The 57,671-nt window shown below is 67.0% G+C and carries 29 protein-coding genes and 2 pseudogenes; 14 read left to right on the top strand and 17 right to left on the bottom strand.

From position 1 onward, the window contains the following. Nucleotides 1-2,162: 2,162 nt before the first annotated feature. Complete coding sequence (locus IE275_RS40910; RefSeq protein WP_189717774.1) at nucleotides 2,163-2,924, bottom strand: hypothetical protein; 762 nt, start codon at nucleotides 2,922-2,924, stop codon at nucleotides 2,163-2,165. 1,030 nt (nucleotides 2,925-3,954) lie between these two features. Here IE275_RS40910 and IE275_RS40905 point away from each other — a divergent pair. After that, nucleotides 3,955-4,187 (top strand): annotated as a pseudogene (locus tag IE275_RS40905) (helix-turn-helix domain-containing protein); the annotation flags it as partial. Between the two features lie 336 nt (nucleotides 4,188-4,523). Beyond that, a complete protein-coding gene (locus tag IE275_RS40900; RefSeq protein ID WP_189717773.1) occupies nucleotides 4,524-4,682 on the top strand; it encodes a hypothetical protein in 159 nt (52 codons plus the stop codon). A gap of 94 nt (nucleotides 4,683-4,776) precedes the next feature. Here the strand turns inward: IE275_RS40900 and IE275_RS40895 are convergent, their stop codons facing one another. From IE275_RS40895 to IE275_RS40850, 10 genes are all read right to left on the bottom strand, one after another. After that, on the bottom strand, nucleotides 4,777-5,802 hold the full coding sequence (locus IE275_RS40895; protein WP_189717772.1) for a 3-oxoacyl-ACP synthase III family protein: 1,026 nt from the start codon (nucleotides 5,800-5,802) through the stop codon (nucleotides 4,777-4,779). After that, nucleotides 5,799-6,962 carry a zinc-binding dehydrogenase gene (locus IE275_RS40890; protein ID WP_189717771.1) on the bottom strand — a complete coding sequence of 388 codons (1,164 nt, stop codon included), beginning with the start codon at nucleotides 6,960-6,962 and terminating at the stop codon, nucleotides 5,799-5,801. The genes IE275_RS40895 and IE275_RS40890 overlap by 4 nt, the downstream gene beginning before the upstream one ends. 308 nt (nucleotides 6,963-7,270) lie before the next feature. Further along, nucleotides 7,271-13,348 carry a type I polyketide synthase gene (locus tag IE275_RS40885; RefSeq protein ID WP_189717770.1) on the bottom strand — a complete coding sequence of 2,026 codons (6,078 nt, stop codon included), beginning with the start codon at nucleotides 13,346-13,348 and terminating at the stop codon, nucleotides 7,271-7,273. Between the two features lie 24 nt (nucleotides 13,349-13,372). Further along, nucleotides 13,373-16,426: a type I polyketide synthase gene (locus tag IE275_RS40880; RefSeq protein WP_189717769.1), complete on the bottom strand. Its 3,054-nt coding sequence runs from the start codon at nucleotides 16,424-16,426 to the stop codon at nucleotides 13,373-13,375. A 6-nt stretch (nucleotides 16,427-16,432) separates the two neighbouring features. After that, the gene (locus tag IE275_RS40875; protein ID WP_229871141.1) at nucleotides 16,433-17,668 is read right to left on the bottom strand and encodes a beta-ketoacyl-[acyl-carrier-protein] synthase family protein; all 1,236 of its coding nucleotides are present in this window, start codon (nucleotides 17,666-17,668) and stop codon (nucleotides 16,433-16,435) included. Then, on the bottom strand, nucleotides 17,665-18,909 hold the full coding sequence (locus IE275_RS40870) for a cytochrome P450 (RefSeq protein ID WP_189717767.1): 1,245 nt from the start codon (nucleotides 18,907-18,909) through the stop codon (nucleotides 17,665-17,667). Before IE275_RS40870 ends, IE275_RS40875 begins: the two co-directional genes overlap by 4 nt. Then, nucleotides 18,891-19,229: a hypothetical protein gene (locus IE275_RS40865; RefSeq protein ID WP_189717766.1), complete on the bottom strand. Its 339-nt coding sequence runs from the start codon at nucleotides 19,227-19,229 to the stop codon at nucleotides 18,891-18,893. The genes IE275_RS40870 and IE275_RS40865 overlap by 19 nt, the downstream gene beginning before the upstream one ends. Continuing rightward, nucleotides 19,226-20,461, bottom strand: coding sequence for an acyl-CoA dehydrogenase family protein (locus IE275_RS40860; protein ID WP_189717765.1), 1,236 nt, complete (start codon nucleotides 20,459-20,461; stop codon nucleotides 19,226-19,228). Before IE275_RS40860 ends, IE275_RS40865 begins: the two co-directional genes overlap by 4 nt. Beyond that, nucleotides 20,458-21,789 (bottom strand): condensation domain-containing protein, encoded by a 1,332-nt coding sequence (locus tag IE275_RS40855; RefSeq protein ID WP_189717764.1) that lies wholly within the window; start codon nucleotides 21,787-21,789, stop codon nucleotides 20,458-20,460. The genes IE275_RS40860 and IE275_RS40855 overlap by 4 nt, the downstream gene beginning before the upstream one ends. Nucleotides 21,790-21,983: 194 nt before the next feature. After that, nucleotides 21,984-22,307: an MBL fold metallo-hydrolase gene (locus IE275_RS40850; RefSeq protein ID WP_229871138.1), complete on the bottom strand. Its 324-nt coding sequence runs from the start codon at nucleotides 22,305-22,307 to the stop codon at nucleotides 21,984-21,986. Nucleotides 22,308-22,594: 287 nt separating this feature from the next. Here IE275_RS40850 and IE275_RS46380 point away from each other — a divergent pair. Continuing rightward, nucleotides 22,595-22,763 (top strand): annotated as a pseudogene (locus IE275_RS46380) (ParA family protein); the annotation flags it as partial. A 354-nt stretch (nucleotides 22,764-23,117) separates the two neighbouring features. Here IE275_RS46380 and IE275_RS40845 read toward each other — a convergent pair. Continuing rightward, nucleotides 23,118-23,738, bottom strand: coding sequence for a hypothetical protein (locus IE275_RS40845; RefSeq protein WP_189717763.1), 621 nt, complete (start codon nucleotides 23,736-23,738; stop codon nucleotides 23,118-23,120). An 89-nt stretch (nucleotides 23,739-23,827) separates the two neighbouring features. Beyond that, complete coding sequence (locus IE275_RS40840; protein ID WP_229871136.1) at nucleotides 23,828-24,877, bottom strand: M23 family metallopeptidase; 1,050 nt, start codon at nucleotides 24,875-24,877, stop codon at nucleotides 23,828-23,830. A 253-nt stretch (nucleotides 24,878-25,130) separates the two neighbouring features. Between IE275_RS40840 and IE275_RS40835 the strand changes: the two genes are divergently transcribed. From IE275_RS40835 to IE275_RS40800, 8 genes are all read left to right on the top strand, one after another. Further along, entirely contained in the window at nucleotides 25,131-25,538 is a 408-nt protein-coding gene (locus IE275_RS40835) for a DUF8827 family protein (protein WP_229871135.1), read from the top strand. Beyond that, complete coding sequence (locus tag IE275_RS47530) at nucleotides 25,538-26,338, top strand: DUF8175 domain-containg protein (RefSeq protein ID WP_506417348.1); 801 nt, start codon at nucleotides 25,538-25,540, stop codon at nucleotides 26,336-26,338. The genes IE275_RS40835 and IE275_RS47530 overlap by 1 nt, the downstream gene beginning before the upstream one ends. A gap of 133 nt (nucleotides 26,339-26,471) precedes the next feature. Continuing rightward, nucleotides 26,472-26,750, top strand: coding sequence for a hypothetical protein (locus IE275_RS40825; protein WP_189717760.1), 279 nt, complete (start codon nucleotides 26,472-26,474; stop codon nucleotides 26,748-26,750). 3 nt (nucleotides 26,751-26,753) lie between these two features. Then, nucleotides 26,754-28,043 carry a hypothetical protein gene (locus IE275_RS40820; protein ID WP_189717759.1) on the top strand — a complete coding sequence of 430 codons (1,290 nt, stop codon included), beginning with the start codon at nucleotides 26,754-26,756 and terminating at the stop codon, nucleotides 28,041-28,043. A gap of 33 nt (nucleotides 28,044-28,076) precedes the next feature. Further along, nucleotides 28,077-29,576 (top strand): SCO6880 family protein, encoded by a 1,500-nt coding sequence (locus IE275_RS40815; RefSeq protein ID WP_189717758.1) that lies wholly within the window; start codon nucleotides 28,077-28,079, stop codon nucleotides 29,574-29,576. Nucleotides 29,577-29,579: 3 nt separating this feature from the next. After that, nucleotides 29,580-30,941, top strand: coding sequence for a putative type IV secretion/conjugal transfer ATPase (locus IE275_RS40810; RefSeq protein WP_189717757.1), 1,362 nt, complete (start codon nucleotides 29,580-29,582; stop codon nucleotides 30,939-30,941). Beyond that, nucleotides 30,938-32,797 (top strand): type IV secretory system conjugative DNA transfer family protein, encoded by a 1,860-nt coding sequence (locus IE275_RS40805; RefSeq protein WP_229871132.1) that lies wholly within the window; start codon nucleotides 30,938-30,940, stop codon nucleotides 32,795-32,797. Before IE275_RS40810 ends, IE275_RS40805 begins: the two co-directional genes overlap by 4 nt. Next, nucleotides 32,790-33,407, top strand: coding sequence for a hypothetical protein (locus IE275_RS40800; protein WP_189717756.1), 618 nt, complete (start codon nucleotides 32,790-32,792; stop codon nucleotides 33,405-33,407). Before IE275_RS40805 ends, IE275_RS40800 begins: the two co-directional genes overlap by 8 nt. Nucleotides 33,408-33,747: 340 nt before the next feature. Here IE275_RS40800 and IE275_RS40795 read toward each other — a convergent pair whose 3' ends face one another. The 3 genes from IE275_RS40795 to IE275_RS40785 form a co-directional block, all read right to left on the bottom strand. Next, nucleotides 33,748-46,338, bottom strand: a complete 12,591-nt coding sequence (locus IE275_RS40795; protein WP_189717755.1) for a hypothetical protein — start codon at nucleotides 46,336-46,338, stop codon at nucleotides 33,748-33,750. A 19-nt stretch (nucleotides 46,339-46,357) separates the two neighbouring features. Then, nucleotides 46,358-46,765 carry a hypothetical protein gene (locus IE275_RS40790; protein ID WP_189717754.1) on the bottom strand — a complete coding sequence of 136 codons (408 nt, stop codon included), beginning with the start codon at nucleotides 46,763-46,765 and terminating at the stop codon, nucleotides 46,358-46,360. 184 nt (nucleotides 46,766-46,949) lie between these two features. Further along, nucleotides 46,950-48,176, bottom strand: coding sequence for an MFS transporter (locus tag IE275_RS40785; RefSeq protein WP_189717753.1), 1,227 nt, complete (start codon nucleotides 48,174-48,176; stop codon nucleotides 46,950-46,952). Nucleotides 48,177-49,089: 913 nt separating this feature from the next. Between IE275_RS40785 and IE275_RS40780 the strand changes: the two genes are divergently transcribed. Further along, on the top strand, nucleotides 49,090-49,851 hold the full coding sequence (locus tag IE275_RS40780) for a helix-turn-helix domain-containing protein (RefSeq protein WP_189717752.1): 762 nt from the start codon (nucleotides 49,090-49,092) through the stop codon (nucleotides 49,849-49,851). Between the two features lie 98 nt (nucleotides 49,852-49,949). Here IE275_RS40780 and IE275_RS40775 read toward each other — a convergent pair whose 3' ends face one another. Then, a complete protein-coding gene (locus IE275_RS40775; protein WP_189717751.1) occupies nucleotides 49,950-51,068 on the bottom strand; it encodes an MmyB family transcriptional regulator in 1,119 nt (372 codons plus the stop codon). Nucleotides 51,069-52,762: 1,694 nt separating this feature from the next. Here IE275_RS40775 and IE275_RS40770 point away from each other — a divergent pair. Beyond that, nucleotides 52,763-53,920 carry a ParA family protein gene (locus IE275_RS40770; protein WP_189717750.1) on the top strand — a complete coding sequence of 386 codons (1,158 nt, stop codon included), beginning with the start codon at nucleotides 52,763-52,765 and terminating at the stop codon, nucleotides 53,918-53,920. After that, complete coding sequence (locus IE275_RS40765; RefSeq protein WP_189717749.1) at nucleotides 53,917-55,212, top strand: ParB/RepB/Spo0J family partition protein; 1,296 nt, start codon at nucleotides 53,917-53,919, stop codon at nucleotides 55,210-55,212. The genes IE275_RS40770 and IE275_RS40765 overlap by 4 nt, the downstream gene beginning before the upstream one ends. Nucleotides 55,213-57,671: the final 2,459 nt, after the last annotated feature.

The following is a 57,671-nucleotide window of genomic DNA, read 5'->3' as shown; positions in this document are numbered from 1 at the left end:
AAGAACAGTACCGGCCGCGGGTGAGCTGACGCGGGTCGCCGGACCGGCCGCGCCCTAGACTTTCACTTGACTACACAATGACGGTAAATCATGTGGTGAGCACCGCCGCATTCCGAATGGTCCACCCAGCCTTCTGAAAGAGTTGGATGTTCGGGGCATTTACCGTTTGCGTCAAGCTTTTTTCGAACCACGCCATTGACGAAACAGTTTCCGCACTCGTCGGGCGCTCGAGTGTAAGACATGTTTCATAGGTTTGATGAATCGAACCCAAAATTCCAGCTGATTTACTGGAGCACCCTAATCTCGATGCGCATATTACAGGCTCCCGTTGAGTTTCTTGTAGTTGTCGGGGAATTCCCCGCTCGCGCGGGGATGGCCCCAGGTCCGTGCACGTCACCTTGACGTAGCCGCCCTGCTCCCCGGACCTGCGGGGCTGGCCCCGACCCGGAACCGCGAGGGCCGCGTCCTGCTCTTCTGCTCCCTGCACCTGCGGGGTTGTTCTCGCGCCCCGCATTAGTGTGCGTGACCGTGGTAATGCTGCGGGCGCGCCGACTGAGGCCGGCTATACAGGCGCTATGTCGGATTCGATGAAAATGCTAAGATCCAGGGCTCGGTTGCGGAAAGATGCGGGTGAAAGTCTGCTCCCCGCCCGCGTGGGGATGGCCCCTGCTGGAACGTGAACGCCATCGTCTCCGTGCGCCGTTCCCCGCACCAGTGGGGATGGCCGCCCGTGAGGCCGCCCACCAGAAGGTGACGAAGGGTACAGCTGCCGCCGACATGAGGCGCTTACTCTCCTGACGCCAGGTTCGACAGCGTCGTCTGCGCTGACAACTCCCTGCCCCACCTTCTGACGGAGCAAGACGCCCACGCAGCCCTGGCGGAGGTGTCGTCTGCCTTGACTGTCGGCCACGCTCCCCCAGCACGGCCTGCGACGAGGCGGCGGCCACATCAGAGCGAGGGGGCGAAGCTCAACCACAGGGGGCCATTTGGGCGTTTGTCGGATTCAGTGAAAGTGCTCAGGACCGCGGCGACGGTGAGGCAAACTCGCTGGTGAAGCAGTCTGCTCCCCCGCACCTGCGGGGATGGTCCCCACGCGCTGCCCGGGTAGGGCTGGCACTTCGGCTGCTCCCCGCGCCTGCGGGAATGGTCCCTCGACCGGTGGCCGCGCCGGTGCCGGCACCCGCCTACTCCCCGCGCCCGCGGGGATGGCCCCTGCTGGTGGTTCGTGTTGTCCACGCAGTCGTCCTGTTCCCCGCGCATGCGGGGATGGCCCCTGCACCGAGAACAGGCCGGTGTGGCGCAGCAGCTGCTCCCCGCCCGTGCGGGGATGCTCACAGTGAGTGTCAACGATCGTTCTCACGACCTGTGCTGCCGCCACGGCGGATCTCCACTGCGCGTCGGTGATCTCCCTGGTGAGAGAGGGATGGACGCGGGACGGAGCAACAGCTGCGGCAGCGAGCGCGCCAGCGAGCCGCCCGTGAACGTGCTCGATCCCGTGGCCAGCGGGCCCGTGCCGCAGGACACCGCCGACGTCACAGAGTACGGCTGTCTACGGCTGGGAATGGTGGGTCGGGCGGTGCCGGGTGATGCCCGCAGTCTGCTCTTTTCCGCGCAGCGCGGGGAAGGCTCATCAGGCCACGACGCGGGGCGCCTGGGTGCACCGTGCGCGAGGACGCCGGTGAGCAGGTCGGCGAGACCGAGCGGGTAGACCGTCTCGGCCGTGGCGCGCAGTTCAGAGAGGGACCCCGGGCACGGCGCGGGCGCGGCAGGTGGTGCGATCGGCGCCAGGTCGTGGGCCATCCACTGGAACAGCATGCCGTCGAGGGTGAACACGTCCCGATGGTGTGGGTGCGGTGCGGGCACGGCACGGAAACGGGCTTTCCCCACACAGGCGGTCGGCTTCCACCGGCCGCCGGGCTGCTCGTCGAAGTAACCGACGGCGAGGTCACCACCGCGGAACATGTCCGCGCGGGCGACCCTCACATCTACCGGGTCGACCTCGTCCGGCGGCGGGCCGAGGTCCTCCCGGCTGATCATGGCGTCCCACAGGGGGAGGCCAACGGTGGTGGTGATGCGGGGCAGAGCAACGCTCTGCGACGGTATTCCTCTCAGAACAGGGGCGCAGCAAGGCTGAGGTGCGCGCCAGAATGACGGGATGGGTGTCAGTGCGCGGGACGGTCGGGCGGGCCGCCGGTCGGGACGGTGTCCGAAGTCGTGCGGCCGGGCCCAGCGACGCCGAGACGGGACAGCATCTGCTGCGCCAGCACGTGACGGCCGCCGCTGAGCGCACCGGGCCAGATCGCGTTTTCCAGCAGGTACGTCAAGAGGGCCAGTTCGTCCGGGCTGTTGCTGTGGAAGCTGGCTGGCATGGCGTGCGGCTCTCCGCGGAACCAGGCGAGGAATGCACGGGTGTGGTCGGGGTCGAGAGTGACGGCGAGGGTAGTGGTGCCCTCGAGGTCGAGGGTGATTCCGTCGGGCAGCTCGTCTGTGTCGGCGGCCGTGGCGTGGGGCCATGTGGTGACGAGGGTGAGCAGTCGTCCGGCGGCCGTGCCGGTTGCGGTCAGGACGAGGCTGAAGCTGCCGTCGTGGTCGCGGTAGGCGTCGGCTCTGCAGTCGGGGACGGCGTCTTGCAGGCGGGCGGTGACGGTGTCCCAGTCGGGGAGGTCGTGGCACAGGGCGGTGGCCGTGGCGTGGATCTGGTCGACCTGGTGGAAGTACCTGTTGATGAGGCGCTGGGCGGTGGTGTGCAGGGCCTCGTCGGCGATCGCGTCCAGAGAGTGAACTGTCTGGGCCGGGCCGGTGGTGAGACCGTGGTAGTCCGTCGTCTGCGGGCTGCCGTTGGTGTTTCGGAGGGTGAGGACGGTGAGGGGGCCGTCGGGGCGGACGCTGATACTCCAGCCGTTGGGCAGGGCGTGGTCAGTCATCGATGAGGTGTCCTCGGTGTGTTGGGTGTTCGGCCGGTTGGAGACCGGCCCTGAATTTCGGGTTGGGGGTCTTGGGCACCTGGCGGGGGTCCCGTGGATCGGGACCCCGACCGGGTCCGGGGGCGGGACGGGGTCAGCTGCCGCCCTGCGTCCGGACCGGGGTCAGCCCTTTGGAGGGTCTTCCGGCCGCCGAACAGGTAGGGCTCGGTTCCGGTGCCGTCCAGGACGTGCGCGTCCCGCGCGGCGTGGCCGCGTCCCCAGCTGGCGGCAAGCTGCTTCGCAGCGTCGACGGCCTGCTCGTCGGTGGTGAACTCCGCTTCTCGGACCAGAGGGTGGCGCGGTGCTCGCCGTTGCGGCCCTGGGCCTCGTAGGTGTGGGTAACCCTCGCGTCGAGACAGACCGGCGTGAACCGGGTCCAGAAGGTCGGCGTGTGGCGGTTCTCGGCTGGCGGGCCTCGCCGTCGACGCGGCGGGCGCCGTCGCGGGCCTCCTCCGAAGCAGCGGAACGGGTTGGGAACGCGTCCCTTGTCAGTGAAGACGTAAGCCTTGCCCGGGGACGCGGTCGGCGCCCCTGCGACGTGCGCGGCGACGATGGCCTCACTGTGGATCGCGCCCTCGCTGCCGGTGTGGAGCCCGGCCTTACCGAGGGAGACGGTGCCCCCGAAGGGGGGCGTAGTCGCCATCGGTACCGGCTGCCGGTGGTGATCTGGACGGGCATCAGCCTCCCAGCGACGCGTATGTGCACGGCGACCTCGGAGTTGGCGATGCGCAAGAGGGCGGTGGCCCCCGGTTTGTCGGTGGTTGTGCGGCCCAGAAGAGCAGCGGACATTGATGCCTCCCAACGGTGTCCCGATGTGATACGGCTAATTCGTTTGCGTTGTTCCTCACACCCCTTTGTCACACTTGTAAACTATTCTTTCAACGTCTTCCATTCAATAAAGGTAGGCGGGTTCCTGAAAGGGCTGAATGTGCGGGACTGAACCGCACGACGGCGGGAGCGCCCGAGACAGGTGCAGCCACCACCGCTCCCCCTTCCTGCTGCTTCTTTCGAAGTGCTCGAGCAGGAGCTGGCCACGGGGCCAGTCGCGCTCGGCTGGACGGACCAGACTTGGACGCTGGCTCGGATCAAGACGCTGATCGGGGGCCGGTTCCACAAGACCACGACGCTGTCGGCCATCGCGCAGATGCTGCACAGACACGGCTTCCCGCCCGCCGCGCGACCGAGCGCGACGAGGAAGCCGTCACCGGCTGGGTTAAGGAGACCCCAGCTACTGGCCGGCCTGCCCCGGTCCCTCGTGACTCGGGCAAGGTCAGCGGTAACCTCCCCGGCGCTACAGCAGAAGACTGCCGCGAACGTTTAGCTCTCTGCCCAGGTCGCCACCGTGTACTGCCCTGAATCGCAGTGGTACTACCAGCGCAAAAGCGCGGAGGGAAAGTTCTCAGAAGCAAGCCGTCCTGGTCCCTCGCCCGGCGCCAGCTGAACGTGCTCTGGGCCCTCCTGCGCGACGGACGAACCTACGAACTCGCACCACCCACCACTCACGCGGCTTGACAGACCCCATCCTCCAGGGAACTACGGCGCGAAATCAGCCTGTTGGGGATGCGGCAGAGCATGGGACGAACCGGTTCGTGTTTCGATAATGCCGCTGCCGAGTCCCTCTTTGCGGTGCTGAAGGAAAAGATCGGCACCTTCACCCAGTTCATCGAGTTGTTCTACAACCGCAGGCGGCTACGGAGGCATCCGGACTGGGCTACCTGACCCCTCTGGAGATCCGGCAGCGACACGAGCAAGGCCATGCCCTCACGCCGTAAGCATTGAGTGTCCAGCATCACGGAGAAAATTCAAGCACGTTTTAACGCGAACTCTCACGGGTTGGGAAGTCCGCTGGGCCAGCCCAGTCGACCAGCGCCGCGCCATAGTTGAGGCCGCCGCCAAACGCGACTAGCAGCGTCCGGTCTCCAGGGCGCAGCCGGCCCTCTTCCACGGCATCGTGCAGGACCAGTGGCAGTGAGGCACCAGACACGTTCCCGATTCGCTCGATGTTGGTAAGGGTCTTCGTCAGCGGTTCACCCAGCCGCTCCATGATGCCGTGCAACAGCCGCAGGTTTGCCTGATGGAACGCGTAGAAGTCGATATCGGTCAGGGTAAGGCCGCAGTCGCGTACGAATGCCTCGATAAATGCTGGCATCTCGCCGAGCACGAATTCCCGGATCTCAGGGCCGCGCATCGTCGTGAAATTGTTGCCGAAACCGGACGCCTTCGGCTTGCCAGCGGCGTCGGTACGGTGCTCTCGGGCCGCGTACACCGAGGTATAGCCGGTCGGATCGCTGCGTAGCGTGACCTTTTGCACGCCCCGGCCGGTGACGGCGGGTTCCAGCATGTAGCAGGCGGCCGCGTCGCCGAATATTACGCCGACCGTACGGTCCTCCGGGTCGAGCAGTCGGGTGCCGACATCGGTGAGCACGACGGCGACTCGTTTGTACTCGCCCGACTCGATATAGCGGCGTCCCACGTCCAGTGCGAATACGGCGCCCGGGCAACCGCCGGAATTCACGTCAAATCCCGGCGTGTACCGCATCCCGACCCGTGCCATGATCGCCGACGCCGTGTTGGGCAACATGTGGTCAGGCGTGTACGTGCCGCAGATCACCAGGTCGACAGAGTCCTCTGACACACCGGCCCGCTGGCATGCGTCCGTCAGCGCTCGGGCCCCGAGGGTGGAGGACCACTCGTCGTCGGCGGCGACCCGGCGGGTCAGGATCCCGAGGCGGTCCTGGATCCACTTGTCGCTGGTCGGCAGCCGATCGGCGAGCTCGGCGTTAGTTACCACTCGTTCGGGCAGGAAACGCCCGATCGTTCTGATCCCGGCCGTGGTCACGGCGCCTCCATTCGGTAGAGCGGGAAGTAGCTGGTCGTACGCCCGGCGGCGAAGTCGTCGGCCAGGCCCGGTACCTCGTCGAAGCTCCGCACCTCGATGGTGTGCGGGTCCGGCAACCAACCGGTGTTCAGCTGGTAGTCGCGGATCTGCGCGGAATCTTGGTACCGCCAGACATGGGTGTTGATGTGCAGGTGCCGCCGAATGCACTCGCTCGCGCGTCGCATCGGGATTTCCATGCCGTGCTTCCAGCCCAGCGTGGTGAGCACGCCCTGGCGGGCGATCGCCTTGAGCGTTGGCTTGATGAGCGAGCCGCCGAGGTTGTCGACAAAGATGGCGGCGCCGGTGCCGTCGCTGAGTTCGCCGAGCACCCGCAGAAATTCCTTTTCCGAGGCGCGATAGCGGTCGGCGTATTGCTGGTCCGCCACAGCCCGGTCGGCGTCGAAGGCGAGGTCGGGGAAGACCCGCCGGTCGACCGGGGTGATGCCCCGTGCGGCGAGGTAAGCGAGCCTATCGTCGCTGCTGGCGGTCATCGCGACCCGGAAACCGGCCCGCCGAGCCAGTTCCAGCTCGGCCAGCGCCACCCCGCCGCCCCATCCGAACACGAGATGGTCGGCCGGGTCGGCGTCGGACATTTGTGCTCGCCAGGACGCGAACGCAACCCTCCAATTGTCCCAGGCCGAGAAGTAGCGCGCGTAGGTGGCCCATTGCGCCAGCGTGTACCGAGGGTCGTCCGGAACTTGCAGCAACAAGTCGGCCGCGACTTTCGTACGACGCGCCAGCAACCCGTAGGTGCCCGGCATGTCGTAGGCGTAGACGAGCTCGGCGTAACCGTGCCGGTCACGGCGGCCGAAGGGCATCACCATGCAGACATCGCCGGTGCGGACCGTTCCGGCCGCGTCCGGTTGCAGAACGCGCACTACGCCGAGGTTGCCGACGACGACAGCGTCTTCGCCTCGTTGGCGGCAGACGTCGATCGGTTGCCGAGCGAGCGCGTGGTCCACGTTGGCTTCCCAGGAGCCGTACAGCGGTTCGACGAGTGCCTCGTCCTCCTTCAGGTCAGGGATATGAAAAATTTGGCGGCGTAGCGCTGCGGAGCGGCGGGGTGGCGGCGTCCCACCTCCGGGGCCACGAGGAAGGACCCATGCGTCAGTGCTGATCATCTCGAACCTCGGCTTTCGTGATGTGGTTCCGGCTGTGGTGCCCGGTTGGCCGTGCCCGTTGCAGGCGGGTCCCTCGGCGGCTGCCTAATTAGCCGGCCGGCTGGCGTGATGGAGTCGTTGTCGACGTGGCGCCGATGCGGTCTTCCAGAGCGGCGTGAGCAGCTCCATCCGCCGCAGGGGGGTGCAGCCGAGCCAGGTCGAGCGTTGTGTCGAGGGCGGAGCCTTCGGGGATCGGGTCGCCGGTCGGCGTGGCGTAATTGGGCAGAAATGCTTCGGATAATTTGGCTCCGCTGAGCACAGCAGCCATCTCATTCCATTTTTTCGGGGGGACCGTTCACGACTTTGACCAGCCATTCGTCTATTGCGGTCGCCGCTACCTTGACGTGGTTGTCTTCCAGGATTGTGAAGTGGTTTCCGGGTAGGTCGACTGTTGCCGAGATCGGTTCCAGGTCGCTGCGCCAGTTCTCGCCTTCTGCCGGTGTCATCGGCTCGGTCGCCTGTGCCAGTAGCGAGGGAACGGTGATCTCGGCGGGCGTCCAGTGATAGAAGAGGTGCTTGACGTACCAGGCGCCGGCGGTGAGGTTCTCGAATGTGAAACCGTCTCCGCGGTGCCGCCCGACCAAGGCTGTCGCCAGGGCGTTCTCCATCGCGTGGACCACGGGGTCGTTCATCCGATACGTGTCAAGCAGGATTACCCCGGTCGCCGGCCGTCCTCGGGCGGCGGTCTCGCGAGCCAATTCGTGCGCGACCGCACCGCCGGATGACAGGCCGGCCAGCGCGTAGGGTCGATCCCCCAGGTGGGCGAGCACTGCGTCGGCCAGGGCCGTGCTTAGCACGCCGATGTTGGCGGGCAGGGCCTCTCCGGCGCCGAAACCTGGAGGTACCACCGCGATCACCTGCCGCCGGCCGGTCAGCTCGAGGGCCAGCCGCAGGTAGGCGTCCGGGCTCGTCAACGACACCACCGGGCATATGCAGATGAGCGGTTCTCGGCCGGTTGCGGGCGACAGCTCGTGCACCGGAATCCGCCCGCGAAACTCCGCCGCATCAGTTGCCATCGGCCGTAGGTCAGCTCCGGCCAGCGTGATTTTGTAAGCCACGGCTACCTGCTGCTCGGCGACTGAGCTGAGGCCGATCTCGGTGATCAGCTCGGTCAGCGACCGCGGGGTCTTGAACGCATCCGGGGTCGCGGTTGTCTCCTCCTTAGGCGCCGGTGGCTGGGTGGTGGTGGCCAAGCATCTGGCGAGGTGGTTGGCTAGATCAGCAATCGTTGTATGGTCGAACAGCATGGTGGCGGGTAGTGCGAGGCCGGTCGCCCGCTTCAGCCGGGTACGTAGTTCGAGCGCGGTTAGGGAGTCGAAACCGAGGTCCTTGAAAGCGTGCGTTCCGGTGATCGCTGAGTCGTCAGGGTGGGCGAGGATGATCGCCGCATGCCTGGCAATTAGAGCGGTGAGTGCCGGTCCGCGGTCGTCGGCAGGCAGAGCCAAGAGGCGCTGGGTTTCGTCCCTGTGGTCGCTCGAGCGGTGGTCGTGGTGCCGAGTTTCCTGGATCAGCCCGGCCAGGATTTCCGGACGTTCGTCGGCCGACTGCAGCGCGTTCAGGTCCAGTCGGGTGAGGACCACGTTGTCGAGATCGGCCGTCAGCGCCTGGTCGAGCAGGTGCATTCCGTCCTCACCGGTCAGCGGTTGCATGCCAATCCGCTCCAGCCGGCGCCGGTCGGCGGCTGACAACTTCGCCGCGATGCCCGAGTCGACGCCCCACGGTCCCCAGGCCAAGGCGTTGCCGGGGAGGCCGTCGTGCCGGCGTCGGCGGATCAGGGCGTCCATGTACGCGTTGGCCGCCGCGTAGTTGGCGTTGCCGGCGCCGCCGATCGTTCCGGTGACCGACGAGAACACGGTGAACAGCGACAGCGGCCGTTCCCGGGTCAGCTCATCCAGGTTGCACAAGCCGTCGACTTTGGGCGACAGCACGCGGTCGATTTGCGCGGGGGATAGTCCGGCGGCCAGCCCGTCGTCCACGACGCCGGCCAGGTGAACGACGCCGGTCAGTGGCCGGTCGGGGGGAATCGAGGCGAGCAGGTCGGCGAGAGCGTCGCGGTCGGCGACGTCGACGGCCGCGAACGTCGCTGTACAGCCGAGGCCCGTCAGGTCCGCCGCAATGTCGGCGGAGCCGGGAACTGACCCTCCTCGCCTTCCGGTCAGCAGTAAGTGCCGGACGCCGTAGCGCGCCGCCAGGTGCCTGGCGACAAGCGTGCCGAGACCGCCCATGCCCCCGGTGATCAGGATGGTGCCGCCTGGTTCGATGGTGCGCGCCTGCTCGCTCCCGGCCGACTGCAGCCTCTCGAGTCGGGGCACAAGCACTGTTCCGGCACGTACGGCGACCTGCTCATGTCCGAAGTCGACGGACAGTGTCGGCATGAGGGGCTCAGCCGGATCGAGGTCCACTAGGGCGATGCGTCCGGGGTTCTCTCGCTGGGCCGACCGGAGGAATCCGCAGACTGCGGCACCGGCCGGATCGACCGGCTCGTTCTCGCCCACCGCAACCGCCCCGCGGGTGCAGACGATCAGTCGGCCGGTGGCCAACCGGTCGTCGTTCAGGAACACCCGGAGCTGTTCGGCGGCCCAGATGACCGTCTGGTGTATGGTCCCTGGGTCGGTTGCCTGCGAGCTCGGCACCTGCAATGCGATCGCTTTGCGAGCGTCCTGGCTGGTGCGGGCTGCGGACCGTACGTCCGATAGCAGCGGAAGAGGGTCACCGGCCGGGACAGTCGAGGCCGGGAGTGGCATCCAGCCCACGCGCAGCATCGCAAGGTCGGTGGGAACTGCGTCGAGGCCGACTTCGGGAAGTGGCCGCAGCCCGACGGTAGCGATACTCAACAACGCGACGCCCTCCGCGTCGGTCAGCCGGACGGACACGCCGTGGGTATCAGCCGAGCTACTGACCTGAACTTTGCTGCCTGCGGCCCGGTGCACCCGCACGTCACTGAACGTGAACGCCAACCGGCTGGTGACGGCGTCGGTCAGCAGCACCGTTTGCAGGGCGCTGTCCAGCGCTGGGGGTGGGATCAGGAAGCCCTCCATGGGGACATCGCCTGGCAACCTCACCTCTGCGGTCACCTGTGCGCCGCCGGCAGTGATTCGCGCCGAGACCAGGCCCCGGAACGCGGGTCCGTACTCGATTCCCACCCCTGACAGCCGGTCGTAGAACGCCGAGACGTCCACTTCGGACCGCGGTGCCACCATCTCTGTCACGGGCGCTGCTGAACCGCTGGTTCCGGTTGGGCGAAGCGAGCCGCTGGCATGCTCCACCCACTCGCCCTCGCCGACATCGACGAAGACCGCCAGTTCACGCTGCCCGGTCGCATCGGCACCACCGACCGTGATCTGAAAGTGGGCGGCCGTGTCGCGCGGAAGGATTACCGGCCGGTGCAGGGTGAGTTCGCTGATGTGTTCCGCGCCGACCCGGCGGCCCAGGTAGGCGGTCAGCTCCAGCAGGACTGCGGCCGGCAGCACAGGATGTCCGCGAATGACATGGTCGGCGAGCCATGGGTACCTGTCGAGCGAGAACCGCCCGAGAACCATCATGCCTCCGGTGGCTGCCAACGGCAGCACCGCATCGACGAACGGATGACCGTCGGTGGGTAGGTAGACCGGCGTTTCCCCGGTAGTGCCACGGCTCGGCGTGGGCCAGAAACGGCGGCGTTCGAAGGAGTATGTGGGCAAAGCGGCTCGTCGCGGCGAGCCGGTCGCGAACGCCGCGGTCCAAGTCACGGGTACGCCGTGCACGAACAGGGCGGCAAGCGACTCGCGGAACCGCCGGGTGCCGCCGTCGTCGCGGCGCAGCGCATGGGTGACAAGGGGCGACTCGGCCAGACTGTCCTCGAGGATCTCGTGCAAGGGCGATTGCAGCACCGGATGCGCGGAGAGCTCGAGGAACGCTGTGCACCGGTCGGCGAGCGCGGCCCGTACCGCTTTTTCGAATTGCACGGTCGATCGGAAGTTGCGGAACCAATAGTCCGCCCCGAACGTGTGCGCGTTGGCGGCTGCTCCGGTCACCGTCGAGTAGATCGGGAGTCCGGCGCCAGCGTACGAGGGTGTAGGCAGTCCGGAGCCGGAGCCGAGCGGCTCGCGCAGCACGTCCATCGCGGCGGTGTGTGAGGCGAACGAATTCGCAATCTCATGCGTCTCGATGCCGCGCGCGGTGCACCGCGCGACCAGCTCCCGGAGTGCGTCGCGCTCCCCGCCGACGACCACGGCAGCGGGACCGTTGATCACCGAGATCGCCAGGCCGCCGCCGACGCTGGCGAGAAGCTTCTCGGTCTCAGCTGCGCCGGCCGCCACGGCTACAAGCGCTCCACGATCGGCCACCAGCTCGGAGGCAATCGCGCTACGGCGGGTGATGACCAGGGCACCTTGGGACCAGGACAGAGCGCCGGCGATGCAGGCAGCGGCAATCTCACCCTGTGAGTGGCCGATGACCGCGGCCGGCTCGACGCCGTACGACCGGTAGAGCTCGGCCAGCGACACTCCGACGGCCCACAGCACCGGTTGGAGAACCTCCGGCCGGGTCAGCGCCTCGGGGTCGGTCAGCACGTCCGTCAACGACCAGCTGACCAGAGGCCGCAACGCATCGGCTGCGACACGTAACGCGGCGGCGAACGCCGGTTCTTGGGCGGCGAGCTCCGTGGCCATGCCGACCCATTGACCGCCCTGCCCGGGTAGGACGAAGGCGACCCTCGGTTCCGGGTGGACCTTCCCCTGGACGATGCCTGCCGCGGGCTCGCGCCGCGCGACCGCCTCCACTCCGCCGACGATAGCGGCCCGGTCTGTGCCCGACACCACCGCGCGGTACGGCAGCGGCGCTCGGTGCGCCGCCAGCGACCAGCTGACGTCACTGAGGTTCGCGCTGCTGGCAAGCCCGCGCAGCCGATCGGCGTAGGCTGCCACCGCTCGTTCGGTCCGTGCCGAGAAGACCCAGGTCGTGAACGAGGCCGGGACGGCCGGGGGAGCGGAGTCCGAAGGGGGCAGGTCACCAAGCACCTCCGGTCCTTCGAGGATCAGATGGGCGTTCGTTCCGGATACGCCGAACGACGAGACCGCAGCCCGGCGCACCCGCTCGGACACCGGCCAGGGTGTCGGTGCGGTCAACACCTGTGCGTGTCCCCGGCTCCAGTCGATCCGGCTCGACGGGCGATCGATGTGCAGGGTGGCCGGCAGCAGCTGATGGCGCAGAGCCTGGACGATCTTGATTACGCCACCCACGCCAGCCGCCGCCTGGGTATGCCCGATGTTGGACTTGAGCGAGCCGATCAGCACCGGCCGGTCAGCGGGCCGGTCCGTCCCGTACGTCGCCAGGATTGCCTGTGCCTCGATCGGATCGCCCAGCCGGGTACCGGTGCCGTGCGCCTCGACCGCATCTACGTCGGCGGCCGTCAGGCCGGAGTCGGCCAGCGCTCTGCGGATCACCCGCTGCTGGGAAAGACCGTTGGGCGCGCTCAGACCGTTGGACGCGCCGTCGGAGTTGACCGCCGAGCCACGTACCACGGCCAACACGTCATGACCACGGTCGAGCGCGTCGGGCAGGCGTTCCAGAAGTACCAGCCCTACCCCTTCGGACCAGCCGGTGCCGTCGGCGGCGTCGGCGAACGCCTTGCACCGGCCGTCCGGTGCAAGGGTGCCCTGAGCGGCCAGTTCTAGGAAGATGTCCGGCGTGGCCAGCACCGATACACCGCCGGCCAGCGCCAGGTCGCAATCGCCGGCTCGCAGCGCCTGAACGGCCAAGTGGATGGCGACAAGCGACGACGAGCAGGCCGTGTCGACGGTGACCGATGGGCCGTCGAAATCCAGCGCATAGGACACCCGGCCAGAGATCACACTGGTCTGGCTGCCGGTGAGGACGTGGCCCCGGACTTGGTCGCCAGCGGCGTGCAGCAGCTGCGGATGGCCGAGCAGGTAGGCGCCCGTGAACACTCCGACCGCCGTACCCGCCAGGTCGGTCACCGGCAGTCCTGCGTCCTCCAGCGTCTCCCATGCCGTCTCCAGGATCAGCCGCTGTTGGGGGTCCATCGCCCGCGCCTCGCGAGGTGAGATACCGAAGAATTCGGCATCGAAGTCGGTCGCCGTGTCGAGGAACCCGCCGTGGGGCGGGGCCTGCCGTACGACCTCGGGGTTCCATCCCCGGTTCGCCGGGAAGCCACCGATTGAGTCGCGCCCGCTGGCCACCAGGTCCCAGAGCGCGGCCGGACCGTCCGCGCCGGGGTAGCGGCAGCCCAGGCCGACGATCGCGATCCGGTCGTCATTGCCCGCTTCGAGTTCGGCCACACGACGGCGGGTACGTTCGAGTTCGGCCGTGGCCCTCGTGAGGTAGCTGAGCATCTTCTCGTCGGTCATGGTGCGTGCTCCCTAAGGCTGAGATCAGCAGTCGGGTGGTTCGATCCCGGGTCCGAGTGCCTGGTCGAGGTGGCGGAACAGCTCATCGGGTGAACTCCAGACTCGTCTGGGTTCGGCGGCCCCGGCAGGCTCCACGGGTCCGGCGTCCTCGTCGCGCTCGCTCGTCCCAGCGAGTTCGGCGGCAAGGTGCGTGGCTAGTTTCCTGGTAGTGGGATGGTTGTAGACGGAGGTGGCGGTCAGCGCGAGACCGGTTGCCCGCGCCAGCCGAACCGCCAGTTCGAGCACCAGGAACGAGTCGAAACCGAGTTCCTGGAAGGTTCGGTCGGACTCGACCGTCGCGCCAGCAGGATGGCCGAGCACCGCGGCGGTGGTATCGCGCACCAGGTCGGCAAGTATTTGCTTGCGGGCGGCTTCCGGCGCGCTTGCCAAGCTGGCCGCCAGGCCTGGCCCGGTGGAGGCCGGGGTGGCGTCCGCGCCGGAGAGTCGTCTGCGCTGGAATGGGTAGGTAGGCAGTCGCATCCGGCGCGGACGGCGGCCGGGAGCCACAGCATCCGGGTCGATGTCGATACCGTGCAGCCACAGGCGGCCCATTGCTTCTACCGCCGTGAACACCTCGTCGACGCCTGGTCGAAGCATTGGCACTACAGACTCTCGTGGGCCGGTCTGCCGTCCGGCGAGGCTGCTGAGCACGGCGCCCGGACCGGCCTCGACGAACGCCGTTACGCCGTTGTCGAGCAGACAGCGCAGGCCGTCGCCGAATCGTACGGTCTGCCGGAGGTGTCGCGCCCAGTAGGCCGCGGTCCGAAGGTCTTCGCCGGCCGCCAGAGTCCCCGTGACATTGGAGATCACCGGGATCCGGGGTGTACCGAAGGCCACTGAGCTCAGCACGTCGGCGAAGTCCTCGGTGATCCGGTCCATCGCCGAGGAATGGAACGCGTGCGAAACGTGCAGCGGGTCGACCCGCCGCCCCTCGGCCGCGAACCTCGCGGCGAGCGCGCCAACGGCCCCGGCGTCGCCGGACAGCACCACCGACTGCGCCGCGTTCACGGCGGCAATGTCCACGCCGGGTCCTAGCAGGGGACGGACTTCGGACTCCGTAGCCTCGACCGTGACCATGGAGCCACCGGTCAGCGACTGCATCAACCGACCGCGGTGCACCACCATCGACGCCGCGTCCGACAACGACAGGATCCCGCTCACGTGGGCAGCGGTGATCTCGCCGAGCGAGTGCCCGGCGACGTACGACGGCGTGATCCCCCACGACTCCACCAGCCGGAACAGTGCAACCTCCGTTGCGAACAGTGCGGGCTGAGCCCACCGCGTCTGGCGTAGCAACTCGGCGTCGACACCCCACACCACCTCCGCGAGCGGCTCGTCGGCCAGTTCGTCGATTTCGGCGGCCACCTCATCCCACGCGGCCGCGAAGGCGGAGAACTGGCGGTAGAGGATCGATCCCATGCCCAGTCGCTGGGCGCCCTGGCCGGTGAAAATCACCGCGGTCTTCGGCGCGGGGTGCGCCGTTCCGATCAGCGCGTGCGGGACGGGCCGGCCGGTGGCCACCGCTTGCAGCCCGGTGAGCAGCTCCCGCCGCTGCCGGCCCAGGACGATCGCGCGCTGCCCGAATGCCGACCTCGTCGTCAGCAGCGACCAGGCCACGTCTGACATGTCGGCGTCGCCGCAGACCGGCACCAGCCGTTTCGCCTGGGCTTGCAGAGCAGCCGGTGTCCGGCCTGAGAATCCCCACCAAGACACGCTGGCGGTCTCCGGCTCCCGTTCGGGATCCGCGGCCACGCGTGGCCCCGGCTCGGGCGGCGTGGTGACCACTAGGTGACAGTTGGTTCCGCCTATGCCGAACGACGAGACACCGGCCGTTGCCGGGGTACCGTCCACCCGCCAGGGCCTTGTCTCGGCAACCACCGTGAGATTCCACTCCGCGAAGCGGATGCTGGGGTTGCCGCGGACGAAGTTCAAGCTGGCCGGTATCTGGCGGTGTTGCATCATCAGCAGGACCTTGACAAGCCCGGCGATGCCGGCTGCGCCCTCCAGGTGGCCGATGTTGGTCTTCACCGAGCCGACGAGCAACGGGCTGCGCCGTGCCGCGCAGGCGCCCAGAACTGAGCCCAGAGCTGCCGCCTCGACCGGATCACCGACCGCGGTTCCGGTGCCGTGCAGTTCGACGTAGTCGACCTCGCCCGGTTCCGTGCCGGCCATCGCATAGGCGGCGCGCAGCACCGCTTCCTGTCCCGCCACGTTCGGTACGGCGAGCGCACCGGCGGCACCGTCGTTGTTGGCGGCGCTGCCAGAGATGATGCCGAGGATCGCGTCACCGTCTGCCCGTGCGTGGTCAAGGCGTTTGAGCACGACACAGGCGCCGCCCTCGCCGCGGACATAGCCGTTGGCTCGCTCGTCGAAGGTGTAACACATGCCGTCCGCCGACAGCACCCCGAAAGCCTCGGCCATCCGTGCTGGTACCGGGCTCAAATTGAGCTGTACGCCGAGCGCGAGCGCCAGGTTCGCCCGGCCGGTGAGCAGCTCTTGGGCGGCCAGATGGACCGCCAGCAGAGATGAAGACTGCCCGCTGTTGACGGTAAGGCTTAGACCACGGAGCCCCAGCAGGTGGGATATGCGGTTAGCGATCAGGGCAGGCTGGCTTCCGGTCAATGCGTACCGGCCGTGATCTCGCTGCTCCAGCGCTGCATCGTTGGCCATCGCGCCGGCAATAACCGCGACCGCGCTGTCGCGAAGCCGTTCGGGCACGATCCCGGCGTCCTCGAGCGCTTCCCATGCCAGCTCCAGCGCGAGCTGCTGCTGCGGGTCCAACTGCTCGGACTCCACCGGCGGGACGCCGAAAAAGTCCGGATCGAAACTCGTTACGTCGTCCAGAAACCCGCCCACGCGCAATGCCGGTGGCAACCCGTCGGCGTCGACTCGCCACCGGTCGTCGGGCAGTGCGCCGATGGCATCCTCGGCCGCGCCCAGCAGCCGCCAGAAGGCAGCCGGATCGGCCGCCCGGGGAAATCGACAGGACAGTCCGACGACTGCGACGGTGCCGGACCCCCGTTCGTGTGCGGTTTGCATGGCGAATCACCCGGCCGACGACAGGACGAGTGACACGTTGTGGCCGCCGAAGCCCAACGAGTTCGACACTGCCCACGGGCCGACCGCGGCCTGCGGCTCGCCGACCACAACGTTGATGCCGAGACCCCCCTGGACCTGGTCGACGTTCGCCACCGGGGCTACCTCCTCGCGCGCACCGAACCGCAAAGACGCAAACGCCTCGGCTGCTGCGGCCCCGCCGATCATGTGGCCGAGCACGCCCTTGGGCGCGGTCACCGGCGGTCCGGCCGCGCCGAAGACTGCCTGGATTGCCCGACCCTCGGCCTCGTCGCCGGACCAGGTGGACGTCGCGTTGGCGTTGATATGGCCTACTTCGCCGGGCTCAATTCCGGCGTCGAGTAATGCGCCGAGCATGCAGCGCGCGGCGGTGGAGCCATCCGGCCGCGGCGCTACCGCGTGGTAGGCGTCGGAGTTGGTGTGATAGCCGGCGACCTCGCCGTAGACGTGCGCTCCGCGGGCCTTCGCGTGCTCCCACTCCTCCAGCAGCAGGAAGCTGGCGCCCTCGGACAGTACGAAGCCGTCGCGTTCGGTGTCGAACGGCCGGCTGGCGGTGGCCGGGTCAGCGCGGCTGGTGGAGAGCACCCTCATCCGGGCGAACGCGGCGACGGTGAGCGGGCTGACCGGCGAGTCGACCCCTCCGGCCAGCGCCGCTACCACCTGCCCCTCTCGGATCCGCCGCATCGCCTCGCCGATGGCCATGCCACCGCTCGCGCAGGCCGCGACATAGGTCATCGAGAAGGCAGCGGCGCCGAATCGGGCACTGATCAGGGCCGCTGTGGAGTTGTACATAATCCGCGTGACCGTCGACGGATGCAGCCGATGCAGGTCGACGTCGGCCTGGGTGGCGACGCGTTCCATGACGTGATGGTTGCCGTGGCCGGTCCCGACCGCGACACCGAACGCCGCCGGGTCAAACGCGCCAGGTTCCATGGGCAGACCGGCGTCGTCGAGCGCATCGGCCGCCGCCGCCAGGCCCAGCATGTTAGGGCGTTCGAGCTGGCGCAACCGGCGTTTGTCGACGTACCCCGTCATGTCGAACTCGGGCACGAGACCAGCGAACGTCACCGGTGCGCCAGCCTGGATCAGCTCGGGCGACGCCACGGCCAGCGTCCGCCCATCGTCCAGCGCGTGCATCAGATCGTCGGGCCGCCTACCGGCAGGCGTGTGCAGGCCGACTCCGGTCACCGCGACCCTTCGCCTCATCGGAGCACCACCCGCATCTGCAGCTCGTCGAGGGCGCGGAACGAGAATCCGGGCCGGTATCGCGCCTGCTGCTCCAGGAGAAGCTTCGGGAATCGGCGCAGCAGCTCACCGAACAGCACCTCCGCCTCCAGCTTGGCCAGCCCCGCACCGATGCAGTAGTGCAGGCCGGCTCCGAACGACAGCGCTGGCCCCTCGTCGCGTGTGACGCGGAACGAATCCGGGTCGGTGAACCGCGCCGGGTCGTGGTTGCCCGCACCCAGCAAGGCGACCACGACCTGCCCGGCACTGATCTCGACGGTTCCGAGCAGGGTGTCGTCATGAGCCTGCTGCGCGATGAACTGAAACGGTGCCTCCCAGCGGATAATCTCCCTAACGGCCGCGTCGAGCAGGCCGGGGTCTGCGCGCAGCTGGGTCAGCTCGTCCGGCGCGCTGAGCAGCGCGTACATCCCGGTGCCTAGCACGCTTGTGGTGGTCTCATGGCCGGCACCGAACAGGAATGCCACGTTGTTCATCAGCTCCGCGGCGGTCAGTGCGCCGCCGTCCGGACCGGCATAGTCGTCGGACACCGCGATCAGGTGCGAGACAAAGTCGTCGCCGGGCCGGCGTCGTCGCTCGGCGATGAGGTTGTCGAAGTATTCGACCGCCCGCCCGGCCGCGTCCTGTACGGAGGCGCGCTGGACGTCGGTCATTATCGGCTCCATAAGCGGCAACATCCGGGTAGTCATCTCGAGCAGCGCCGGGTGATCGGCAGCGGGGATGCCAAGCAGATGGCAGATGACCTGAAACGGCAGCGGCTCGGCTACCATGGCGATGAAGTCGCCGCCATTGTCCGCCGCGAACTGATCAAGCAGCGCGCCCACACGGTCCTCGATGAACGGACGCAAGTTATCGACCCTGCGGTGCGAGAACGTCTTGGCGAAGCAGCGGCGCACTCTGGTGTGCTGCGGCGGATCGACGCCGACAAGCCACTCCCCGGTGAGGCGCTGCGGTGCCGAACCGACCTCGAAGGGCTTGGCCGACTCCAGCTGTCCGGCGCGCCCGAAAGCCTGGCCGGTCATTACCGACGTGATGTCGTCGTAGCGGCTGACCAACCAGACGTTCATGTCGCGGTGGAAGTAGATCGGTGCGGTCTCCCGTAGCCGACGGTAATGACCGTACGCATCGTTCGCGAATTCGGCGTCGAACGGGTTAAAGAGCTCCCAGCAACTCAGTCCGGCCGCCGTCACGCGTTCGCCGCCCAACGCTCGATGAACGCGCGCACCCGCTCGGGCGTCGACTCCTGAACCACATACTTGGTGAGCCCGTCCATCGAGGCGACCCGGCCGAGATCGTCGAGCCCGAGCAGGTCGATCCCGAACTCGGTTTCGAGCGTGACGAGAACTTCCTGCAGCTCCATTGAGTCGATCGTCACGCCGGCGATCGCTGCACCACTACCGCGCCCGAAGGAGAAGATCTCGTCGCCGGACCCGGCGAAGTCTGGCGCGACGTTGAGCGACAGCAGTTCGGCACAGCAGCGCACGATGCTTGTCGCCAGCTCGGGGTAGGCCAACGAGACGGTCATGACTCCTCCACACGGGGCTGGCGGTCATCGGACAGCGGGATGTCACGTTCGACGATGTCGTCGAGCGCTTCGTCGAAGGCCGGGTGCGGCCGGTCCAGGCGGCGGGCAATGAGTTCGCGCAGCACCTCATCGGTGCCCGCACCGATCCGGGCCAGCCGCACGTCTCGAGCCATCCGTTCGATCGGAAAGTTCGTCGTATAGCCGCGGCCGCCGAAGGTCTGCAGGGCGGTGTCCACGACCCGCTGGGCCACATCGGCTGCCCGCAGCTTCAAGGCTGCGACGTAGCCGCCGATAGGCCGATCGTCTGTGGCGAGCAATAGGACGCTGTTCAGCAGCGCCTCGACGGTGAGGATCTCGGCGTCGTGGTCTGCCCAGCGATGAGCCAGCGCCTGATGCTCGATGAGCCGGCTCCCGAACTGCTTCCTCCGGCGCGCCCAGGCAAGGGCCACACCCTGAGCCTGCCGGGCGGCCTGTATAAGCTGGGCGGAGACCGCGACGCGCTCGAGCTCCAACGCTCGTTGCACCCCGACCATGCCGGAGCCACGTGCGCCGAGCCGGGCGGTATCGGGCACCTCTGTGTCGATCCGTAGCAGCGCCGCGTCGCATCCGTTCGTGCCCAGCTTCGGGTAGAAGCCCTCGACGGTGACGCCGGGCTGCGCGATCGGGAGAATAAACGCGAGCAAGTCGCCCTCGGCCCGCGTTACGCACAGCATGTGGGTCGCCGTGCCAGCGTTGGAGATGAACCTCTTCTGGCCGGTGATCCGCCAGAAGCCGGCGCGCCGCTCAGCAGAGGTACGCACTGCGCCGATGTCCGAACCTCCGGTGGGTTCGGTGACCGCGAAGCATCCGATCACGGTGCCGTCCATCGCGCGGTCCAGTGTCTCCTGCTGGGCACTGTTTCGGGCGAGGTGCCGGAGGGTTCCGATGAACGTCTCGTTGTGCAGAGTTGCGGCGAGGCCCAGGCCGGAGTTGATCCGTGCCGTTTCCTCGGCGAGCACCACCGAGTAGGCAAGGCCGGGGCCGCGCCCGCGCGACCACCGCTCCCGGAAGACGCCAGCCTCGCCCAGGCTGCGGAACACCGCCTGCGGCAGGTGTCCGACATCATCCCAGGATTCCGCCTTGTCAGCCCACGCCTCGAGGCCGGATCGGATCAGGCTTCGGTAGGCGTCGAGCGCTTGGCCCCGGACGGTACGGACAGCGGTCGTCGTTGCGGGAAGATAGATTCCGCTCATAGCTCGGCCGATCTCTTGAGAAAGGCATGGACGGCATCGAGGAACGCCTCGGCCGTCGTGGATTCGAAGCGCCGGGCGCTGTAGGCGAGTTGTATGGTCATCTGCTGTCGGCTCACCTCCGCGGTTATGAAGAGCGGATGCGACGGGGTGGAGTCGACGTCGAGCCGGTCGAAGCCGGCGAACTCCACGAGCTGCACTGAGGCATCGGTCGCCATGCCGTCGGTGGTGCCGACGTAGTTGCAGGTGATGATCGGTTTGGTCAGAGCACTAAGGCGGGCGCGGGTGGTCGCCTCCGAGGAGAGGTACTTCAGCAACCCGAACGAGTGTCCACGGCCCGTAAGCTCAACCATGTGTGCGCGGGCGTAGGCAAATAGCGCTGGCTCGTCTCCGCGGGCCGATCGGTGCAGGACGAACGGGGCGTAGGTCGACAGCCAGCCCACCACTTCGCGCAAGTGCTGGACGTTGGGCAGGTCGCGGCCACGGATCGTGTTGTCCACTGCGATCACGTCGTTATCGAAGACGTCGAGCGCTCCCACCGCGCCGGCCAAGCTGAGCAGTTCGCCCGGCCGCAGCCCGTTGCGGACGGCTGTGCGGATCAGCGCGGCCGTCTCCGGCTGTCCGAGTGATCGCCGGGTGATCCGGACATCGCGGATGCGGTCCGGGACGCCGTTGCGGTCGGCCGGCGGGAGCGCGCCGGCGTTTAGGCCGAGTGACAGCCAGTGCGCCTGCTCGGCTGCTACCTCAGGCGCGTCCGCCAGGCTGCGCAACGCGGCCGCCGTGTCATGAAGGGGCGGCCGTCGCGGGGGCAGCCGCTTGTCGGTCAAGAAGGTCAGCAGGTCCGCGGCAATCAGTCGCCAGGACGAGGCGTCCAGCGCCAGATGATGGCAGATGATCAGCAGGTGGTGCACGCCGGGCATGGACTCGACCACGGCGACGCGAGCCAGGCGCCCGGTCTCGATGTCGATCGGCCCGTCGTCGCCGGTTAGCATTGTGCGCAGGGCCCCCGGTATCCAGTCTTCGCCATCGAGGGGCCAAGGCAGCTCAAGCTGTTCGCACGTCGGCGGCGGCGCCGCACCGAAGATCTGCTGCCAGCCGTCGCCGACCGGCACGAACCGGCAGGTGAATGCATCGTAGAGGCTCAGGACCGCGGTCACCGCGTTGGCTAGCACCTCGGTCGGCAGTGGTATCGCAATCCGGAAAACGAACGGCGACGGCACGTAGAACCAGTTCCGGTCGCCGTCATACTGAGAGAACCACTCGGCTGCCTGGGGAAGCAACGCCACCCCTGGCGCGCCCTCTCCCGCCCGGGCGCCGACGGAGGAGATCATGACAGCTCCCCACCTAACGGTTGGCGAGGGTGGCCCTCTGGGTCTGTCCGTCGTATTTGGCATGCGCGCATTGGCCGCAGATCCGCGTTTGTTCTATGCGACATCTAGTGACCTCTTCCAGGCGGTTGGGACGGACCTGCAAGCAGCATGAGGATTCGGTTCATCCGCGCCGGTTTTTCTAGGCGCGAAGATGATCAATGAGTGCGCAGACAGTCCCGGGTGTCGTCGATGACGGACGCCGGGTCGTCCTGTTCGGGGTTCTTGTGCTCTGCCACGACGGTGGTTGGGGCGAGGGCAGCCACGGCGTCGATCGCGTCGAGCCAGGCGTCGATGCCGTGGTCGCCGGCCTCGGAGAGGTACTGGTGCACCTGGTTGTAGACGACGTCGCCACTGACTACCAGGTCCAGCGACGGCACGTGCAGGAACGTCGAGTGCGGACCGTTCGGCCGGCGCGGCAGGGCGGCAGTTGCCAACGGCTGCATGGACCTGACGTGTACGGTGTGGGCCAGGGAGGTCATCGTCGTTCCTCTCGAACGGTGCCCAGGTGCACAGACGGTGCACTGGCAAGTGACGCCGCACATCTGCGAGACGCGTGCGGCCGTACCGGCCCTGCGCTGGGCGTGGGGGGGACCGGGTGCCGACACACCCCCTTGTTCGCGGGTCACCACGACCCGCGCCGGTCATCTTGTCGCCAACCAGCCGCGGGTCCCGCCGAGTACGGGCCGGAGTGGTCCTTTGGGGCAAGTCTTCTGCCCCGGAGGTCCAGGACAGCGAGGCGGAAGCCGAGAGTGAGGTGCCTGCCAACGACCCGCTGGAGATCGAGAACCTGCCCGGACTGGGCATGCGCGTTCTGCTGGTCGACTTCGACCAGCAGTGCCACCTCACCAACCAACTCGGTGCCACACCCCTACCGATGAAAGACCGACAGCCTCACCAACCACCTGGCAGGGGACGCCAAGGGCGACCTGCGGGACTGCCGAGCAGGTACAGGCCTGCCACCCATGCGGGAACGACGCGTCTGCGCCAGGTCACGACGAACGGCACGAACGCGAAGACGGAGATGCTGGCGAGCGAGAGTGCCGCCCACGCCCACCGCTGCCTGGACGCGCGAAACATGCGCGGCCGGGCACGTAGGTCAGGTGACTGTTCGTCGAGGGGTCTGCAGGTGCGGGCATGGCGGACAGCTTGGCGGCCAACAGCAGCGAGCGCCTGGAAACACCAACGAGTCATGCCGCCGCCTGACCGTCATCGTCGTGGCTGTGGACTCCCACGATCAGGGTTTCTCTTCTGCTTGTAGGCCGGACGTGCTACATCAGGCTGGAAAGTCCTTAGACGACACGGGTGTTGGCGGCCTGTGAGGTATGGGTCAGGGCGGCGTAGTGGCGCCGCATTCTCATCCGGACCATTCCCTCGGCCAGTGCGGGTCGGCTTTGGGCTGCGGTTTCGGGCCGTTGGCGGCGCCACGAGGCGACGGTGTTGTCGGCGCACAGGAGCGTGAGGAAGGGGTTCCCCTGCTCGTTTCGGATCTCAGCGAGCCAAAGCCAGGCTTCCGCGGCGGCCTCGAAGTTCGTGGCGATCCAGGCAAGGTTCGCCCAGTCCTCGGCTGCGTGGAGGGTTACGGGATGTTCGGCGCCGTACTGCATGGTCAGGTCGATGACGAGACTCTGGGCGTGGTCGGCTGCTGCCGTGGGTCCGCCGTTGGCGGTGAGGTGCCTGGTGGCTATCAGACGTGCCTCAAGCTCGAGAGGGAGGCCGATGGGCAGGGGGCGGGCCGGTGGCATCTGGTCCGGCGGTGTGACGGGGAGGTGCAGGAGCTCCTGGGAGCCTTCCTGTTCGATGTGTGCCTTCAGGATGAGTTCGGGCCGGGCTCGGGCCCTGAGGTGGGCGAGAGCGGTTTCGGTGGGGGTGTGTCCGTCCGGAACGAAGATGGCGATGCCGTCGACGTTCACGGCGTTTGAGCCGATGGTCAGGTGAGTGGAGACGCTTCGCGGCTTGGGCATGGCGGGGGCTCGGGGTGGCATGGTGCTCCTCTGGATGGTCAGATGCTGGTGCCGCGCTCGCGCATGTACTTCACCGGGTCGATGTCGCTGCCGTAGGCCGGTCCGGTGCGTGCCTCGAAGTGGAGGTGTGGGCCGGTGACATTGCCGGTGGCGCCGGTGAGGCCGATGACCTGGCCGGTCGTGACCTTTTGGTTCGCCTTGACGTCGATGCGGGCGAGGTGGGCGTACTGGGTGTAGGTTCCGTCCGGCATCTTCAGGACGATGTTGTTTCCGTAGCGGCCTCCCCAGCCTGCTTCGGTGACCGTGCCGTTTCCGACGGCGTGGAGTTCTGTGCTGCTGGGGACGGGGAAGTCCACGCCGGTGTGGGTGCCGGAGGACCACATCGAGCCGCCGGCGCTGTAGTTGTGGGTGGCGTTGATGCCAACCGGGGCCTGCCAGGCTTTGGCTGACTTCCTGCTGTCAGCGGGCTGCTCGCAGTCGATGACATCCGCGCCCCAGACCTGGGCGACGAGGTTTCCGGCGCTGGTTTCCCACTTCGCGTAGGCGTCGGGGAAACCGGAGCGCTGCACGCCCTGAGCTACGTGGGCCAGATCCTTGGTGTCCCAGTGGGGAATCTTCATCAGCGCGTCGTAGAACTTGTTTGATGCGTGGATGGGGTCCGTTACCTGGGCTGGGGTGCCCCACCCCTGGCTGGGTCGCTGTTGGAAGAGACCCTGGCTGTCGCGGTCTCCGTTGTGCAAGTTGCGAAGGGTTGATTCCTGCATGGCGGTTGCCACCGCGATCAGGGCGGCCCTGGGCTTGAGGTTCCTGGTCCGGGCGACGTTGGTGATGATAGCTGCGTTCTTCGTCTGTTCCCCGTTCCAGGAAGGCTTGGTCTGCTGTCCGCGGGGGTTCAGCGGGACCTGAGGGCGTTGAGTGGTTCCTTCTTCGGCGGTGGAGGCCTTGACGATGCACTGGCTGGCCGCAGTCATCGTCATGTGGTTGTCGTCTGATCCGCCGGCTCCGCCAGCCAGCAGCAGCACGAGGGCGAGCACCGCGATGGCTGGAGTGAGCAGGGTGGCTATTGCGATCAGCGGTGCTTTCCGCATGTTCCCCTCCGAGCGTCCTGTGGGACGGGCCGCTGCGGGAGCGGGTTTCCCCATGGTGCGGGCAGCGGCAGTGCATCGTGCCCGCCAGGCGGAAAGGAGGGCGATGCGTGCTGAATTGACCTCTAGCGTCGTGCGGCGTCAGCTAGTCACGGAGGTATCCGGAGAATCCAAGGCGGGACTTTACTTCAATGACCGAGCGGATAGTCAAGCCCTTCCCGTGTGACGGGAGTTCGGACGGGACTGCTTGTTCGGCGTGGGTTCTTTCCTGTTTTTCGGGCCGAGTGACGGTATTGCGGTGCTCGCCTCGCGGCTGGGTGCCAAAGTCAGCAGGGAGGTAGGCATGGTCGGGGCCATAGAGGAGGCCACTACTTTGGCGGCAGGTGTGGGCGACCTCGTGAACGGGTTGAGTCCGGATTGGGGTCCGTTTGGTGCGGTCGGCGAGAAGGCGCGGACGGTCATTCAGGCCCTGATGGCGGCCGTGGTTCTGATCCTTTTCGGCATGGCTATCTGGGGTGCCTGGCAGATTCGCGTCGGGAATTCTCAGCAGAACACCATGGACGTAAAGCAGGGAAAGACGATGGTGATTAGTTCTCTGGCGGGCCTGTTCCTTATCGCGTCCATGTCGACGATCTTCGGAATTGTCTTCGGTATGGGGGTCTGATGCGGAGGAAGGATGATGGCGCCGTGTCCGGGACCCGGATGCTGGTTGCCGAGCCCACGAAGGGCGGATCGGAAAGGCGTCGGCCTCCGGTGCGTCTGTTCATCGGGGTTTTCGGCGCAGCAGTTCTGTTCATCGCGCTGTGGGTCTCGCTGTCAGGCCAGTCGAGTGGCTCCTCCCCGGGTAGCGGAGGGGGCACTTCTGTTGCTTCCCCGCGTGCGGGGAGTCCAGGTGGGAGCGGCGGGACGTCGAGGGCGACGGGCAGCGCTGACGGGGTGCCGGTCGGGTATCCCCAGTCCGAGGAGGGGGTGGCCGCTGCGGCCGCCAACTTCGAGATAGCGCGGTCCAGCGGTTCCTACATCACGAACAAACCGTACCGGGACAAGCTGATCGGGCAGATCATGGTGCCGGAATCCTTCGCGAACCAGATCAGCCGCGACGATCGGGCCACCGCACAGCTTGTTGCAGGCTTCGGCCTTCAGGACCGTAAGGCTTCCGGGCTGCTGCTTCGCTCGGCATGTCTGGGAACGCGGGTGTCCAGCTATTCGGACCATGTGGCATCGGTCGACGTGTGGATGACTTCGGTGGCTGGGGTTCCCACAGAGAAGGCCAACCTGCCGGTTTCTGCCCGCTGGACGACCTACACCTACAACCTCCAGTGGCGTGACGGGGACTGGAAGATCACGTCGATCGCCTCCGTCGATGGGCCGACTCCACTCCAGTCCGACGGCTCTTCGCCGTCCTCGATGGAGGCCTTCCGTACAGCTGAGGAGGAGTTCAATGCACCGCCGTATGTCGGCTAGGGCAGCGCGCCGCCTGTCGGCACTCCTGCTCGCGTTACTGGCGGTGGTAGGGGCTGGGTCTCCCGCGCTCGCGTCCCCTGCCACGGCCGAGCCTGCGGCTGCTCCCGCAGTCGGAGGCATCGATATTCCCTGCGTGCTGCCTGCAGGCATGTGTAAAGAGATCAAGGAGACTGGCAAGGAGGCCTTCGACGCGACGGTCGGCGGCGCCAAGTGGGTCTGCGACGGGGCCGCCAAGAAGGTCTGCGAAGTGGCTGGGGATGCAGCCAGGGGTGTGAAGGACGGAGTCGGCGGTGCGGTCGATACGGTGAGCGACACCATCGGCTTCGCCACTGACCCGCTGGGATACCTGGCCAAGAAGTCGGCTCCGTCCGTCGGCAAGTTGGTCGAGGCCATAGCCTCGGACGGGTTGTGACCCGTGCTGCAGATCGACTGGAGCAATCCCGGGTTCATCAAGCTGTACTGCATGGTTTTCGCCCTGGCGACCATCTTCACTTGCATCGCCTGGCTGATCGCCATCGTGAAGCGTGTCGCCCGTGAAGTGAACCCGGCCGCCGCCATCGCCGAGTCCATCGGCAGCCTTCTGCTGTCGGTGATCGTGACGGCCTTCGCCCCTGCGATCATCGCGACCGTCGTCGACCTGGTCGACGAGATGGCCGTCAGTATGTTCAAGCCCTTCCTTGCCGACATGACTCTGACTGGTGCGTTCATCGTGGTCATGCTCGGCGTCCTCTCGGCTTCCGCGTGGGGCTTGCCGATCGCGCTGGCCCTGATCGGGTTCTTCCTGACTGTGGGGCTGGGTCTCTTTCTCATGCTCGTCGCCCGGAACGCGCTGGTCTTGACTGGCGTCGTCTTCGGCCCCGTGGTGTTCGCCGGCCTGGTGGACAGAGACCTGTGGGGTCACTCGAAGAAGTACATCGGCGTCATCACCGGCATCATCATGTCCAAGTGGGTCATGATGGTGGTTCTAGCCATGATCCCGGCGCTGTTCGGGAGCACGATACGCAACCCACCGGAAAGCTTCAGTAGAGTCGTGAGCACTCTGCTGATCATCCTGGCGCTGTTCATCATCGCGGGATACGCACCGTGGCAGGTCTCGAAGTTCATCCCGATGTTCGGTGACGAAATCCAGAACCTGGCCCAGCACCGTGACATCGCGATGCAGAAGGGCAAGGACGCCTGGTCCAAGGCTCGCGGCAGCAACAGCAACGACGAGATGCAGGACAAGAACTCCTCCGGCGCCGGTGACCTACCCCGCACGGGCTACGGCAGCGAGGCCGAGCCCGGCTCTGGAACCGAGGCAGCCGCTGCAGGCGAGAGCCCCGCCGGGCTCGCCGCTGTCGGCGCGGAGAAGACCGAGGCGAAGGCTCGCGGCGCTGAGGAGGGGGTCAGGGGCGCCGTCGGCAAGGGATTCGACAGCGCCAGCATGGGCAGCGACGGTGCCGGATCCATGGGCGACGGCGAGGGCATGCCTGGTGGCTCAGGCAGCGGCCCAGAGGGCGGCCCCGACCAGCCTGGCGGCCCTGGCGGCATGGGCGGAACTCCCAAGCCCGGTGGCGGGGGCAGAGGCGGAGGGTCCTCTGCCTCTGAGGGCGTCACACCCGAGGCTTCGCCACCGCAGGCAGCCGTTCTGCCCGGCGGAGAGGTGCCTCCTCCCCTGCCGCCAGCCAGTGAGTGGCCAGACAGCACCCCCTTGTCCCCTGCCTGACTCAGGCTCATCTGAACTGGAGGTGAGCTTGTTGTGACACGCTCATTCACGTTTCCGAGGCCCCGTCCGCGCGGATTCCTCGGCCGGAAGTTCGAGGCCGACGAGCAGTTGGTCCTCGGCGCGGGAGCAGTCCTCACCGTTGTCTTCCTGGCTGCCCTGCCCGGCGTCCCTTTTAAGATCATTGGAACCCTCAGCGTTGCCCTCTTCACGGTCTGGTCGGTGCTCCTCCCGTTCCGTGGGCGTACCTACTTGCGGTGGTTGGAGATTCAGCGCTCATATCGGCGGGGGCTGCGCAATAGCTCGCTGCTGTACCGCTCCACGGCTCCGTTCGCCGGGCGGTGGGGCGATGGTCGGCCCACTGCCGTAACGGCGCCGGCGGGTGTCCCCCCGGGCATGGAGTGGTTCGAAGCGCGGACCGGGTTCGGTACGGTGACCGTCCTCCTGCAGCCCAGTGAGGCGATGTTCAGTGCGGTGGTCGAGGTCGAGGGCATGAAGCACTTTGGCGGCCTGGACTCCGAGGACAAGGAAAGCCTCATCAGTGCCTGGGAGTTCCTGCTGCGCAGTACCGCCGAGTCGGGTGGCCGCATCCAGCGCGTGCAGTGGCTGTCCAAGATCATCCCGACCGATCCCAACGCACACATCCGCGACGCCGCCGCACGACGTGATCCCGGCGCCGCCAGTTGGCTGGACGCCTCGTACGAGCAGCTGCTCAAGCGGGTGGCCATCTCGGCGGAGGACCGTCGGCTCTTCCTCGCGCTCGGCATTCCCTACAGCCGTGACCTGGTGGAGGAGGCCAGCCGGTACAGCACGCTGGCCGAGGGATACGGCGTCGTCCTCGGCAAAGAGATCGAGACGTTCATCCGCAACTTGGGCCGAGCCCAGTTGCGCTGGGTCCGCAGCCTCGACGAGGCGGCGCTGTCTTCTCTGTTCCACCACAGCTACGCGCCCGGGCACTGGCTCGACGACAACCGCGGCATGGACCGATCCACCGCCTGGCCGGCCGAGGTCGATGCGCGAGATGAGACTCTCATCGGCGCTCGAGGCTTCGAGGCAGAGGAGCCGTGGTACAGCGCGACGGCCTGGGTGAAGCAGTGGCCCACGGTGCCCGTCGGAGTCAACTTCCTCGCGCCACTCCTGCTCTACCTCCAGGACATGATCTACACCGTCGGCGTCACGATGGAGCTCGTCCCGGGAGAACGGGCCCTGGCCGAGGCACTCTCGGACGTGACCTCGGAGATCGGCCAGGCCGACGACACACCGGGCAAGCTGCAGGATCCGCGTGAGCGACGGGAGATTCGCGCCGCGGCAGGAACGGTGGAGGAGATCGCCGCAGGCGCCTCAGGTGTTCGGCTGACCGGCTGGGTCACGGTGACCAGCTCCGACAAGGATGAGCTGGTCCGACAGAAGAACGACATTCGGGCCGCAGCCGCCAAGTCCCAGCTGACGCTGGAGTGGTGCGACAAGGAGCAGTGGCGCGCGTTCGCGAACACGCTGCCGCTGGTCGGAGGCATCCTTCCTGAAGGGCGGCGGTGACCCATGCTGCGCATGATCCTGCCTCAGTCCGCCACCCGCCGGCGTGCGGTTCGCACCACGACGATGCAGGCCTGTGGTTTGTATCCCGCGGTGGGCGCGCCCAGTTTGGACCCGCGTGGCGTCATCATCGGCCGGGAGATCTACAGCGGGCGGGCATGGATATACGACCCGTTCGTGTTGTACGACCCTACGGCGCGCGAGCGCCTGGCCAGTGGACACGTGCTGGTGCTCGGGAAGTCCGGGCACGGCAAGTCCGCGCTGGAAAAAACCTACGTGCTGAGGCAGTTGAGGTTCCGCAACCGGTCGTTCTGTGTGCTGGACGCTCAAGGGGAAGACGGCCGCGGTGAGTGGGACCAGATCGCCCGCAGTCTCGGCATCACCCCAATCCGTCTGGTCTACGGGGGTTCCAAGCAGGGGGTACGGTTCAACCCTCTGGATTCCCGGATTCCGGCTCGTCACCAGTTTCGCGTGCTGTCATCCATGGTCGAGATCCTGGCCGGCGCGTTGTCGTCGGAGGCCGACTTCGCGCTGTCACAGGCCCATTCGGTGGCCCTGCGGGTCTCGGCGTCGGAGAACCGCGTACCGGTCCTGTCCGACGTGCACAACGCGCTGACGCACCCCGTCGCGGCCACGCTCGGTCAGCGCGAGATCGGTGCGGAGGACCTGGTGGTGTGGGGCCAGCCCGCCTCACTCGCCCTGGACAAGCTGTGCGCCCCGAATCGGGAGCTGGCCGGTCTCTTCAACGGCCCTACTTCAGAGGGCATCGACCTCGACGCACGGCTGATCGTCTTTGACCTGGCGCAGCTGCCACGCGAGGGTGTCGCGATGCCGCTCCTCATGGCCGTGATCGGGCCGTGGCTTCGATTCGGCTGGCTGAAGGAGGACGACGACGTGAAGAGGACGTTAATCGTCGAAGAGGCCTGGCACATCCTGTCCCACCGGGCTGTCGCCCGGCTGTTCGAGGAGTTCATGAGGTACGGCCGCAGGTTGGGGCTGAGTTTCTGGTCGATTCTCCATCACCTCGGTGATCTGCTGATCGCTGATGCTCCCGAAGCCGCTGCCATCCTCAAACTCAGCGCAACGAGGGTGGTGTATCACCTCGATCAGCACGAGGCCGAGATCACGGCCGACTACCTGCAGTTGCCGAAGTGGGCGGTGGCCGCCATCACGGACCCTGCCAACCTGTGCGCGCCCGGCAGAGCCGTGTGGCAGGTAGGCAAGCGGGTGCTGCTTGTCGAGCATATCCGGTCGCAGACGGAGATTCAGCTGACGAACACCGACAGCAGGATGACGGAGAAGCGCACGACGGTCTCCACTGGCTTTGCCGCTCCCGTTGTGCCCCTGCGCAAGGGGGGTGGCGTGTGAACGGCAAGGTTGTCACCCCCCATAACGGGATACGGCTTCACCTGTTCCGCGACGGGTGGTGGCTGTTCGGGATCGCTGCGGTGGTCGCTGGGTCCTTCCTCGTGTGGGTGGCCGCAGCCGTCTCTGGCCTGCTCAACCACGGACGGCTCGCCACGGTGTCCTGGTCGGAGGCGGGGCAGGCGCTGGTGAGACTGCCGGCCGACCCTCTGGATCCGGGGAAGGCATTCCCGCCGGGGGCCGGCGTGGGCCATGTGCTCATCTTCTACCTCGTGCTCCTCGTCACTGCAGTTGGTACTGCGGTAGTTGGGCGCAGGGCATGGCGCCGGTGGTCCGCCTGGAACTCCGAGGGCATCGACGGCCTCGCCACCAAGCGCGAGCTGGAGGCTGCTCTCGGCGAGGCCTACGCACTGTCCCGGCTTCCCGCCCTGCGCCCCAGTCTGGCCAAGGCTGTCGGAGGGTCGGCCAAGGCCCAGTTGCCACTGCCAGCCCGGCTCCGACTGGACGATCGGAAGCTGTCCGTGGCCAGGCCCAGCGTCAAGACCGTCGCCGTCCACATCGGCGTGTCGGTTCCGACGGGTGTCCCGCTGTGGGTGCCGATTGAGGAAACGCTCCTTCTGGTCGCGCCGCCCCGAGAGGGCAAGACGAGCCAGATCATCATGCCGGGAATCCTTGATTTCGAGGGGACGGTTCTGGCGACCAGTTCGAAGGTTGACGTCCTCTACGCCACCGCGAAACTGCGTGAACGGCATGGCCCCGTTCAGGTTCTGGATCCGACAGCTCTTTCGGGGTGGCCGCACCAGTTGCGATGGTCTCTCGTGGACGGCTGTACGGATTTCACAACGGCCAGAAAGCGCGCCGAGACTCTCACGTCCACCACGAAATCAGAGGAGGGCACAAAAAACGGCGGCTACTTCGCGATGAACGCGCAGATCCTGATTACCTGCTGGCTTCACGCGGCCGCCCTGGAAGGACTTGGGGCGATGAATCTGCTGCGCTGGGCCACCGCACCCAGCATCCGCGAGCCGGTAGACATCCTCGCCAGGCACGGCCGGTCGGACCTGGCCCGCGCGCTGGCGGCCCAGCACGCTGCGGCGCCTGAGGAACGAAGCGCCTCGTGGCGCACCGCAGAGCAGAGTTTCACGGCGCTGTACGACCCGCTCGTGGCACAGATCTTTGCCGCAGACCCGAAGGATCCGTCCCTGTTCAGCATCGAACACTGGCTGCGCACGGGCGGAACCCTGTTCTTGATCGGCGAGGAAGACGAGGGAAGCAGTCTCGCCCCGATCATGGCAGCATTCACCAGGTCCATCCTGGACACCGCGAAGAAGGTTGCCGCGAAGATGCCAAACGGGCGACTCGACCCACCGCTTGGGTTCTTCGGTGACGAACTGGCTAATGTCGCTCCACTCCCCCAGATTCCGTCCCTCATGAGCGTCAGCGGATCGCAGAATATATTTGTCGTCGCCGTTCTCCAGAACCTCGCCCAAGCTCAGGAAAGGTGGGGCGAGATCGGCGTTCGAAAAATGTTCGCCGCTGCCACAGTGAAAGTTATCCTGGGTGGCGTCAGCGACGAGCAGGAACTGAAGACGTACAGCGCGCTAGCGGGAGAATTCGAAGAGGATACAGAGTCCCTATCGGACAGTGGGGACAGCATGTCGGTCTCTGTATCGACCCGGCGCCGGGCGGTGCTGGAGCCGGCTGACATCCGGATGATTCCCGAGCGGCACGGTCTGGTGGTGCACCGCCGCACCAGGGTCACCAAGGTCAAATTCGAGCGCATTCATGAGAGTTTTCGCGCTGCAGAGATCAAGGCCGCGACGGACGCCGCCCTGCGGGAGGCGCACGCCAGTGACTGAGAACGAGGACTTCGGCTTGGAGGAGCCGGAAGGGGACCCGTTCCAGCCGCTGCTCGACGCGCTGGATGCCTTCAACGTCGAGCAGAAGATCATCACCAATCGGCTCACCGAGATCGAGCAGCAGCTCAACTTACTCCCGCGGCAGGCTGCCGCCGGGCCGGTGAGTGGTGGACCGGGGGTGGGCGGAGCACCTGCCGAGGGCGAGCGGGTTCCGGGGGCTGCCATCGACTGGCGCACCGTGCCGGAGGATCAGTACCAGAAGCTGTGGGACAATTTCGTGGACTGGGTGCTGTGGCTGGCCGATGAGTTCGAGCTCTCGACCGATCAGCTTCCGCGCCAGTGTTGGTACCTGCACGGCGCGGCGCGCCAGGAGCTCACCGCACTGTGGACCGGCTGGGAGTCCGCCCACACCCCGACGGGGCAGGACGCGGCCGCCGGGCCGTACTTGTGGCACGACGCTCTGGCACGGGTGCTGGAGCGCCTTCCTCGGATGTACCTGGGCGAGTGCGTAAACGGCTATCACCAAGCACGCAACCGGGTGCCATTCACAGGCAGCACCGAATACCGGGATGCGGTGCGGGGGCAGGTCAGCCCGCCGCAGGGAGACTGAGCGTTGACGTGTCATGTGGGTGGGCCTGCTGCCCCCAGATCATCCTGGGGGCAGCAGGCCCACCCACATGGCGTGTCCGTCAGCGTGTTCTGGCTGCCATGGTCGGCGACTGGAGCTCAGCGTAGTAGTGCTGGGAGTGGGCAGGCTTGGGGTACAGCGGAGCGACATGGGCTGCCCGCTGGGCGGCTTCCATCTGTCGAAGGTGCATCTGAGTCTTGGTGACGACCTGTATGTGGCGCCGGGCCCGCCCCTGTCTCTGGATTGGTGCGCCGTCGGCCTGTGCCTGCTGAACCATGAGGTTGCTCCTTTCCTTCCTTCGGGATATGCGGTGAATCCTCTGTCAGTTGCGGCCGGCGCCGGCTGTGGGCGCGACTGGCTGCTGAGCCTGGTGCGCGGCTTGGTCCTGCGGGTGTATAGGTGTGACGGCAGGGCTCACTGCCTGCGCCGCTGGCTCCTGCGGGCGCTGAGTCGTGAGTGCCTCGACGCGCTCGCTGCTGTCCAGGAGAAAGCGCGACATTTCGGCGGCGTTGAAGGGGTGCAGACGCCGCCTGGGCTTCTCCGGACCGGCTGACGGTGCTGCGGCCCCAGATTCCGGCAGAGTCTCAGCGGATGAAGGCATGGCTACAGGTGTGTCTTCTCCTGCCGGAGGGGCCGCGCTCGCCGGGGGCTCGCTTGCGGGCCCATCCGGGGTCGGTGCCGCGCTGGCGTCAGCCGAACCGTCCGCAACGGTGCTGGCTTCGGCCGTTGCGGAGGTCCTGGCCGACGGGGTTGGGTCCTTCTTCGCCGATTCCGCTGGCAAGCTGGCGCGGTAGGTGACGAGTTCGGACTCGGCGCGCAGCAGGGTCTGCTGCAGTTCGTCCGGGTCGGTGATGAGCATGGCCCGGCGCGAGGGGCCCTCGGGGCGCGAGGCGTCCGCCTGGGAGACGATGCCCAGTCGCTCCATGACTGCCAGCGCATGCTGGGCACGCTCGAAGGTCTCCGGGTCGTCGGCCAGTACGAGCGGCGAAGGCTCTTGAGTGGCAAGGGCTCGCTGTGCGAACTCGTGGATGTCCTTCACGGTCAGCCGCGCTGCGGCGGCCGGGTCGGGAATGGTGTCTCCACTGATGGTGCGGTGTATGCGCTTAGCCCAGGCGTCGAGCAGCTGCCGCCGCGGGTTGCGTTCCGCCAGCGTCCCTGCGAGCTCGAGGATGGCGGTTCGGATTCGGCTCCATTCTCCGAGTCGATCGGGGCGGTCCACATCCTTGACCAGGAATCCGATTCGCTCAGAAGGGTCAAGGTCTGCGTCAAGACCATCGCTTGCGCCGAGCTGCGCGGCGTAGTTGAACCTGGCCAGGAGGGCCCGAGCCTGAATGCCTGCCCTCAACTTGGGGGCCTCGTGGTCGTCGGGGTCGAGCGCATTCAGTTCATTCCTCGCCGCGCGCGCCTGCTGGATGGCCGTTTGAAGCACAGGGTTGGGCTTCATACCTGTGTAGTGGCCGGGTTCCCAGATCTCGCCCTCGGCGAGCCTGCCGCGGAGGAGATCAACGGTCTCGCTGGCCCAGTGGTGGACTCCCTCCCAGAGTGCTGTGCTAAGGCGCCGTCCCTTGCGTTCGGATACCTCGGCCAGATGGTGGGCCAGGGTCCCGATCATCTCAGCGCTGCGGATCTTCAGAGTCCGTCCAAGTCCGTTGAGCCTCCGGTCGTCCTTGAAGCGTTCCAGCGCGGCATCCAGGCGGGTCCAGCGGCGGGAGAGGTCGGCAGCGGCCTGTGCGGCCGGCGAGCGCCGCACGCTGGGGAGGGAACTGCGAAGCGCGTCCCAGGTGAGGGACTCGGGCCAGCTAGGGAGCGGGAGTCGACGCTGACTTGGCGGGGCGAGCGCCTCTAGGGCGGTGATGAGCTTGCCCATTTCCCGCGTGACAGTGAGGTAGTGCGTCAGTCGGGTGCCGGGCTCGAGGATTCCTGCGGCCTGGTCGGCGGTGTCGCTGGCAGTCCGAGTGAGCGCGCGGAGTGTCTCGGGGAGAGGGTGGGTGCGGACACCCTCACGCGTCAGGTCCTCTGAGAGGGCCGTGCTGTTGATGCAGATCGCGCGCGCGACCGTTGAGGTGAGTGCGGCCTGCCGACGCTGGCGGGTGTGCTCGTTGCTGTTGGTGTCGGTTCCGATGGCGGTCAGTGCGGCATTGGCGGCGGCGACAAGCAGGATAATCTGCTGGTAGCGCTGGTCTTCGCGCAGCAGAGGCCGCCCCGGGACCGTCTGGTTCTCCAAGGCGGTGAGAGCCTCGAACTCCTGCATCAGCGGCTGGAGGTCGAGCGGGACCGTGAGCGTGACCTGCTTCCCTGCGGCAGCGAGAGTAGTGTCGGCCTCCTGCGCATCTGTCACCAGGCGCGTGCGGATGGGGGTCGGCGACGTGACAGCTGAAGTCTGTGGGGCGTTGCTTGCGGCGGGTGCTGTCTCGCTGGATTCCGCTGCCTGGATGACGGGTTCGAGGTCGGCGGCCAGCTGCTCCGCGGGCAGGGCTTTCGCGGGCTCGGCGGTGTCGGTGGCTGCCATGATCAGAAGTTCCTCCTGGGAGTGTGTCGGCTGCTGAGCGCGGTGACGTTCCTCCATGACCTGATGGATGGCTTCGGATGCCCGCTGAAAAGCGACTTCATCGCTTTCACGAGGATTGCGTGCAATGAAGGCAGAAAATGTGATGTGCTCGGCTGGCATCTCCAAGGATTCCTGGAGATGCAGAGCCAAGTTGATGACCGTCTTTTCGGGTAGCCGCGCAGCGCCGAGGGCGGTGCCCATCTCCCCTGCTGCGTCGATGAGAGGCATGAGGCTGTCCGCGCCTCGTGCTTCCCTGAGCATCTCGGCCGCGCGGGATTCGACAATCCGCGCGAGGGCTTCATCGATGGGTACGGAATCTGCCGTGAGAGCTTGGTGCAGGGCTGCGTCGCCATGCTTCAGGCGCAGTTCGTCAGGGTCGTTGGCACCGTTGATGAGGACTGCGTGCACAGGGCCGTTCCATTCAGCTGTCAGCCCTGCCTGCCGGAGCAGTGCGTCCTGGCCGCCGCGGTCGTTGTCGAACACGAGCACGAGGGGTTGCGGACCATCGTGGAGGGCAGCGAGTTCCGCGATATGGCTGGTGGTGAGGGCGGTTCCGCAGGGGGCGACGGAAACGCCGGGGCGTTCGGGGTCCGGGTGCCCGATGGCTTCCAGCGCAGCCGTGTTCGCGTTGGCGTCGAATGTCCCCTCGCTGAGGTAGATGGGGCCACCTCGGGCGGCGGTCGTCTGCCAGCCGTCCGGACCGTACAGGTGCTGACCCTTCTTGAAGAAGGGCGTGTTCTTGGAGCGGTACTTGCCGTAGACCTCGATCGCCTTCGGGTTCAGCGCTCGGCCGATGAAGGAGACGGTCCGGCCTTGCGCATCGCGGATGGGGAGGACCACGCTGTCGATGAACTGATCGACTTCCTTCCCGTTCTGCGTGATGTTCAGAAGGCCTGCGGCGACGAGTTCGTCCTTCGAGAAGCCTTGGCTGTGCAATTCGTTGGCGACTGCCCGCCAGTTGCGATTCCGTCGTCCAGCGGAGGCGTAACCCAGGTTCCAGCGCCGGGCTTCGGTTGGGTTGGTGATGCCGCGCTTCTCGGCGAGGTGCCTTCGGGCAGCGGCTGCATCCGGGGTGTTCAGCGCCTGCTCGAAGAGAGGAAGGGCAGCTTCGAGAGCAGCATAGATCCGTTCTGGGGCGATCGGTTCCTGTTCCCCCACGTCGAGGTCGTGGGCGCTTGTACGTGGGGAGCGCGCGCTCTTTGCTGTTGAGGACGCTTCTTGAGCGTGGGCTCGTGGAGTGACAGGGGCTGCGTATTCGCGCTCTGTCTCCCCGCCGGGGAAGCCCTGGGATGCGGGTGCGGGCGTCGAAGTGGTCTCGGGCGCGGGCGCGCCGGCGTCCGTGTGCTCGGTGGCTGCCGCATCGACACGGTCGGATTGGGTCTGCAGCCACACACTCAGCTGCACCACTCCAAGGGGGCCGTGGGTGTTGACCGGGATTCCGTTCAGGCCCTGCTCGTCGGCCTGGGCGGTCATCTGCAGCAGAGCGGCTCGGTCGACCGCCTGGCTGGCGTCGTCACTCAACTGCTGAGCGGCGGCTCGGGTGGCCTGGACGGGTGCCTGCGGGACGAGCCTCGGTCCGGGCGGTGGGGTCTGTCCGCTGGCCTCCAGGCGGGCAAAGATGGCGGTGACCAGTCGTCGGTAGGGGGATTCGTCCCGCGGAGGGCGGACGCTGGGGTTGAACGGCGTCATGTCGGTGGGTGCCACCGTCAGGACGGGTTCCGGGTCCTCCTGGAGGCTGAAGACGATGCCCTCGGGCGTTGCCTCCCAGAAGAGTGGCAGCTGCCGTTTTCCGATGTGCCCGTACATCGTGCGCGCGGCTGGGGCGCCACCATGGTGCAGGGCATTGCGCACGTCTGTTGCGAGACGGTCCGAGGCTAGGTTCTGAAAGGCGTAAGCGTTGCCGTTCACGGTGAGCACGACGACTTGGCCTGCGACAGGCTGCGGGGTGGCGGCAGTGGTGCGAGGCTGCGCCACCCTTTCGGGCTGGGCAGCCGGAGAGGGTGCAGCCATGGGCTTCTCCGTCGGCTCGGTGGTGGGTTGGGAGGGTTCCGGCGAGGTCATGGGCGGTGCAGGGTCTGCGGTGCTCGCGGCGGCATCCTGCTGGTTGGCCACTGCAGCGTCGGTCGGCTGCTGAAGCGCGGTGAGCACCTTGAGTAGGGCGCTGGGGTCCGGGAGCTGTGCGACCAGCTCACGCCGGCGGCGGCGCTGTCCTTGCGTTCCGGTCGCGGTCCGGGCAGTGCGGACTGCGAAGGCTGCGGTGTAGTTCGCGACGGCGCTTCCCTCAACGGTGATCGCGATCGACCCGTCCCACCCGGTGATGTAGTCGAGGTGGCTGCAGACCTTGCCGGGGTCGAGTCCGAGCATCTCGGCCTCGTCCGCAGCGCGGGAGCGGTGCCCGGCCACGGTCTTGGCGAGCTGACTGATGGTGGGGGGAACCTGTGTGGTGTCCTGGAGCAGGGTCGTGAGGTCGGCGTGGAGCGCGCGTTGAACGTCACTGACCAGGTGGTGCTCTTGGGTGTCGGTGATCTGGTCGAGGACTGATCGGGCGTTCTCCTCGAACTGGGCCAGTGGATAGGCCTCCTCCCAGGCGGCCTGGCCGATGACCTGGTCTGCGCCGTCTGGGAGATAGGCGGCGACGAGGGCCGAAAGGTCTCGGAGCGGGGTCTGCGTGTAGCGGCGCCGTGCCGTGTCGAGGGAGGTCCAGAAGCCGGTCTCGGTGGTGCTGGCGGGAGTGTGGGGAGGTGCCTGGAGGGCGGGCAGGTCCAGTGCTGCTCGGGCCTTGTTGTGCTTGTCCAGCCAGCCCACTCGCTGAAGCATCCATGTGAGGCGGTCGTGGGCGGAGCGGTAGGCGGCGTGGACAGGGCCGTTGAGGCGCTGTGTGTTCATCAGGCGGCCGTCTCTGATGCTGCCGTCCCATCCGGCGGCGTTGGCCAACACCGCGGTGACCGCGCCCGCGTCGATGCCACGGCGTTGTGCTTCGGCTTCGGCCTGCTCGACCACATGGATGAATGCGCTCTGGCTGCGCTGGTAAGCCTGTTCGGCAGGTACGTCGCGCTCGTATCCGCGTGCGTAGTGCAGGATGCCGGGGGCGGTCATCGCTCTTTGGAACTGCTCTTGAGCTTGGTCGGCGCAGACGGCGAGTTCCGCACGGAGTACCTGGCCGGCTTGAGAGGCCAGCGCGCGTACGGAGGAGTTGCGGGTTCGGCTGAGCGCGCTGGTGAGTGCGGCGTCGAACTCTGCGAAGGGGTTGTGCTGTTGGAACAGGGCTCGGGCGTCGATTCGGATCTTTGGGTCCGTGATGTGTCGCGTCGCCTCGGATCGCGGATCGGTGTGGAGGTTGATGCCTGACGGCAGGTCGGCGCCGCGGTTGCGCCATGCCTGAAGCCGCTCTCCTCTCATTTGGCCTGCCTGCGGCCATTGATTGATATGGAATGAGGGTGGTGTTTCGCCTTCGTCTGCTGACGGGGGTGCCGGGGCTGTGCCGGGGGCGGGGGTGGGCGTCGGGCTTGGCGGTCCGTTCTGGGTGGGAGGTGCGGCTTGCTCGGGGCTCAAGTTCTTCGCATGCTTGGCGTTCTGCGCCCTGTCCCGGGTAGACGTTGCAGCCTGGGTGCCGGTGATCTCGACCGGTGTGGTGCCGCCATCTTCGAGGGGTCCGGTTCCGGCAGGGTCATCTACGGGTTCGCTTGCAGAGCGTCCTCCGTCAGCGTGCCAGGTGTCGAGGGCGCCGGGGTCTGAGATGACGTCGGCAGGCACTGCTGGCGCGGAGGTGGTGGTCCCGTGTGCGGCTTGGGAGATGGTCAGCCCGAAATGCGCTTGTGAGTCTGACTCCTGGCGTGTCGGCGTGTTCTGCCGGGGCCGCTGCGACGGCCTTGCCGTGGCGTCGTTGCTGGCAACGGACGGCTCAGCCGTGCCTGCCTGCTCGGTTGACGGGGACGATGGTGAGTCGGCTTCGCCACGGGCTGCCTTGGCCGGCTCGTCCGCGAGATCTTCTGCGATGTTGGGCGGCCCCGTTGGGGTGGAGACCGCTTCGACTGCGAAGAGTGCGTTTTCGTTCACTGGTTCAGGCGCTGGTTGTTCGTCCCGCTCGGTGGCGGTGGCGCGGGCGATCTGGAAGCCGGGCGGGTCGCTGAGCTTGCCGTCTGCCAGTGCAAGCACGGTAGAGAGGCGGGCGCTTCGTTCCTCGGCGGCGGTGTGCTGTGCGTTGGCCTGCGGGGTGGGGAAGCGAGGGGCCATGGGCTCCTCGGCGGGCGCTGCGTTCTCAGGGGCGGTGGGCGTTTCCGGGGTGGCGGCCGGGTTCTCTGGTGTGTGGCTGCCTGCTGTCAGGCTGGCCGGAGCATGCTCAGGAGCGTTCTTCAGGAGCCAGCGGGCATGTGTGCCGTCGGGGTCGAGTCCTGGTGTGAGGGTGCGGATGACCGCCACGGCTGTGGGCCACTTCCTGCCCTCGGCGTCGCGGAAGCCGCGCAGGCGCTCTGTGAGACCTGGCTGGTCAAAACCGAGCGGTTTTCCCTCGTGGTCCCGAAGCGCCTCAAGGGCGGTGGCCAGAGTTTCCGCCTCGCGCAGGGTTCGTACGGGGAAGACTCCAGCGATGGTCTGTAACCGGTGGGGGGACTGCAGTGCCCAATTGGAGAGGATTCGGGGTGCGCCGCCGCTGGTGTCCCAGAGCTTAGCCCGGTTGTGGTTGGGGGAAGCCTCAAGATCGGCGTGGGTCTGGGTCGTCGTGTTGCCGCGGTGCAGGGCGATCATCTTGCCGGGCGAGAGGCGCACCGGGGCAAGGTCGATGGGTTTGCCCTTCTCGTCCTGCGTCTCCTCTTTGCCGGCGGCACGGCGGCAGTAGTCGACGATCCGCTGCTCGTCCCTGGTGGTGGCGTCGGGCAGGGTGCGCAGGTGGTTGCGGAAGTCCAGGCTGCTGGCGAAGCGTGGAACGGGGGGTTTGCTTTGGGGGCTCTTCGCGGCCGGGTGGTGGTCGCGGAAGTAGGCGGCCATCGCCCCCTGTGGGCTTCGGTAGGCGCGCTTTTCTGTGCTCCCGTCGCTGTGGTGGATGCGGTATCCGCGCTTGCGCGTTCGCCGCGGATCGTCGAGTGGTGCTCCTGCGGCCTCCGGCATGCCGGCGGTGTCATGGACGATGTGCGCGACTTTCGCGTTGTTGTGGTCGAGGATCGCGATGCGGCCGTATACGTCCCGGGCACCGAGGTGCAGGTGGTGCCGGGCGCGCTCGAGCGTCATCGTGCCGACGTTGTGCAGGTCCTGGGAGAGTCCGCTGCGTGTGGCCCGCTCGACATCGAGCCGGGTGCGGAGCTCCTGGGCGGTGATGAGGCGCTGTGTGACCGTCTCCTCGGGTTCGATCTCGGTCAGGGCATGGGGGTAGGCGGAGTCCAGCCAGGTCGTAAGTTGTGTGATCGCTTGCTGCAGTTCGATGTCGGTGAGCGCGTCGGGCGGCCCGATGGTCGGCGGATGGGGCAGGGGGGTCCGTAGCTCGTCGTCGGTAGGTTCACTCAGTTTCTCGATGGCGTCGGCGACGGTGGCGAGCGCGGCTTGGTGGTCTTGGTGCTCCTTGCCTCGTACGGCCAGGATCTCGTGGAAGCCGTGCAGGTCCGGGCCGGTGTGCAGGGTGAAGGCGTTGACCGTGGTGATGGTCTTCCACTGATCCCCGATAAGGACCTCGAAGAAGGGCTCGAAGGAAGCCGGCGTCCAGGCCATGCTCCGCTGCGGGTATGGGAGAGCACGCAGTACGTCCCGCTGGGTGGGGGTCAGGTCGGGCCAGTCCTGGGATTCGGCTGGCCGTGCCGGGGTGTCGGCCGGTGTGATGAGGGGGCTTCGCAGCAGGGTCTGGGTGCGGCCGTTGCCCCGTTGGGCGGGTTCGGCGACGGTGCCAGTGATCGTGACTTCCTGGCCGGGCTGCAGGTCCGTGGGGACGTAGAGGGTGGCATCGAGGCGTACGGCGAGGATGGTGTTGTCGTGTGTGCGGATGGTGATCCAGTGGTAGTCGCCCTGGGTCGAGGTCTTCTTGTGGTTGCTGACGACTTGTCCGCTTCGAGTGACTGCCTCGCCCAGGAGGAACTGGTCGCGGGCTTCGTCTGCCTGGGGTGTGGGATTGGCCTCCCGAGGTTCGAGCTCCGGGGAGACGGCCGGGGCTTGAGGTGCAGCAGCGGAGCGGGCGGGCGTGGGGGTTGGCGGTTGCGTGTCGGTGGGGGTAGGAGATGTGGTGAAGGTGCTGTGGGCTTCGACCAGAGCGTCGTGGAAGCTCATGCCGCTGCTGGTCCTGAACGTGGTGAGTTGCGCGGCAAGAGCAGGGCTGTCCCAGTCGAGGGGGGTGCCGGTGTGGTCGACGAGCTCCCGTTGAAGATGCTGGGCCAGGGCGTGTGCCTGGTCGCGGTCGGACATCGGTGGCATTGCAAGGTCGAGTGCGGCAGAGGCAGGGAGGACATGCCAGGGTGAGTTGTAGCCGCGGTGGACACCGATGACCAGACCGCCGGCCGTGAGCTCGAAGGAGTCGTTGGGGCTGATCCAGCTGCGGGGCCAGGCCTCGACAACTTCGCGGAGGGTGCGCCGTTGCCCAGGCGCCCTGCTCGCGGGGTACCACGTCTTCTCCTGGAGGGCGGTCACTGTCTCGACCAGGTCTTGGTGCGCGGCGAGCCGCTGGTCGATGCCGGGCGAGGTCCAGTCGAAGGGCTGCTGGCCGACGGCGATGTCCTCTAGCGCCTGCGCAAGCGTCAGGGCGCGGTCCGCATGGCGTGTGCCGGTCGTTACGACGGTGAGGCTGCTCCCGGTGTGCTTGATCACGAAGGGACCGCGGGGTTCATGCCGGGTAGTAACGAGGTGACCGCGCAGGGTGAGGTGGTCGGTGTCATCAAGGTCGTCGGCTGCTCTGCGGGCGCTGTCCGTTTGGAGACGGGAGTTGGCGGTGTCCGGGGTGTTCCTCCAGTGCGCGCGGACCTCGTCGATGGTTGTGAACCGTCGCTCGGCGGGCAGCTTGTTGGGGGTCCGGGAGGTGGTCTCCAGTCGTTCGCGCAGGATATGGCAGTGGTGTGCGACAGCGCGCAGCGTCTCCTGGTCGGCCGGCTCCTCATAGGAGTGTTCCAGGGCCGCTTCGACCCGGAGCGCGTAGTCGGTGGCTTCCTGAAGGGTTTCGTTGAGAAGGCGCAGGGAGCGGCGCTGGTCCAGGAGCCAGAACGCGTGATCGAGGTTTCTGTCGAACTCCTCGCGGGCGTAGCGCAGGCTGAAGCCGCGGTCCGTGCTTGCGCTGGCGGTCTGCCGCCAGGTGTCGATGCTCTGCCGGAGCTCGTTCACGGACTGCTGGAAGGACTGGCTGTCCAGGGTCGGGAAGTCCGTGAGTGTGCTGATGCTGTGTCGGATGGTTCGGGCCAGCGCCTGCTCTTCGGACTCGGTGGGGGTCTGGAAGTAGCGGATGTCGTCGTGGTCGACGGACACTCGCCATTGGCCCGGGGTGAGTTGGCGTACGGGCCGGCCGTGGAAGTGCGCCTCGCGGGAGAAGCGCAGCACGGCCTGGGGGCCGGTCCAGATGTGGTTGCCGTGCTTGAGCTTGCGGTCGGGCAGGAGCTCTGCGGCAGGTACTCGGGGCGGTGGGGCATCGCTGGCGAGGAACGCAGCGTAGGCGGTGGTGCCACGGGTTTGCTGGCACTGGTCGAGGTGCCGGCGGATCTCCGTGGTGAGTTCCTCGCGCCGGTCTGTGACTTCCTGGGGGCGGCGGTAGTTGTCGTGGTCGAGCGTCGTGATGTGTTGGAGAAGGCCCTCGTATATGTCCTCGTCGGTCAGGTGCCGGTCGGGCTGGCCGTTGCTCTGATGGGTGTGTTGTTGCTTCTGCAGGGCCTGGACGATGGTGGCCTTGGCGGCTTCGACCGCGACCTGCTCCTGCAGGTAGTGCACGCTGCGGGTGGAGGGGGAGTGCCCTTCCATGTACATGATCCAGCCGTGCAGCTTCTTGAGGAGCTGGTCTTCGCTGGCGCGGTGTTCCTCGCGGGTGGAGAAGGAGCCTTTCTTTACGCGGTGTTCCTGCGCGCGGTAGTTCTCGACGCGGGGTCTGCCGTCCTCAATGTCGGAGGACACGTTCCGGCCGAGTGCCGTCAGGCCGCGGACCGCGCTGAGGAGACTGGTGCGTCGTGTCTCCCACTTCCGGGCGCGTGGCTCCCATCCTCGGCCACCACTGCCGCGAATTCTGCGGAAGCCGGCAGCACGCAGCACCTCCTCGGCTCGTGCGTCGCCGGGCGCGACACCGCGGACCAGGCTGTCCAGGGGATGCCCTTGGTGGACGACTTCGATGGTGACGGCGTTGAAGGCATCCTCGTCGACGCTGTTGCTCTCGACGCTGGACGGTGTCTGCTGGGTTTCCGGGGCGGGCCTTGGCTGCGTGGCGGACAGCAACTCCGGCGACGTCGCTTCGCGCGGTCCTGCCGCAGAGATTCGCTGAGGGCTTGTCTCCGAGTTCTGCTGGACGGAGCGCAGTTCGGCCTTGCGTCCGAGGGCGCGCAGCCTGGTGAGCGCCTGCTCGGCGTGGGTGCGTCGTGCGTCGGGCTCGATACGGGCGTCGGTGTCCCAGTTGACGCCGCTTGAGCCGGTGATGGGTCGGAAGGACGCGGCGCGTAGGACGGATGCTGCGGCCCGGTCGTACTTGGCAAGGCCCTGCACGCGTGATCGTGTTCCCGGCCGGTCGTCGTGGATGACGACGATGTTGGCCGTATTGGTTATGGTCTGATTGGCTTCGGGCCAATTCTCTTCTTCACGCTGATCGCGCGGCGCTCGGGCCTCCCACTCCTCCACGGTGTCGAAGAGTTCCTCGTCGCTCATCTCACGCAGAGGCGACGGTTGCGTCCACTCCCGCCGGACCTCGGTGATCGCGTGGACTACCTGGTCGCTGTGCTGGTGCAGGAGCAGGGACCGCAGGTGGCTGCTGGCAGCGAAGAGCGGCACGAGACCCGGTGGCATGTAGGCATCGATACTGCCGACCGTCTCGTCGACCAGGTCGTACATGCCGCACATCGTTTGAAGGAGCAGTGCGAAGTCGGTTGTCTCGATCGCCCGGTCGATCTCGGCGTGCAGTGAGGGCAGGGCCGTGGCAAGCGGCTGGAGGCGGTCGTGCTGCGGGTAGGTGGTGTCGGTCGCGGCCATGAGCGATGTGGCCCTGTGGACGACCCGGGCCATCAGGATGATGTCGGCTGTTGAGGGCTGCCGGGACTTGTTGGCGTGCTCAATCTCGTCGACAGTGAGGGGACGGTCCAGCATGGCGTCGAATGCCGCATAGTCTGCCGTGATCTGGACCGTGCGCTGGCCGAGTGGCCATACGGCTGCGTCCAGTTCTCCGTACGACCTCTGGCGGTCGGGGGTGTGGTTGGCCCACGTGTCCCCGGCCAGCGCGGTAACGCCCTCCATGTGCGCTTGGAGCTGTCCCTCAGCGGTGGTGGTGAGCTCGCGGATACGGCCACGCAGTTGGTAGACCTGCCCGCGTTCCATATCGGGGAGTTCGCGTTCTCGGGTGTGCTGGCCCCCTGCCTTCGCGTCGATCTGGATCCACTGGCCCGGCTGCAGAAGCGTGGACTCTACGCGTCGACCGATGGTGCGGCCTGTCGTGTCGACCGCCTCCGTCTGCTCTGCGACGGGGAGCGCTTTGTTGCGCGGGACGGCTACCGTCTGGCCGTCGTCCAGCGTCAGCTCGACCTCACCGCGTGGCAGCAGCGTGAGGGACGTGACAAGGACGTCACGGGACGGCTGCCCGGCATGTGCTGGCACGTGGACCCAGCTGTTGTCGGGAATTTCCTCGGGCCAGATGTGCCCGTGTGGTGCCTCGCCACGGGAAGCACTCTGGTCCTCGTAGGGCTGGTAGGTCCGAGCGGCAATGTGGAAGGGTTCGCGGCCACGGCTGCGGTCGAAGTCGACCCTCAGGCGTGCCAGCGCCAGCCCGATCGGCTCTCCTCGGTCGCTGCGCCAGCCGTCGAACGCCGGGCCGAAGTCGGTGGCTGCCCATGGAAGCGGTGCGCCGTCCGCGCCAGTCACGTCGGCGAGGTGCGTGGCGAAGGCCTCCGCCTCCGTTTTGCTGGCGAAGCTGAGGCTGTCCGCAGTGCTGTCGAAGGGCATTCCGGCACCAGACGGTGCGAGACGCCAGTGGCGCGTGCTGCCGAAACGGATCAGTCCTCCGGCCATGACCTCCATAGACGCGTCAGCGGCCCGGTGGTTCCAGGCCTGCTTCAGGGGGCCGTTGCCGGTGCGCTGAGCCCGCTGCCGGTAGTAGGCACGCAGTTCTTCCAGATCCTGCGGGGCCTGCTCGGGAAACGCTGGCAAGGCCTGTGTACCGGAGGGCTGCTGCTGGGGCGGGGCCTGGGTGTCGGGGGTCGCCGGCGACTGGGGCTCGGGCATGTTGACTGCGACCTCCTTCTCAGCGTCGCGGCAGCCGCCAGGTGGCGGGGGCCCGCACGGTGTGCTCGCCCAGGATCGTGAAGTCGCTCGAGACCTCGTCGTTGTTCCGGTCGGCCAAAGCCAGGGCTTGAGCGGTACGGACTGCGGTGGTGGCCAGGTGGCTCTCGGGGATGTTGGGCTTGCCGCGGCCGTGATCGGACAGGCAGCGGTCAGCCGGGATGACATCGCACGTCTCGGGATCGTGGACGACAAGTGTTTTGAGCCGGGTCCGGGCCTGGTCCCGGGGTCTTGTCGAGGAGTTCGGCAATGTAGCCATGACGGCCATCGCCTGGCGGGGGGTCCTGGGCGGTGACATGGCGGTCGTGGGCGTCGTTGGGTTGCGCCAGCGGCGCCAGTAGGCCTGGGCTTTGGGTGCAACGTCAATCACGGCTGTGGCTCCTCCCGGCTGCGCAGTGATGTGAGGGTGTCAGGGTTGGCCATCTGGTTCTCGGGTGCTTCCCGTGGGGCGGGAGGAGCGCGGCTTTTTCTCCCGAGTGGGTCGCCGAGCGGGATGGGAGCCAGGCTTCGTGTCTGTGGGGTGGTCACACAGGTTCGGCGGTGCGGACCTGGGTTCAGTCCCGTAGGGAGGTGGGCATGGGAGTTGAGTGCTTTGGCGTTGAAGGGTGCTGGGGCCAGTACCGGGCGAGCTGGCGCCCGCCGAACACAATGGCCACGCCCATGGTCGTGCCGCACATGGCGAGTACACCGGGGAGGGCGGGTAGCGGGACGACAGCTACTACCAGGCCGGCCAGCGGGTAGGGGAGTAGGCCGATGACCAACAACACGCTGACAGTGGCGCCGAGAGCGTGTCCGGGGATGACCAGCGTTCTCATCGTGCGCAGCACGATGTTGGCCGTGCACTCCCCCGCCACGATGGCGGTAGCGGATACGGCGAAGGCAGCGAACGTCCCGGCCGTGCCCGCCGTGGCTGAGGCCGCAGCAAGGACGAAGCCACTGGGGAGGAGCAGGGGTGCCGTCCCCCAGCGGTCGATTCCTCGGCGGGTGACGGAGGTGGCCAGGAGCGTTACCGCAGCAGCCGCAGTCCACATACTGCCCAGGTCGGTCTCGGCCTTCTGGTACTGGTGAAGGGCGATGCCGGGCGCGGCAGCGAGCAGCAGGGCGACCAGGATCTGGACGGCGCCCGTGACGACTGCGATCCAGGCGACGACGGGGGTACGCAGCATGTGCCACCCCGTAGCCATGGACTTCAAGGGGTTCTGTGGTGGCTGTTCCTCGTTGAGCGGGTGCGGCCTGACCGTGAGCGTGGGCGCTCCGCACGCGGTGGCCAAAGAGAGGACGGCGACCGCCAGGAGAGCGGCAGCTGGGTGCTGCGCGATGAGCGCAGCGGCGCAGAGGGGGCCTACGAGCAGGGCGGCCTGGTCAATTTGAATCTGGCGTGCCTGGATGCGGTGGGCGTCGTTGCCGGACTGCACTTGCGTGCCGATGACCTCGCAGGAGAGGAAGGAGAACTCTCCAAGTACTCCCCCGGCAGCCCCGAAGACGATTACGGTCCACCACTGCTGCGGGTGCAGCAGGAGGAGCCCCATGGACGCCAGGGTGAGAAGGGTCCGAAGCAGTGAGGCGGTGAGCAGGATGGTGCGTCCTCCGGCGCGGTCGACCAGAACGCCGGCCATGGGGAGGAACGCGATGCGGGGCAGCCACTCGGCGATGAATGCGATGCCGGAGTGGCTCACGCTGCCGGTGAGGTCGAGAACGATCAGGGGCAGCGCGTATTGGGCGATGGCGGTGCCGAGCGCGTCCGTGGCGCGGAGCAGGTTCGTGCGGTGGAGTTCACGCATGGTGTGATGCGTGCAGCCGGGACGGGCGCACGCTGGCCCCTTTTCTGTGGGCGGGGAGCTTGCAGACGCCGGAAGGGGTGGGAGGGCCCCTGGCGTCAGCCTTTTTCGGCGCTCAAGGGCCTTTCGGGGTGTGTGATGTGCGCGACCGGTTGCTGTGCTGGCCGGAGGCGGCGGCCGGTGGCGGTCGGCGTCTTGGCGACGGCTGCCTTCGTGGGGCGGGTGTCTCCAAACACGGACGTGTAGAACCATCGGCCAGCGCTCATGTGGGTTTGTCTCCTGGGGTCAGCGTCCCGTGGCGGGGCTGGGGAGATTCACCGTCTTCGGCGGGTGAGCCGTGGGGCAACCGATGCGGGGAGATTCATGCTGGCTTCCCGTCTGGCGAGCACCGGGGCTTTCTGTGTCTCGCTGGGCGGGACAGCGTGTCGATGCGAAGGGGCGGTGAGGCCGTCGCGTGTGGCGGGGTTCAGGAGGTGGCTTCGTTGGGTGTGCTGGCTGGCGGAGATCGGTGCTGATGGTCCCAGCGTGGGAGGGGGTTGGGGTGTATCCCGTCCCTCGGGCATGGAGCGTATGTGTCGGTGCGTGTGACGCCCCTTCGCTTCCCATCTGGCGGGAAGCTGGGGCGGGGTTGACCGCCAGGCGGTGATCTTCGCGGTATTTCTTCTGGCAACGTGGGGTGCCGTTCGTTGCTCTGCGTATCCGCGGAGTTGACACCTTCATTCTGTTGACGTGCAGGGATGGGCAGTGGGCTCTATGGCGATGGCGGTTCTGCAGATATTCCGCTACTGAGCGTGTCCGGAAGTTCGATCTCCGGTGCCCTCTTCCTCTAGATCGGCGGTCGAGATGCGACAACGATGGAGGGCATATAGCGAGCCGCTCGCATGTGCTGGTGGCCGTCTTCCCAGGGAGGCTGACAGTGAAGGAAGCGGTCGACCGCTCGACGGGTGCCTCGGCGCATGCAAAGGTGTTCCGGGTCCTGACAGCTCTGGAGGAACTCGGTCCTGGCGCTCACGAGTTGCGCCGGATCACGTCCAAGTCGGGCCTTCCCCGCTCCACTGTCCAGCGCATCCTCGCCTGCGGGGTGGAGGAGGGGCAGATCGAACTGCGTGGTCAGGGGCTGTACAGCGTCACCCCGCATAGTGGGGCGCTTCGGGGTCTACGGCTGCCGCAGGTTGCCTCGCAGGGCGCTGATCCTGACCTGACCCAGCTTCAGCGGCAGACTGCTCAGGTCGTTCTGCTGTTCGTCACTGTTCCCTTGGCACGCCGCCTGTGGGTGGACACTGTGTACGGTCGGCGCTACGACTTCGTGGAGGCGCTCACCTCCGAGGACAGCGCTGCGCTTGAGCTTTCTCACCTGTCGGCAGATGCCGCCGGGCTGGTAATCAGCGCGCACAGCGAGGACGAGACCGTCAGCAGCCGTTTCCGGGAAATTCAGGAGTTGGGGACGTGCTTCACCCGGTCCCCGCTGCCGGGCTGGTCAATGATTGCTGCTCCGGTATACGGGCGGGCGGGCCACGTCGAGGGAGCCCTTGCCCTGCTCGGCCAGCACCCGAGGATGTTCTCGGAGAAAACCCGCTTCTCCTACGAGGTGCTGCGTACGGCAGCCCGGGTCAGCCGGCGCTCGGAGAACGCGCTGCGGCCCGTTCGCTCGTCCTCACAGCTTGCGCCAGTCCCCTGAGCAGAGAAGCGGCCCAGGGGCTGCGGTTTCGGTGGGGCCGACGCCCGCACGGAGTGTCCGCTCGGGTCACCAGGTGTGGTCGGAATGTTGGCGCGACACTACGGGATCGTGGATTGCTGATCAGCCTCACCACCACGAGCGACGACTGACATGGTCACAGCCCGGAAGCCGTGGTCACGCGCGTGGGATGGGATCGCAGTGGTCAACAGAGCGGACGCATAGCCCTCTGATCCCGTGAGGATCTCCCGTACGACGCCGTCCTCGTCGTCTGGATACTCAGTTGGCTGCGCCAGCAAGGTAGGCACCTTGCGAAGGTATGCCTCCTCAAGATCCGGGTGGCGAGCGATCTCCTCACGGATGCGTCGCAACTGCGGATCGGTCTGGGTGTTCTGGAAGGCCAAAGCAAACTGCGAGAGAGTCGGCAGCATCCAGGAGTTTTGCCACTCACCCAGCATGTGCGGGGCGTCCGGGTGGAACAGTATCCATCGCAGGGTATTCACCGTCGGGTGGTTGAGCGGGTGTGGTGAGACGGCTTCAAACAGCCGGATGTATGCGTGGTTGGCGGCCACCACGTTCCACGCACCGTCGGTGAGGCAGGCCGGGTCGCTCTGGCGGTGAATGTGAACGTTAGTCCACGTCTCTGTCAGTCGCAGAAGACGCGCATTGCCCGAGAGGGCGCCAGGCAGGTGTACCAGGTGACCGGTCAGCCGGTAGAGCTGCCGGCGGCCGACCTCGTCGAGGCGCAGAGCCCGGGCCAGATCGTCCAGGCGAGCCCGCGGGATCGCCTGCCGCGCGCTCTCCCAAGCCCTGTACTGGCGGCCGCTCATGCCCAGCTCAAGGGCAAGCCCTTCCTGCCTCATACTCTGCGCATGCCGGGCATTCACCAGGAACGCGGTAAGCCCAGGAGGCAGCGGCAGATCATGCCGTTTGATGTTGTTTAGGCTCCCGCCTCGTAGGCGATGGGACCGGGTTGTCCGCCGAACTGCCGAGCCTGACTCTGGGCAGCGCTGAGAGAGAATTTCGTCCAGCCGCTCAGGACTGGGTTCGAGATGCAGCTCGTGCCTGTCATTCCTCAGTACGAGGGTCGGGAACGGGTGGCTTTCGTCCACGCTGGCCACCAAGCTCCCGGCCGCGCAATCAACTTGCACATGAGCTGCGGACTCGGTTGGCTCGGCCTCCCTGATCTCGTCCAGCGGCGGAACCTCGTCGGCGGACATGAACCGTGACCCCCTCAACGGCCACCCCAGTGATGACCTCCCCGCGCATGTTCACTGATCAACCGGACACTGCAGCAGCGCGAGCCGCGGGTGCCATGAACGACGAGTTAGACGCCTCTCCCGCCGCGCCAAGCATCCGAGACGGTGCTCGTGCGCGGGGTCGCCCGATGACGGCTTCAGCCGCAGGTGGCCGTCATGTTCTGCCAGGCCGCCTGGCGGTGGGGGAAGGACGGGAAGAAGCCCGTTACCGGGCGCCGTCCGGGACGCGGCCGGTCGCTCAGGTGTTCGAGCGTGTGGTGGCGTACTGCCGGGTGACATCCGCCGACCAGAGGGCTGGTCTGGAGCGGCAGGTAGCCGGTGCGAACGGGCTGGGCCTGGCTGTTACGACGACCCGGCAAGCACGTCGGTGATACCCGGCTGTCACTGGCTTGCGGATGAGGGCGTGGGGCGCCCACGTGGCTTCCAAAGGAAAGGGCTCTGTCTTTGTCCGCCGGCCGGGTGGCACCGAGACCTCTGACATGGCACATTCCCGTCGTCGAACCGCATGCGTGATCGGTCGAGCCTTCTCTGGTGAACACAGTGAAGCGGCTGCATCAGGTATTCCCCGAGGCTGCAGTCACCTGGGCTTTGACGCTCCCGACCCGGGCCGGCGGCGAAGACGGGATTTGCTCGTAATGGGGATCTTCAACATGGGTTCCTTGCAGCCGTCGCCGGATACATGGGCAATGGGCTCAATGACCCCCTACGACCTTGTCCTCTCCCCCAGGCCCGACGACCTGGTGATGATCACCCCGCACCCTCCAATGTGCTCCGGTACCTGGTACCTCGGAGCAAGCCAGTGGGCTTGCCAGGTCTGCGCTTGGAGGAAGCAAGCACTGGCGCCTTCCTGCTGTGGCATTTGCTCACCGGTGCGGGATGACAGTCACCGACCGTCCCGCCGTTCCTCCCATGGACGGCGACTTCGATTGGCGCGGCGTATGGACTGTGCGTCAAGAACTGACCGAAGAGAAGCGGGAGACCTTGGCCGACCTGCCGCCCATCACGGACTGCGCGCTGGCTCTTCTGTAGGGGCTGATGGTGCGGATCGGCTGTGTGACCCCGACCGGCGGTGGGCGCTGGGCTACTGTTCCTCGCAGTATGCGTCCAGGATGGCGGCCTTTGGGACGGAGTAGGTCGCGGGCTTACTGGTAGGTCTCGTTCGTGAAGTGCTGGTGGCGCGCGGCGAGTCGGGTGATCCGCTCACTGGGCATGGGAGGTTCTGGTTCTCCGGCTCGATCGCCCCTCCGGTGCAGCAATTGGGCCGTCGTCCGGGTCGGACTGGGTGTGGTTACGGTGTGGAGCTGAGCCCCTTCGCGACCCGTGGATGAACGCCGGTGGGTCGATGGCGTTCAAAGGAGCACGGCCTTGCTGTCCTGTCTCCACGAACCCAGTCGATCCCGAGTTGCTGACCAGAAGCGGCCAACTTCGTTGAGACAGCCGACCCTGAACCGGATCCCCGACGCCGACCCTCCATCCTGCGGCGACTGGATTCGCTGAGACGAACCGCGGTCGACTCGGTTCGTGGCGACAGGACCCCTACCGCTGCTGATTCAGCAGCGGTGTAGCCAAGTCGCAGAGTCGTTGTCCGCGGACAACAAACGACACAACCAGCATCCGCCTGTCCAGGGGATGGTTGAGGTAAGTAAGGTAGCGCCATGACCGCGCCATACGACCCGAGTGATCGGGAAAAGGTAGTAGCCAAATTGCCTTCTGAGCTCCGGAGAGAGCTCAAGGTCCGTGCTGCCGAACTGGATACCGACATCCAGGACGCCGTGACCCTCGGTGTCGAAGCCTGGCGGAAGACCAAGAGTCAGATTGCTGTCGACACAACCGGCGGCTCGTCCTTCGCGACCTATCTCCCGGCAGGGCTGTACGACAAGCTTAAGAAGGACTGCAAAGCACGGGGCATCACCTATAACCAGGGCATCGCGCAGTCGATCCGGCTGTGGCTGGACCGGCATCCTTCCCCTCGGCCGAAGCCGCAGCGGGTTACCGGGGCACGGCGCATCATCTTCGGCAACCAGAAGGGCGGTGTCGGCAAGACGTCAGTGTCCGCCGGCGTCGCCCAGGCCCTCGCGGAGTCGGGGCACCGCACTCTACTGATCGACTTCGACCCTCAGGGTCACCTGACGAAGCAGCTCGGGCATCCCCTCATCGAGATCGACAGCCCCAGCCTCGCCAAGCACATGCTCGGCGAGGTCAAGGCCGGTGGGCTGGCGGACCTTCTGGTCCCGATAAAGGGTGGCGACTTCGAGGACCACCTCTGGCTGCTGCCCGCTTGCAAGGACGCGTTCCTCCTGGATGCCAAGCTGGCCACGAGCCGCGTGGTGAGGATCAAGGAGACCGCGCTGGAAAAGGCTCTGGAGCCGTTGGAGCACGACTTCGACTTCATCGTCGTGGACTGCCCTCCGAGCCTGGGCTACAGCATGGACACCGCCATCTACTACTGCCGCACTCGGGACGGCGAGGACAATGACGCTTCGGGCATCGTCGTCCCGGTGCTGTCCGAGGACTCGTCAGCAGACGCTTACGACATGCTCGAGGATCAGATCCAGGACCTGACCGAGGACCTGGGCGTCGAGATCACTCAACTCGGGTTCGTCGTCAACATGTACGACAGCCGCAAGGGCTACGTGGCGACGTCGTCTCTGGAGGAGTGGCAGAAGATCGGCGAGCCGCCCGTGCTGGCCATCGTGCCGGAGCTCAAGGATCAGCGAGAAGCAGTGCGGGTGAAGACGCCGCTGCTGGCGCACGCCCCATATTGCGAGCAGGCAGAAGCAATGCGGACCATCGCACGGAGGATCAGCGGATGAGCGTCGCCGACCGGTTGGGAACCGGCTCTTCTTTCAGTGAGCGGCGTGGTCGCAGTGCCCGCGGCCGCGCGAAGGCAGTGACGCAGGGAGACGTGCCCGTCTATGAGTTGGTCCGGCTGCGGCTGGAGGAAGTCTCCCCCACTCCCCTCAATCCACGCCGCAACTTCGGTACAGACGAGGACAAGACCCGCTTCGGCGAAGAACTGCGGCACGCGCAGCTGGCTGCGTGTGTCGCCGTCACCCGGGACGCCTACCTTGCGTTGTGGCCTGACCACGAGGACCGGATCGGCAGCGCAGCACACGTTCTGGTCAACGGCGAGCGTCGCTTCCGCAGCGCTGTCCACGTCGGTCTGGAGGCCCTGGACTTCGTCGTCCGCGACGATCTCGCCTCAAGCCGCGAGGCGTTCATCAACCACCTGCTCAAGGAGAACCTTGAACGGGAGGACTTCGACGTGATCGAACGTGCCCGGGGCGTCGAGCAGATGGTCGCCGTGTGCGCGGAGGAGACGGAACGCGGAGCCCGGACCCGGGCAGCTGAGCAACTCGGAAAGGACCGCTCCTGGGTGACCAACCAGCTGGCGTTGCTTGAGCTGCCCGACGAACTGCAGGCCATGCTGAGCGCCGGCACCCTGCCTGAGCGCGATGGGCGGTCACTGGCCCGGTACGCCAAAGACAATCCGGGGCTCGGTCCGACCGAGCTTCTGGACCATCTGAAGGCAGTAAAGGACGCAGCGGCTCTGGCCAAGGCTCAGGAGCGCCGTCAACTCCAGGAACTGAGAGCCGTTGGGAACTCCGGTTTGTTGTCCGCGGACAAGAAACCGGCCGTTCTAGAGCCAGCGACTGAAGATGACGAGCCGAATGAGGTTCCGGCAGTCGAGGACGAGCTCTTGTTGTCCGCGGACAACAAGAGCGGTGCTCCCGTGGAGCCCGTCGAGACCGCAACTGGTTTGTTGTCCGCGGACAACAAACCGGCCTCGGAGTCTGTGCGGGCTGCTGCGAAACCCCCGGCGCAACGCCAGCCAGAGCAGGAAGGCGGCGGCCCTGCTGCTGCCGACAGCGCAGCTGGCTCAAACGAGGCTGCGCCTGGCGCGTCGAGCCAGGGCCAGGGTGAACAGCCGCGCCGCCTGCCCTACCACGACGCCTTCTCCGTCGCGCGACACCTGCACTTGAAGATGGACCCTCCGGTCTTCGCCCAAAGTGCTCGCCTCATGCTGAAGATCCTGCAAGAGGAACATCCTGACGAGTACAGCGCGCTGCTCAGTGAACTGCCCCAGGAAGATCAGCCCGCCTGACTCGTTGAGCAGCCTGGAGAAACAAAAGGGCCCGTACCCCTGCAGAATCCGCAGAGAGTACGGGCCTTCGTCCTGTTCAGTCGTGTGTCTCACACAGGCCCAGTGAGCCCCAGCCGCCCCGTAACGCAACAGATGTCGCGCCCTCGACCACGAGCTCGCCACCCGGCGGCCGTCACGGCCGCCGGGCATCAGCCCGCATCGCCCACCGGATGGATCAATCCTAGGTAGAGGACCCCCCTTTGCAGGGACCTGCCGTCCCGTGGGTGACGCCCTCCGCGCCTCCCGGCCCCCCAGGGGAGGCCACGCGGCTGCCCGCATGCTCCCGTGCGTGGCCGCCTCGACCACATCCCGACAATGCGCCCCCGCACAGCGAGGGTCGCTACAGCAGCGGGTCCAGAGTGACGGCGGCGCCGCATTCCTTTCAGGCGGTCGCACCGGCCGTCGACCGCAGCACCTCCAACACGTCCATCTCCGGGGCGCCGGCCGGGCGTCCCGGCAGTCCCACGCATGCACGACCACACCAGGGCGCCCGTGCCGGGGGCGCGTCCGCTGGACCTTCCACGCCCACCGGTCGGCAAACTGGCCACCCCGCGAAGCGGTCTGATCGTCATCGCGGGGCCGAGGGTGTGTGGGCACCTGACCGTAGTCGGCGCCCGCGACCGGATGGACCTGCTCCCCCGGTGCGAGCCACACCCTGTACTCGCGCGGCTCCGCACTCTCGGCCACCGAGTCGTCCGCCCACGCGGGCAGCCCCACCCAGTACATCCAGCCGGCCGACGGCCACTCACGCCGCTCACGCAGGACGCCGAAGACGTCCTGCCCATCCAGCAAGGACACCCGGACCTGAGGCGGAGGCAGATCTGTGGAGCACATGCCGCCGTAGTAAGGGACGCCGACGAGGACGCTCCGGCGCACTGCGGACGCGAGGCAGACTCCCGCCGGGACCGGGTGGTCGCCCAGGAACCGGTCGGCGTTACTGTGGTGTCCACCGGTCGCTTGTACGACGAGGCGAGGGGGCGACGCCTTGCAGCGGGCTACCATTGCGCTCGACCTGCGTCGCTACTTCTTCTCCCGGAAGTGGCAGATACGTTCACGCTCAGAGCTTCAGGAACGCGTAGAGAGCAACCCACACAGCGAGCCCAACGGTGAGAGCCGGGACAAGGGCCGGATACGCGTAGGCCACAAAGCAGGCAAGAGCGGATCCGATGGCGGCGGTTGCGATGGCTGAGCGGTCGGGGCTCTGCATTGGGACTCCTGATTTTGGGCGCACGGGGCTAAGGCAGCGCAGGGCGGAAGTAGAAAGCCCCGCCACTTGGGCGGGGCTCAGGTGCTCGAGACCACCAGGTCTGAAGGCTCCGTTGAAGGTGCTGAACGGGTGAGTTAGCGGCGCAACCACTTGCTGACAGGCCGCTCTTACAGAATGCACATGTCTCTGTATGAAGCCTGTCAGCGATTTTACGAAAAATTCGAACCTGAACCTTGAATCAGCAGCTCAAGAGTCGAACGTCCGGTGCCCCTTAGCGGGTGCTCTCGAATGGCGGCCCCGCAGGGGGCGCCACCACTGGACGCTGGAGGTACCAGGGTTACTCGAAACCGTGGGAGACGATCGCTCGGCGAACGGATCGAACCCCGCTGGCCGTACCGGGATGCCGACTGGCTGCGAATCACGAGGGACACCAGATGAGGCTGAAAGGCACTACTTGCCGCTGGCCACCATCGTGATCTGCGTGCTGATTGGCATGAACAACCCTCAGCCGGGTCCCTGACCCCGCTCAGTTCCCCGAACCGCTGTCCCGCCCGTCCCAATTCGGAACGTCCGGTCGCGACGGACGCGGATGGGCGCCCGACGTGGGCCGGGTCGAGTGAGCCGCGATGCCGCTGCTCGCGTTCGCCACGGATCCCGACGAGGGCTGTACGCTCACCGGTGCCCGGGACCAGGGGGGGTATTGATGCCTTGCGTGAGCCCGGCGACGGGCCGCGTCACGGTCGCTGAACTCTGGCGGCTGGCCGGGCCGTGGGGGTTCCCGCTTGGCGGCCACGATCTCATCACCCATGCCGCGAATTATCCGGAAGAGCAACGCGCTCGCGGTGATCGCGATCAGGATGATGGACGGGCCGGAGACGAACGCGCCCTCACTGTCATCGGCCCGCCGCCAGTGAGGGCGCTCGCCAGCTGGATGGCGATGCCCACGAGCGGCTTGATCAGGATGATGGCCGACATGATTCCGGTCCATTTACGAACCCGGGACCACAGCCGCTTGTCTCCCTGCCGGCTGAAGGGAGCTGTGCGGCGTTTACCAAGGCGTGTCGAACGGGTGCTGGCCGAAGAAGCCCCTGCAGCGCGCATAGGGCCCGTGCGGGGGCGACCAGGCTTATGCGGTCTGGCCTGGCTGGGCGGCAGTCGGATGGCGTCCCGCTTCGTGGTGTAGCCGATCAACGTTGGGGCGTACGCCCCGGGG

The organism is Streptomyces phaeofaciens, from assembly GCF_014648915.1.
Classification (GTDB): domain Bacteria; phylum Actinomycetota; class Actinomycetes; order Streptomycetales; family Streptomycetaceae; genus Streptomyces; species Streptomyces phaeofaciens.
This window is presented reverse-complemented; position numbering and strand designations above follow the sequence as displayed.

Coding starts and splice junctions, on each gene's coding strand:
- IE275_RS40890 (WP_189717771.1), bottom strand. CDS start 6,962: ATGATCAGCACTGACGCATGGGTCCTTCCTCGTGGCCCCGGAGGTGGG.
- IE275_RS40785 (WP_189717753.1), bottom strand. CDS start 48,176: ATGCGTGAACTCCACCGCACGAACCTGCTCCGCGCCACGGACGCGCTC.
- IE275_RS40880 (WP_189717769.1), bottom strand. CDS start 16,426: ATGCAAACCGCACACGAACGGGGGTCCGGCACCGTCGCAGTCGTCGGA.
- IE275_RS40900 (WP_189717773.1), top strand. CDS start 4,524: ATGCGGCAGAGCATGGGACGAACCGGTTCGTGTTTCGATAATGCCGCT.
- IE275_RS40910 (WP_189717774.1), bottom strand. CDS start 2,924: ATGACTGACCACGCCCTGCCCAACGGCTGGAGTATCAGCGTCCGCCCC.
- IE275_RS40840 (WP_229871136.1), bottom strand. CDS start 24,877: ATGCGGAAAGCACCGCTGATCGCAATAGCCACCCTGCTCACTCCAGCC.
- IE275_RS40795 (WP_189717755.1), bottom strand. CDS start 46,338: ATGCCCGAGCCCCAGTCGCCGGCGACCCCCGACACCCAGGCCCCGCCC.
- IE275_RS40885 (WP_189717770.1), bottom strand. CDS start 13,348: ATGACCGACGAGAAGATGCTCAGCTACCTCACGAGGGCCACGGCCGAA.
- IE275_RS40770 (WP_189717750.1), top strand. CDS start 52,763: ATGACCGCGCCATACGACCCGAGTGATCGGGAAAAGGTAGTAGCCAAA.
- IE275_RS40855 (WP_189717764.1), bottom strand. CDS start 21,789: ATGATCTCCTCCGTCGGCGCCCGGGCGGGAGAGGGCGCGCCAGGGGTG.
- IE275_RS47530 (WP_506417348.1), top strand. CDS start 25,538: ATGCGGAGGAAGGATGATGGCGCCGTGTCCGGGACCCGGATGCTGGTT.
- IE275_RS40765 (WP_189717749.1), top strand. CDS start 53,917: ATGAGCGTCGCCGACCGGTTGGGAACCGGCTCTTCTTTCAGTGAGCGG.
- IE275_RS40865 (WP_189717766.1), bottom strand. CDS start 19,229: ATGACCGTCTCGTTGGCCTACCCCGAGCTGGCGACAAGCATCGTGCGC.
- IE275_RS40810 (WP_189717757.1), top strand. CDS start 29,580: ATGCTGCGCATGATCCTGCCTCAGTCCGCCACCCGCCGGCGTGCGGTT.
- IE275_RS40860 (WP_189717765.1), bottom strand. CDS start 20,461: ATGAGCGGAATCTATCTTCCCGCAACGACGACCGCTGTCCGTACCGTC.
- IE275_RS40875 (WP_229871141.1), bottom strand. CDS start 17,668: ATGAGGCGAAGGGTCGCGGTGACCGGAGTCGGCCTGCACACGCCTGCC.
- IE275_RS40775 (WP_189717751.1), bottom strand. CDS start 51,068: ATGTCCGCCGACGAGGTTCCGCCGCTGGACGAGATCAGGGAGGCCGAG.
- IE275_RS40850 (WP_229871138.1), bottom strand. CDS start 22,307: ATGACCTCCCTGGCCCACACCGTACACGTCAGGTCCATGCAGCCGTTG.